This is a genomic window from Bradyrhizobium sp. ORS 111 (assembly GCF_045571485.1).
Taxonomy (GTDB): domain Bacteria; phylum Pseudomonadota; class Alphaproteobacteria; order Rhizobiales; family Xanthobacteraceae; genus Bradyrhizobium.
The window spans coordinates 2,001,565-2,059,235 of sequence record NZ_CP120701.1; the positions used below are offsets into that span (position 1 = coordinate 2,001,565).

The 57,671-nt window shown below is 60.2% G+C and carries 52 protein-coding genes (2 of these 52 only partly in view); 37 read left to right on the forward strand and 15 right to left on the reverse strand.

The annotated features are described in order from the left end of the window. The 3 genes from P6U30_RS09215 to P6U30_RS09225 form a co-directional block, all read right to left on the reverse strand. Positions 1-42: the 5' end (the start) of a hypothetical protein gene (locus P6U30_RS09215; protein ID WP_280973502.1), read on the reverse strand. The gene continues 231 nt to the left of window position 1, outside the view; 42 of the gene's 273 nt are visible here — the first part of the coding sequence; its start codon is at positions 40-42; the stop codon falls past the left edge of the window. Between the two features lie 8 nt (positions 43-50). Beyond that, complete coding sequence (locus tag P6U30_RS09220; RefSeq protein ID WP_280973501.1) at positions 51-1,448, reverse strand: PAS domain S-box protein; 1,398 nt, start codon at positions 1,446-1,448, stop codon at positions 51-53. A gap of 176 nt (positions 1,449-1,624) precedes the next feature. Next, complete coding sequence (locus tag P6U30_RS09225; protein ID WP_280973500.1) at positions 1,625-1,756, reverse strand: hypothetical protein; 132 nt, start codon at positions 1,754-1,756, stop codon at positions 1,625-1,627. Positions 1,757-1,957: 201 nt separating this feature from the next. On the opposite strand from P6U30_RS09225, the gene P6U30_RS09230 reads away from it, so the two are divergent. Continuing rightward, complete coding sequence (locus tag P6U30_RS09230; RefSeq protein WP_280973499.1) at positions 1,958-2,215, forward strand: hypothetical protein; 258 nt, start codon at positions 1,958-1,960, stop codon at positions 2,213-2,215. Between the two features lie 148 nt (positions 2,216-2,363). On the opposite strand, the gene ccoS is transcribed toward P6U30_RS09230, so the two are convergent. The 9 genes from ccoS to P6U30_RS09275 all read right to left on the reverse strand — a co-directional run bounded on the left by ccoS (position 2,364) and on the right by P6U30_RS09275 (position 11,468). After that, positions 2,364-2,540 (reverse strand): cbb3-type cytochrome oxidase assembly protein CcoS, encoded by a 177-nt coding sequence (gene ccoS, locus P6U30_RS09235; protein WP_280973498.1) that lies wholly within the window; start codon positions 2,538-2,540, stop codon positions 2,364-2,366. Further along, a complete protein-coding gene (locus P6U30_RS09240; protein ID WP_407169056.1) occupies positions 2,540-4,726 on the reverse strand; it encodes a heavy metal translocating P-type ATPase in 2,187 nt (728 codons plus the stop codon). Before P6U30_RS09240 ends, ccoS begins: the two co-directional genes overlap by 1 nt. Before the next feature lie 10 nt (positions 4,727-4,736). Continuing rightward, on the reverse strand, positions 4,737-5,237 hold the full coding sequence (locus P6U30_RS09245) for a FixH family protein (RefSeq protein WP_280980810.1): 501 nt from the start codon (positions 5,235-5,237) through the stop codon (positions 4,737-4,739). A 23-nt stretch (positions 5,238-5,260) separates the two neighbouring features. Beyond that, positions 5,261-6,718 (reverse strand): cytochrome c oxidase accessory protein CcoG, encoded by a 1,458-nt coding sequence (ccoG, locus tag P6U30_RS09250; RefSeq protein ID WP_280980809.1) that lies wholly within the window; start codon positions 6,716-6,718, stop codon positions 5,261-5,263. A gap of 102 nt (positions 6,719-6,820) precedes the next feature. Beyond that, positions 6,821-7,693 carry a cytochrome-c oxidase, cbb3-type subunit III gene (gene ccoP / locus P6U30_RS09255; protein WP_280973492.1) on the reverse strand — a complete coding sequence of 291 codons (873 nt, stop codon included), beginning with the start codon at positions 7,691-7,693 and terminating at the stop codon, positions 6,821-6,823. Positions 7,694-7,699: 6 nt separating this feature from the next. Then, positions 7,700-7,864: a cbb3-type cytochrome c oxidase subunit 3 gene (locus P6U30_RS09260; protein ID WP_280973491.1), complete on the reverse strand. Its 165-nt coding sequence runs from the start codon at positions 7,862-7,864 to the stop codon at positions 7,700-7,702. Positions 7,865-7,874: 10 nt separating this feature from the next. Beyond that, positions 7,875-8,609, reverse strand: coding sequence for a cytochrome-c oxidase, cbb3-type subunit II (ccoO, locus tag P6U30_RS09265; RefSeq protein WP_280973490.1), 735 nt, complete (start codon positions 8,607-8,609; stop codon positions 7,875-7,877). 8 nt (positions 8,610-8,617) lie between these two features. Beyond that, positions 8,618-10,240, reverse strand: a complete 1,623-nt coding sequence (gene ccoN, locus P6U30_RS09270; protein WP_280978242.1) for a cytochrome-c oxidase, cbb3-type subunit I — start codon at positions 10,238-10,240, stop codon at positions 8,618-8,620. Positions 10,241-11,240: 1,000 nt separating this feature from the next. Then, positions 11,241-11,468 (reverse strand): hypothetical protein, encoded by a 228-nt coding sequence (locus P6U30_RS09275; RefSeq protein ID WP_280980808.1) that lies wholly within the window; start codon positions 11,466-11,468, stop codon positions 11,241-11,243. Between the two features lie 591 nt (positions 11,469-12,059). Between P6U30_RS09275 and fixJ the strand changes: the two genes are divergently transcribed. From fixJ to P6U30_RS09295, 4 genes are all read left to right on the forward strand, one after another. Beyond that, a complete protein-coding gene (gene fixJ / locus P6U30_RS09280) occupies positions 12,060-12,665 on the forward strand; it encodes a response regulator FixJ (protein ID WP_280980807.1) in 606 nt (201 codons plus the stop codon). A gap of 371 nt (positions 12,666-13,036) precedes the next feature. Beyond that, the gene (locus P6U30_RS09285) at positions 13,037-13,378 is read left to right on the forward strand and encodes a hypothetical protein (RefSeq protein WP_280973487.1); all 342 of its coding nucleotides are present in this window, start codon (positions 13,037-13,039) and stop codon (positions 13,376-13,378) included. Positions 13,379-13,651: 273 nt separating this feature from the next. Continuing rightward, positions 13,652-14,941, forward strand: a complete 1,290-nt coding sequence (locus P6U30_RS09290) for a M16 family metallopeptidase (RefSeq protein ID WP_407170409.1) — start codon at positions 13,652-13,654, stop codon at positions 14,939-14,941. A 13-nt stretch (positions 14,942-14,954) separates the two neighbouring features. Then, on the forward strand, positions 14,955-16,400 hold the full coding sequence (locus P6U30_RS09295) for a M16 family metallopeptidase (protein WP_407151037.1): 1,446 nt from the start codon (positions 14,955-14,957) through the stop codon (positions 16,398-16,400). A 368-nt stretch (positions 16,401-16,768) separates the two neighbouring features. On the opposite strand, the gene P6U30_RS09300 is transcribed toward P6U30_RS09295, so the two are convergent. Further along, on the reverse strand, positions 16,769-17,350 hold the full coding sequence (locus P6U30_RS09300; RefSeq protein WP_407169057.1) for a hypothetical protein: 582 nt from the start codon (positions 17,348-17,350) through the stop codon (positions 16,769-16,771). A 664-nt stretch (positions 17,351-18,014) separates the two neighbouring features. On the opposite strand from P6U30_RS09300, the gene P6U30_RS09305 reads away from it, so the two are divergent. The 17 genes from P6U30_RS09305 (at position 18,015) to ald (ending at position 33,244) form a co-directional block, all read left to right on the forward strand. After that, a complete protein-coding gene (locus P6U30_RS09305; RefSeq protein ID WP_280973485.1) occupies positions 18,015-19,148 on the forward strand; it encodes a hydrogenase small subunit in 1,134 nt (377 codons plus the stop codon). Continuing rightward, positions 19,129-20,919: a nickel-dependent hydrogenase large subunit gene (locus P6U30_RS09310; RefSeq protein WP_280973484.1), complete on the forward strand. Its 1,791-nt coding sequence runs from the start codon at positions 19,129-19,131 to the stop codon at positions 20,917-20,919. The genes P6U30_RS09305 and P6U30_RS09310 overlap by 20 nt, the downstream gene beginning before the upstream one ends. Before the next feature lie 6 nt (positions 20,920-20,925). After that, positions 20,926-21,657 (forward strand): Ni/Fe-hydrogenase, b-type cytochrome subunit, encoded by a 732-nt coding sequence (cybH, locus tag P6U30_RS09315; protein WP_280973483.1) that lies wholly within the window; start codon positions 20,926-20,928, stop codon positions 21,655-21,657. Positions 21,658-21,662: 5 nt separating this feature from the next. Then, positions 21,663-22,247, forward strand: coding sequence for a HyaD/HybD family hydrogenase maturation endopeptidase (locus P6U30_RS09320; protein WP_280978239.1), 585 nt, complete (start codon positions 21,663-21,665; stop codon positions 22,245-22,247). Between the two features lie 14 nt (positions 22,248-22,261). Then, positions 22,262-22,552 carry a HypC/HybG/HupF family hydrogenase formation chaperone gene (locus P6U30_RS09325; RefSeq protein ID WP_280973482.1) on the forward strand — a complete coding sequence of 97 codons (291 nt, stop codon included), beginning with the start codon at positions 22,262-22,264 and terminating at the stop codon, positions 22,550-22,552. Between the two features lie 34 nt (positions 22,553-22,586). After that, the gene (locus tag P6U30_RS09330) at positions 22,587-22,811 is read left to right on the forward strand and encodes a hypothetical protein (protein ID WP_407169058.1); all 225 of its coding nucleotides are present in this window, start codon (positions 22,587-22,589) and stop codon (positions 22,809-22,811) included. 353 nt (positions 22,812-23,164) lie between these two features. After that, on the forward strand, positions 23,165-24,028 hold the full coding sequence (locus P6U30_RS09335) for a hydrogenase expression/formation protein (RefSeq protein ID WP_280985641.1): 864 nt from the start codon (positions 23,165-23,167) through the stop codon (positions 24,026-24,028). Between the two features lie 48 nt (positions 24,029-24,076). Next, positions 24,077-24,238: a rubredoxin gene (locus tag P6U30_RS09340; RefSeq protein WP_280973478.1), complete on the forward strand. Its 162-nt coding sequence runs from the start codon at positions 24,077-24,079 to the stop codon at positions 24,236-24,238. Between the two features lie 225 nt (positions 24,239-24,463). Further along, positions 24,464-25,561, forward strand: a complete 1,098-nt coding sequence (locus P6U30_RS09345) for a nickel-dependent hydrogenase large subunit (protein WP_280973477.1) — start codon at positions 24,464-24,466, stop codon at positions 25,559-25,561. After that, positions 25,554-25,895: a hydrogenase maturation nickel metallochaperone HypA gene (hypA, locus tag P6U30_RS09350; RefSeq protein WP_280973476.1), complete on the forward strand. Its 342-nt coding sequence runs from the start codon at positions 25,554-25,556 to the stop codon at positions 25,893-25,895. The genes P6U30_RS09345 and hypA overlap by 8 nt, the downstream gene beginning before the upstream one ends. Positions 25,896-26,018: 123 nt before the next feature. Further along, positions 26,019-26,153, forward strand: coding sequence for a hypothetical protein (locus P6U30_RS09355; protein WP_348637528.1), 135 nt, complete (start codon positions 26,019-26,021; stop codon positions 26,151-26,153). Further along, positions 26,150-26,854, forward strand: a complete 705-nt coding sequence (gene hypB / locus P6U30_RS09360) for a hydrogenase nickel incorporation protein HypB (RefSeq protein WP_348637527.1) — start codon at positions 26,150-26,152, stop codon at positions 26,852-26,854. The genes P6U30_RS09355 and hypB overlap by 4 nt, the downstream gene beginning before the upstream one ends. Continuing rightward, positions 26,851-29,109, forward strand: coding sequence for a carbamoyltransferase HypF (gene hypF, locus P6U30_RS09365; protein WP_407169059.1), 2,259 nt, complete (start codon positions 26,851-26,853; stop codon positions 29,107-29,109). Before hypB ends, hypF begins: the two co-directional genes overlap by 4 nt. A gap of 49 nt (positions 29,110-29,158) precedes the next feature. After that, on the forward strand, positions 29,159-29,347 hold the full coding sequence (locus P6U30_RS09370) for a HypC/HybG/HupF family hydrogenase formation chaperone (RefSeq protein WP_348638232.1): 189 nt from the start codon (positions 29,159-29,161) through the stop codon (positions 29,345-29,347). Next, the gene (gene hypD / locus P6U30_RS09375) at positions 29,344-30,492 is read left to right on the forward strand and encodes a hydrogenase formation protein HypD (protein WP_280973470.1); all 1,149 of its coding nucleotides are present in this window, start codon (positions 29,344-29,346) and stop codon (positions 30,490-30,492) included. Before P6U30_RS09370 ends, hypD begins: the two co-directional genes overlap by 4 nt. Next, entirely contained in the window at positions 30,489-31,529 is a 1,041-nt protein-coding gene (hypE, locus tag P6U30_RS09380) for a hydrogenase expression/formation protein HypE (protein ID WP_280973468.1), read from the forward strand. Before hypD ends, hypE begins: the two co-directional genes overlap by 4 nt. 602 nt (positions 31,530-32,131) lie before the next feature. Next, the gene (ald, locus tag P6U30_RS09385; RefSeq protein ID WP_280973467.1) at positions 32,132-33,244 is read left to right on the forward strand and encodes an alanine dehydrogenase; all 1,113 of its coding nucleotides are present in this window, start codon (positions 32,132-32,134) and stop codon (positions 33,242-33,244) included. A gap of 325 nt (positions 33,245-33,569) precedes the next feature. Here ald and P6U30_RS09390 read toward each other — a convergent pair whose 3' ends face one another. Then, on the reverse strand, positions 33,570-35,720 hold the full coding sequence (locus P6U30_RS09390; protein ID WP_407169060.1) for a hypothetical protein: 2,151 nt from the start codon (positions 35,718-35,720) through the stop codon (positions 33,570-33,572). 840 nt (positions 35,721-36,560) lie between these two features. Here P6U30_RS09390 and P6U30_RS09395 point away from each other — a divergent pair. After that, positions 36,561-41,018 carry a Ulp1 family isopeptidase gene (locus tag P6U30_RS09395; RefSeq protein ID WP_407169061.1) on the forward strand — a complete coding sequence of 1,486 codons (4,458 nt, stop codon included), beginning with the start codon at positions 36,561-36,563 and terminating at the stop codon, positions 41,016-41,018. A 644-nt stretch (positions 41,019-41,662) separates the two neighbouring features. Here P6U30_RS09395 and P6U30_RS09400 read toward each other — a convergent pair. Next, positions 41,663-42,694 (reverse strand): IS110 family transposase, encoded by a 1,032-nt coding sequence (locus P6U30_RS09400; RefSeq protein ID WP_407169062.1) that lies wholly within the window; start codon positions 42,692-42,694, stop codon positions 41,663-41,665. A gap of 482 nt (positions 42,695-43,176) precedes the next feature. Between P6U30_RS09400 and P6U30_RS09405 the strand changes: the two genes are divergently transcribed. The 14 genes from P6U30_RS09405 to P6U30_RS09470 form a co-directional block, all read left to right on the forward strand. Then, on the forward strand, positions 43,177-43,371 hold the full coding sequence (locus P6U30_RS09405; protein WP_280973463.1) for a 4Fe-4S binding protein: 195 nt from the start codon (positions 43,177-43,179) through the stop codon (positions 43,369-43,371). A 189-nt stretch (positions 43,372-43,560) separates the two neighbouring features. Continuing rightward, entirely contained in the window at positions 43,561-45,057 is a 1,497-nt protein-coding gene (sufB, locus tag P6U30_RS09410) for a Fe-S cluster assembly protein SufB (RefSeq protein ID WP_407169063.1), read from the forward strand. 68 nt (positions 45,058-45,125) lie between these two features. Continuing rightward, the gene (gene sufC, locus P6U30_RS09415; protein WP_280973460.1) at positions 45,126-45,878 is read left to right on the forward strand and encodes a Fe-S cluster assembly ATPase SufC; all 753 of its coding nucleotides are present in this window, start codon (positions 45,126-45,128) and stop codon (positions 45,876-45,878) included. A gap of 19 nt (positions 45,879-45,897) precedes the next feature. Next, positions 45,898-47,220, forward strand: a complete 1,323-nt coding sequence (gene sufD / locus P6U30_RS09420) for a Fe-S cluster assembly protein SufD (RefSeq protein ID WP_280978238.1) — start codon at positions 45,898-45,900, stop codon at positions 47,218-47,220. A gap of 2 nt (positions 47,221-47,222) precedes the next feature. Beyond that, positions 47,223-48,464 (forward strand): cysteine desulfurase, encoded by a 1,242-nt coding sequence (locus P6U30_RS09425; RefSeq protein ID WP_280978237.1) that lies wholly within the window; start codon positions 47,223-47,225, stop codon positions 48,462-48,464. Between the two features lie 452 nt (positions 48,465-48,916). Further along, the gene (nifD, locus tag P6U30_RS09430; protein WP_280973459.1) at positions 48,917-50,419 is read left to right on the forward strand and encodes a nitrogenase molybdenum-iron protein alpha chain; all 1,503 of its coding nucleotides are present in this window, start codon (positions 48,917-48,919) and stop codon (positions 50,417-50,419) included. A gap of 70 nt (positions 50,420-50,489) precedes the next feature. Then, the gene (gene nifK, locus P6U30_RS09435) at positions 50,490-52,046 is read left to right on the forward strand and encodes a nitrogenase molybdenum-iron protein subunit beta (RefSeq protein ID WP_280980793.1); all 1,557 of its coding nucleotides are present in this window, start codon (positions 50,490-50,492) and stop codon (positions 52,044-52,046) included. 92 nt (positions 52,047-52,138) lie between these two features. Further along, positions 52,139-53,779, forward strand: coding sequence for a nitrogenase iron-molybdenum cofactor biosynthesis protein NifE (gene nifE, locus P6U30_RS09440; protein WP_280978236.1), 1,641 nt, complete (start codon positions 52,139-52,141; stop codon positions 53,777-53,779). 9 nt (positions 53,780-53,788) lie between these two features. Next, complete coding sequence (nifN, locus tag P6U30_RS09445) at positions 53,789-55,198, forward strand: nitrogenase iron-molybdenum cofactor biosynthesis protein NifN (protein ID WP_280973457.1); 1,410 nt, start codon at positions 53,789-53,791, stop codon at positions 55,196-55,198. Beyond that, on the forward strand, positions 55,195-55,590 hold the full coding sequence (gene nifX, locus P6U30_RS09450) for a nitrogen fixation protein NifX (RefSeq protein WP_407169064.1): 396 nt from the start codon (positions 55,195-55,197) through the stop codon (positions 55,588-55,590). Before nifN ends, nifX begins: the two co-directional genes overlap by 4 nt. 7 nt (positions 55,591-55,597) lie before the next feature. After that, positions 55,598-56,068: a NifX-associated nitrogen fixation protein gene (locus P6U30_RS09455; RefSeq protein ID WP_280978235.1), complete on the forward strand. Its 471-nt coding sequence runs from the start codon at positions 55,598-55,600 to the stop codon at positions 56,066-56,068. 9 nt (positions 56,069-56,077) lie between these two features. Further along, positions 56,078-56,278: a CCE_0567 family metalloprotein gene (locus P6U30_RS09460; protein ID WP_280973455.1), complete on the forward strand. Its 201-nt coding sequence runs from the start codon at positions 56,078-56,080 to the stop codon at positions 56,276-56,278. Between the two features lie 14 nt (positions 56,279-56,292). Continuing rightward, positions 56,293-56,589, forward strand: a complete 297-nt coding sequence (gene fdxB / locus P6U30_RS09465; RefSeq protein WP_280973454.1) for a ferredoxin III, nif-specific — start codon at positions 56,293-56,295, stop codon at positions 56,587-56,589. Positions 56,590-57,275: 686 nt separating this feature from the next. Beyond that, positions 57,276-57,671 carry the 5' portion of a host specificity protein gene (locus tag P6U30_RS09470; protein WP_407151044.1) on the forward strand. It continues 501 nt past the right edge of the window, so only the first 396 of its 897 coding nucleotides appear in the window; it begins with the start codon at positions 57,276-57,278; its stop codon lies beyond the right edge, outside the window.

Here is a 57,671-nt window from a genome sequence, read left to right on the forward strand (position 1 = left end):
ACATCTGAGGGGACGCGATGCCTTGGCTTCATCGGCGCGCATCACAGATCTCATCGCTCGTGCAGTTCCGGCTCGGCAAAGGGCAAGGTGAACTCGAACACAGTACCGCCGTCATTGTGAGACCGGGCGGAGATGCGGCCACCATGCGATTCGATGATCGTGCGGCAGATGGAGAGGCCGACGCCCATTCCGTTCGGCTTGCTGGTGACAAACGGCTGAAACAACTGCCGCGCGATCTCCGGGTTGATCCCCGTGCCGGTATCGGCCACCGAGAAGAATGCGGTGTTGTTCCTGTTTCTGACTTCGATTGTGAGTTCGCGACGGCTCGTTGTCTCCATTGCCTCAACTGCATTCCTGATCAGGTTGAGCGCAACCTGCTGGATCTGGATCTTGTCGACGATGATATCCGGAAGGTCGCGATCGCAATGAAGCGAAACCCGGACGCCTTGCTCCCTCGCGCCCACAAGCGCCAATGCCGCGGCTTCTTCCAGCAGCACGGCTGGATTTTCCAAGGTTTGCTGGGTTTCGCCCTTCGCAACGAACTCTCGCAACCGCTTGATGATGTCGCCGGCGCGCAGTGTTTGGGCGGCGCTACGATCCAGCGCTTCGATGACTCTCTGCTTATCGACATGCTCTGACTTCAGCAGCGTCGCTGCACCGCGAAGGTAGCTCGTGATCGCAGACAGAGGTTGATTGAGCTCATGAGCCAGCGAGGACGCCATCTCGCCCATCGCGGTCAGGCGCGACACGTGGACCAGCTCCGATTGCAACTCCTGCATGCGCCGTTCCTCGCTCCTGCGCTCGGTCAGATCACGGATGAACCCTGTAAAGAACCTTTCCGCACCGACCCTGGCCTCGCCGACCGCCAGCTCCATCGGAAAAGTCGAGCCATCCCTGCGCTCTCCGACAACAATCCGCCCGATGCCGATAATGCGACGTTCACCCGTGTTCCGGTATCGGTGCAGATAGTTGTCATGTTCATCCCGATAGGGCGTGGGCATCAGGATCGAGACGTTCTTCCCGATGACCTCCGCGGCTGCCCAGCCGAACAGCCGCTCGGCAGCGACGCTGAAGGAGCGCATGATCCCATTCTCATCGATCACGATCATCGCTTCCGGCACAGTGTCCAGGATGGATTGTAGCTGCGCCTGCCGATAGCGTGCATCCTCCGACTCGCGCGAAAGCCGGTCTCCGACGAAGCCGAGTATCGGACCCAGAACGGCGAATGACAACACGTCGATCAGATCAGCCGGATCTGCATGGAGTCTATTTCCGAGGAAGAATAGTGTGGCCCCAAGACACAGGACTGTCGCGAGGAGCGCCGGGCCACGTCCGCCAGCCAGGGCGGCAAACATCACGGCCGGGACGTAGATGACAGTGAAACTGCGTCCTTCGAAATAGCGGTCCAGCACGAGCCGGACGGCAAACACAAGTAGCGTTGCAGCCACAGCCGATCCATACCTAAGCCAGAAGCGACATCGCATTGTCATCAAGCTGTTTGCCTCGCAAACTTTCGCTTCTCGGGCGATTTCTATCTATATAGCCCAAAGCGGCTGGTCACTCCTATCCGCTTGTGTCAATATACCAAAGCTCGCAACGGCTCTACTCTTGTCGATGCCTTCACTCACCATCGCCTGTTATCCCAACCATCGATTGCTCCGAAGGTGAGCGGATGCACGTCGTCGTCATCGACATCCGTCATGTTGCCATCGAATGGTACTGTCGAGATCGCCTTCGAGACTGCGCTGTCCTTCATGTGTCTTGCCCGGCTTTGAGCAAACCTTGACAGCGTTGATACAACTCGTTGATGTAGCAATTGGCCGCACGAGTCCAGTGACGCAGGTCAGCGTTGCCGTCGCTTCCGTCCGAAGCTGCCAATCCGTCTTTTGCTGTCTGATTGCGCCACATCAACTGCTCTGGCGATCCAAACTGTCATGCTCGACGTCATCGTTCACAGATGAAGCCCGGCATGCGTCGAACATTCAATGTCATCTTTCGTTGGCTCACTTTGCTGGGATGGCGGGACGTCACGACCGCTCCATTCGACTGTGCGATCGAACTTGCAGTGTTCGATGTCGATCCGCGCAGGCTGGCGTTTCCCTGCCTGCGCCACGGCGACGCATGGGTCGACGCCACAACAATGCAGCCCATAGAGGTCTCGCCGACGCACTGGCGCTACTGGCAACCCGAGGTCCTGCCGATGAGTTGCTGCTGACCATGTCTCGGCTTGCATCCATCGACAGATTGCTCGCAGTTCTGAACCTGCGGTCGCATCGTGCGACGTCTTGCTGGCGAATGGCCGCCGGCCTGATCCTGGCGTTTGCCTGTACCGCGCTGACCGTCGCTGCCGCGGTCGCGCTGGTTCATTTCCACCACTCGGATACGCCGTGATCGGTGACAGGCTCGTCATCGGCGATGGCACGCCACGCCGCGCCGTCGAGGTCGTCATACTGGCCGCTCTTGAGCGACCAGAGAAATCCGAGCAGGCCGAGGAAGCCCAGGGCGAGCGCGAGCGGAACCAGATAGACCAGGACTTCCATCAGACAGCCTCCCTCGCTCGCGCCCTCAGCGCATTGAGCATGACCAACAGCGACGAGCCAGACATCGCCGCTGCGGAAATCAGCGGCGTAACGAGGCCGGCGATCGCAACCGGCACCGCCAGCGCATTGTAGATCACGGCAAGCCAGAGGTTCTGGCGCATCAGATGCAGCGCCTTGCGCGAGACCTTGACCGCCACCAGCACCGGCGCGAGACAGTCGCCGAGGAAGACCGCATCCGCGACGGCCTGGCTCATGTGAGTGGCGCTGACCGGTGACATCGAAGCGTGTGCTGCGGCGAGTGCAGGCGCATCGTTGAGGCCGTCGCCGACCATCAATACCTTGCAGCCCCCTCGCGCCAGTTCCTCAATGCGCGCGATCTTGTCGACCGGAAAGACCTCGGCGCGCCATTCGTGGATGCCGAGCATTCCGGCCGCGAACCGCACCGCAGGTTCACGATCACCGGAGACGATCTCGACCGCGATGCCGAGGCGATTGAGGTTCGCGATAATCTCAGCCGCGTCCGGCCGCATCTGTTGCCGAACGGCAAAGACGAAGGTCGCGTCGCCATGGCTGAATGCGACAATGGACGCCTCGGGATCACGGCTGAGCATCTCGTTGGCGAGGTTCTCGGCGTTGCAGAACGAGGGCCGGCCAAGCCGGATCGGCTGCCCGTCATGATAGCCCCGAACGCCTTGCCCCGGCTCCTCCTCGATATCAGTCAATGGCTCGGTGGCACCCGCGGCGCGCGCCACGGCAGCGGCGACCGGATGGCGGCTCGACAGCGCCAATCGGCCTGCGATCTCGACGACGTTGTCGGGAAGGTTCGCCAGATTGGCAACATCGAGCTCGGGGAGCGTCAGCGTACCCGTCTTGTCGAAGATGACCCGGTCGATCTCGGCGATGCGCTCGATCGCGTCGCCGGCATTAAGCAACACGCCGGAACCGAACAGCGCGCCGGACGCGACCGTCTGCACAGCCGGGATCGCAAGGCCCAGCGCGCAGGGACAGGTGATGATCAACACTGCGATCGCCGTGACGATCGAATCGTGAAGCGTTGCACCGTAGGCGAGCCAGCCCACCATCGTCAGAAAGGCGGCTGCGTGCACGACCGGGGCATAAAGCCGCGATGCGCGCTCTGCGAGGCGCAAATAGCGTGAGCGCGCCTGCAGCGCTTGGTCGAGCAGCCGAGAGATCTCGGCAAGCAGCGTGTTCTCCGAGGCCGCCGCCGCGCGGACACGGAGCGTACCCGACCGCACCAAAGTACCGGCGAAGACCGCGCTGCCCGGCGCTGCGCTCACCGGCAGGGTCTCGCCGGTGATTAGGCTCTGATCAATCTCCGAGCGTCCCTCGATCACGTTGCCGTCTACCGCACAGCGTTCGCCGGGCCTCAGCAGTACGATGTCGCCGGGCCTGATCGCCGCGGCGGGTACCGTCTTGATCTCCGTGGAGCTGATGAACTTCGTCGCGGTCTCCGCCTTCAGTGCGGCGAGATTACCAGCGAAGGTGCGGGTACGCCGCCGCATGTTCTGGTCGAGATAGCGGCCCGCGAGCAAAAAGGCGATCAGCATGATCGCTGCGTCGAAATAGGCGTGTTCGGCGTGGCTGATGGTCTCGACAACCGACATCGCCAAGGCGAGCACGATGCCGATACTGATCGGGACGTCCATGTTGACACCCCGCGCGCGCAACGCAGACCACGCGGAAGCAAAGAACGGTTGCGCCGCATAGGCCGCGGCCGGTAAGACGATCAACGCCGACAGCCAGTGGAAGAAGTCGCGCTGCTCCGGCAGCATGTCCGAGACGTTGCCGGACCAGACTGGAATTGACAGCATCATCACGTTCATCGCGGCAAAAGCGGCGACGCCGAGCCGACGCAGCAGGCCCTGGGCTCGCTGGGCTTCGCGATACTCGCCATCGTCCTGCTTGAATGGATGGGCCTTGTAGCCGAGTTCCGCCAAGCGCTTCACGAACAGTGCCGGATCAAGCGCGCCCGGCCTCCACTCCAGCGCCAGCCGACTATCGGCGAGGTTCACACGCGCAGAAACCACATCCGGAATACTGGATAGGTTGCGCTCGATCTTGGCCATGCAGCCGGCGCAATTGATACCTTCAACTGCGAGATCAAGGTGAACGAGTCCCTCACCCGCACCTTTCAAATAGTGGGAGAAGTCGACTTCCGCCTGCATGCGCGCTGCCTCAATCCAGGACGATACGATTCTTCGACAGAAACATGCGGCGGCCGCCGGCGTCGCCCTCGATCACGAGGTCCCATTGTCCGGCGGCGACGCCGTCGACGCTGCCGCGGTAGCGGCCGTGATCGGCTTCGGTCATCTCGATCGCGTGGTCGGCGCGGTCGTCGGTCGGCCGCTCCAGCCGCGCGATGAAGGTCATTCCGGCAAGTGGGGTCCCAGCGTGGTCGCGAGCCTCGATCGCAAGCGACGCCGCGCCATCGGATCGCCGCTCGACATGAGCTTCAATCCGCCAGTTGCGCTCATTCTGTCGCCTCGCGGCGACGATCTCACGCTGGTAGGCGAGACTTGCGCGATAGGCGCTATCGACCTCCGTTCCCGGCAGGGTCGCGATCGCAAAGCGGATCATGACCACGTTGACACTGATGACGACCGCGAAGAATGCGACCGTCGCGATCAGGACGAAGCGTCCGGTAATCGGTCGCGCGCTTGGTGTCGTTATGCTCATTGTGGCGTTTCCATCGGCGGTCGTTATGGGAGAACGAAATGATCAGTTGCCGAGGCGACCTCTCCTAGACCGATATCGGTTATGCGGAACCTAATCGGCACGGATTTGTCGGCATTCGCCGCGAACGGTGCGGTCACCAGTACGCGCAGCTCGCTGCTGGTATCGCGTGCAAGAACGATCATTGGACGATCCGGCGTCACCGAATCGATGCCAATGACGTGGAACTTGGCGGCCGGCGGCCCATCGACATCGATCGCGATGACGCGGTCGAAGCCGCGCTTGTTCAGAAAACGCAACGTGTAGCCGTTGCGGATCGAACCATCGCTGAGGCGCACCGCCACCGGATTGCGGTCATGCAGCACGTTGATGTCCAGCAAGGTCCGGGACATCAGGGCGTAGAGCATCACCGCGCAGACCACGGTGATCAGGCCGGCATAGACGACCGTCCGCGCCCGAACCGGCTTGAAGATCTCTTGCTTGCCGGCAGTGCGGCGCTGGATATTGATGTCGTTGTCATAGCCGATCAGGCCGGTCTTGCGGCCGACCTTGGTCATCACCGCATCGCACGCATCGACGCACAGGCCGCACTGGATACAGCCAAGTTGTGCGCCATCGCGGATGTCGATCCCGGTCGGGCAGACCGCCACGCACTGATTGCAGTCGATGCAATCGCCGGCCTTTTCCCCAAGCGCCCGGATGTCGAAAGCCTTCTTCACCGAGCAGCGCGGCTCGCCACGATCATATTTGTAGGTGACGTTGAGCGCCCATTCATCGGTCAGCGCCGCCTGAATGCGCGGCCACGGGCACATATAGACGCAGACCTGCTCTCGCATGTAGCCGGCCAGGAGATAGGTCGAGGCGGTCAGGATCGCGATCCAGATATAGGCGAGCGCGGGTGCCTGGAGGGTGGCGAGGTCGCGTACCAATGTCGGGGCGTCGGAAAAGTACAGCACCCAGGCACCGCCGGTCCACCACGCGATCACGAGCCAGATCGCATGTTTGAGCACGCGCCGACCGGCCCGCTTCACGGTCATCGGTCCGGCATCGGCCTTGATCTGTTCGCGACGGCCGCCTTCCACGAAGCGCCCGACGGCATAGAACAGATCGGTCCAGACCGTCTGCGGGCAGAGATAGCCGCACCAGATGCGGCCGCCCAGCGCGTTCATCAGGAACAGCGTGAAAGCCGCGAGCACGAGCAGGCCGGTGAAATAATAGACCTCCTGCGGCCACAGCTCGATGAAGAAGAAATAGAAGCGTCGGTTGGGAAAATCGATCAGTACGGCCTGATCGGGCGCGCCGAGGCCGCGATGCCAACGCATAAACGGCAGCAGGTAATAGATTCCCAGGCAGACGGCCATCAGCCGCCACTTGATGGAGCGGAACCGTCCCGACACGCTCTGTGGAAACACCTTCTTGCGAGGCGCGTAGAGCGGTCCGGTTTCGCCGGTCATGAGTTCATCGGGCGGCACGGGCTTGTTCATGCGTCTGCTCGGGTGAGACGGTTAGTCGATGCTACATCGACGTCTCGGTGCCGATTTGACCTCGATCAGCAGTCTCGGAAATGGCACCCGCTATGGCGGCGGTTACTTGCCGCCTCCTAGCGAGTGCACATAGACGGTCAGCGCCTTGATGGTGACCGGATCCAGACGACCGACCCAAGCCGGCATCACGCCGGCGCGGCCGTTGGTGATGGTCTCGATCAGTGTCGCCTCGTCGGAGCCATATAGCCAGATCTGGTCGGTCAAGTTGGGCGCACCGACCTCCTGATTGCCCTTGGCATTGTCGCCATGGCAGCTCGCGCAGTTCTCGGCGAAGGTCTTCTCGCCGGCCGCCGCATCGAAGTTCGGCGCGGTGGAAAGACCGGAGAGCGAGCGCACATAGTTGGCAACGGTGACGATCTCATCCTTCTTGAGGATCCCGTCCCGTCCGAATGCCAGCATCTGGCCTTCATGCGCCTTGGCATGTCCGGACCGCGCCCCGAACTGAATCGTCTGCGTGATCTGGTCGAGCGTGCCGCCCCACAGCCAATCGTCGTCGTTGAGATTGGGAAATCCCTTGGCGCCAGCGGCTCCGCTGCCGTGACATGGCGCGCAATTGTCCGCGAACACGGTCTTTCCGCGAGCGCGCGCAAGCGCCAGCAGGGCTGGATCATTCTCGATCGCGGCCAGGGAAGCGCTGCCGAGGACTGCCATTTTCTCACCACGCAGCTCCTCGAGGTCGGCCAGGTCGGTCGCGACGCTGGCGCGGGTCGAGTAGTGGAGCAGTCCGGAGGTATAGCCCGAGACGAGCGGCCAGGCCGGATAGACGAGCCAATAGCTGATCGCCCAAATGATCGTGGCGTAGAACGTCAATATCCACCACCGTGGCAGCGGCGTATTCAGCTCTTTGATGCCGTCCCACTCGTGACCGGTCGTGCTGCGGCCGGAAACATGGTCAATCTCGCTATGCTCGCTCATGATCGATCAATCCTCCCGCAGCGGCATCCGGGCTGCGGCATCGAAGAGAGATTTGTTGCGGGGCCAAAGCGCGTAGGCGACGATGGCGATGAAGAGTCCGACAAAGATGGGGGTCCAGACCGTGCCGACCAGGCTCGACGCAAAATTCTCGACCTGAATGATCGCTTTCATTCTCGTGCCCTCAGCGCAAATTGGCTTTTTCGTTGTAGAGCTTGAAGTCGACGAGCGTGCCGAGCATCTGCAAATAGGCGATCAGCGCGTCGAGCTCGGTCGGATTGCCGCCCTTGCCGTCGAAGTTGCGAACCAGAGCCTTCGGATAACGCTTCTGGAACGCGTCGGAGCCAGCACTGTCGGGATCGGTCTGCGCCTTCAGGTCGGCGGCCGCGTTGGCGATCTGCTCGTCGGTATAGGGAACGCCGACCGCGCGATTCGTGCGCAGATGAGCCGCAATATCGGACGCGTCGAGTTCAGCCTTTGCGAGCGACGGATATCCGGGCATCACCGACTGCGGCACGATCGCCCGCGGGTCGGTCAAATGGGTGACGTGCCAATCGTCGGAATATTTGCCGCCGACGCGCGCCAGATCGGGCCCGGTGCGCTTGGAGCCCCACTGGAACGGATGGTCGTACATGCTTTCCGCGGCCAGCGAGTAGTGACCGTAACGCTCGACCTCATCACGCAGCGGCCGAATCATCTGCGAATGACAGAGATAGCACCCCTCGCGGACGTAGATGTTGCGACCTGCAAGTTCGAGCGGGGTGTAGGGCCGCACGCCGTCGACCGCCTCGATCGTGCTCTTGAGGTAGAACAGCGGGGTAATCTCGACCAGCCCGCCGATCGCGATGACGAGGAGAATACCCGCGATCAGGATGATCGAGTTCTTCTCAAAGATCTTGTGTCGGTTCCAGAGAGACATCGTGCGACCTATTCAGCAGGCTGGAGGAGGCCGGCGCCCTCGGTCTCATTGATCTTGCCGGCATTGACCGTCATCCAGAGATTGAAGGCCATGATCAGCGCGCCGACCAGGAACAGCGCGCCGCCCGCAGCGCGGATGATGTAGAAGGGATGCATCGCCTCGACGGATTCGATGAAGGAGTATTCAAGGAAGCCAAGAGACGTATAGGCCCGCCACATCAGGCCCTGCAGGATCCCCGAGACCCACATCGCGGAGATGTAGAGCACGATGCCGATCGTCGAGATCCAGAAGTGCCAGCTGACCAGCTTCAGGCTGTAGAGCGACCGATTCCAGATCCAGGGCACGAGACAATACAGCGCACCGAACGAGACGAAGCCGACCCAGCCCAGCGCGCCGGAATGCACATGACCGATCGTCCAGTCCGTGTAGTGGCTGAGCGAATTGACGACTTTGATCGACATCATCGGGCCTTCGAAGGTCGACATGCCGTAAAAAGCGACCGAGACCACCAGCATGCGCAGCACAGGGTCGGTACGCAGTTTGTCCCAGGCTCCCGACAGCGTCATCAGGCCGTTGATCATGCCTCCCCAGGAAGGCATCCAGAGCATGATGGAGAACGTCATGCCGAGCGTCTGGGTCCAGTCGGGCAACGCGGTGTAGTGCAAGTGGTGTGGACCGGCCCAGATGTACAGGAAGATCAGGGCCCAGAAGTGGATGATGGAGAGCCGATAGGAATAGATCGGACGCTCGGCCCGCTTCGGAATGAAGTAGTACATGATCGCCAAGAAGCCTGCAGTCAGGAAGAAGCCGACCGCATTGTGGCCGTACCACCACTGGAACATGGCGTCCTGCACGCCGCCCCAGGCGATGTAGGACTTGGACCCGAGAAACGAGACCGGAAGCGCTGGATTATTGCCAAGATGCAGGACCGCGATGGTGATGATGAACGCGAGATAAAACCAGTTGGCTACGAAGATATGCGGCTCGTTGCGCTTCACGAGCGTCATCAAGAACACGAGCAGATATGTGACCCAGACGATCGCCAGCCAAAGGTCGGCATACCATTCCGGCTCGGCATATTCCTTCGACTGCGTCACGCCGAGCAAATATCCGCTACCGGCGACCAGGATGAAGAAGTTGTAGCCAACCACCACGAACCAGGGTGCAAGGTCGCCCGCAAGACGCGTGCGGCAGGTCTTCTGCACGACGTAGAAAGAGGTCGCGATCAAGACGTTGCCGCCGAATGCGAAGACCACCGCCGAGGTGTGCAGCGGGCGCAGCCGACCGAATGTAGTCCATGGCAGGTTGAAGTTGAGCGCGGGCCACGCCAGTTGGAGGGCAATCAGTAGGCCCACTGTAAAGCCGGCAATGCCCCAGAACATTGCCATTGTGGAAGCGAATTTGATCGGACCGAGATAGTAGTTCGGCCTGCCGCCGATCGCTTGCGGCGGCAACGTGGCCGGACGATCATAGTAGCGATTGAGGATCACGGCCGCAGCGATCAGGCCCGCTACTGAGGCAAGCGAGGCATGAAACGTAAAGGCCGCGTCGTGTCCCATTGCCGCGGCAAAAAAACTGGTGAAGGCAAGGACTGCGGATGCAGACATCAGGCAGGCTTCACCCGTCGTCATCGACTTTGAAACAGGGGGCGGACTAGTCATGTCGAGGCTTTCCTTGAATGCGAGGAAGCTTGGGAAACCAGGGTGGCCAGTCACCAGATTGAGTGACGTTAATCGCCGAACGAGGGCACTTGTCGTCCATTGCGCGGCCAAGCGCTCTCAATGTCAGTTCGTCCGGGCGGCATCTCGGCGGGCTCGCCCGCTCTCTACGAAGCTCTGCACCACGGGGCAGCTTTTCGAGACACAAGCCGCATATTCCCTGAAGGTCGCCTGGCGCCTCATTGCGCGAGGTGACGAGCGCGCCTTCCGATGAGCGGGCATGCGCCAGACGCCTCCGCAGAAGTGCAGGAGTGGTCGGCCGGAGGGGCAGGGCGCGGAAATCCCACCTGGAGAGCCTTGGTTCGCGCGCGACCTCCTCGACCGGCCGGTCGGTCATTTGAGAAAAGTCCGCTGCTGGGACCGCAGCGAACGCAGACGATCGAGGGCGCGCTCTAACAGCGGAGATGCGTTGCTGTTTGATTGAATGACCATTCTTTGCACCCATTGGCCCTCCGTAGCGGATGGTCGCAGGTGCAGGTTTGATCTGCGTCAAATGAAGGTCACAACGATCGAGAAACGCAGTCCACGTGCCGTATTGAACTGGTCTATACCTGCGCGTTAAAAAGGTGTTCGTGGCCACATGCACAATTGGCGCGGGTCGCCCGTCAGCACCGGCTTCTGCCAGCGCTTGGAAGTGGCACATCAGCCCTTTGCTGATCTGCCTTGGCTGTCGATCCGCGCCGCGAAAGGATCGTTTTCAATCGTTAAATTGGGCCGGCCGGCAAACTCCTCATCGATCAACATAGCTGCGCTGAGAAGCCCAGCCTGCTCGACCTGGCGCGGGTCTGATTTTCAGCTTTTGCAACCGCGCAAAACCGAGAATACGAGTTTGTCAGGTGTAAGAGATGCGACCGCAGCGCAGTTCAATCACCGTGTGGCGGCGAGCAGCACTGTCCAAAAAAAAGTTCCGCGCCTAGCCGCCCCATCCCGGCGGTAACGCCGGAGGCGTTCGAAGCTCCATCGCGTCCGCAAAGATGGTCCAGTCGCGGACGCCCTTCTGTTTGCAGAAATCGGCCTCTGCCTGCTGGGCCGCTGCGGTGAGAGAGGTGGCATCGACCTTGAATGCCGCCTGGCAAGCGCGATGTTCGTGACCTGTGTCGTCGCAAACCGTCTTGATAAATCGAATATCGAATGATGGCATCGCTATCTCTCTTGTGAGCTGCTCAAGTCTACGGATGTTGCCATCGGAGATCGATCTCTGTCTTGATCTGCCGCAACAGGTATGGCCCAAGAAGCGAGCGGGATCCGCCACCCCGAGACCGGCAGCCGGTCCCACAGCACGCTGTGTCGACTAGCTAGGGCCATGATCGATATCAGCGATTCCATCATGGGAATCAGCCACTAGGTTCGTGGGAGGCTTTCCGAGCCGCCTTATGGCGGTGAACGGACGAGGTGTAGAGGTCAATATGCACGGATGCTCGCGCACGTCCTGGGGATCACGGCCGGGTCAGGCAAGCGCCGCCAACTCTCCCAGCGCACGGTTCTCTCCCATTGTCGCATCTGGGCTGGGTCGTGACGACATTCCCACATTGATGCATGTCTACTGAGACGTGCGCAGCCCCGCGCGGACGGTGGCTTCCAATCAGCAAACGCTGTAATGTAAATCAGGTGTAAGGCTTGCCGGCGTAGCATCTGACGGCGACCGGTATCGCCGCTCCCCAGAGTGGCTGGCGGCAGTCAGCCCGATACACGATTACGGAATCGGTGCCACCGCAAAGGGCGAACAAGGACCATGACTGCGCGACCAACAATTCTCGTGATCGACGATGATCCGGCGATGCGAGATTCGTTGACTTTCCTGCTGGAGGTGAACGGCTTCGCCGTGGCTGCGTATGAGAGTGCGATCGAGTTTCTCGATCATTTTGCGGATGGTCAGTCCAGTTGCATAATATCTGATATTCGCATGCCTGGCATGACGGGGCTTGAACTGGTCCGCAAGCTGAAGTCCGACCGCGCCAGTAGTCCTGTCATTCTGATGACTGGTCACGGAGATGTGGCACTCGCGGTGGAGGCAATGAAGGCCGGAGCAGCGGACTTCATCGAAAAGCCGTTCGATGACGAAGTGCTTCTGCGTGCGATCCGTGACGCCTTGGAGTCGCCGCCGAAAGTTACCGATAATAGCGTAAAGCTGCAGGCTGAGGCTCGCCTGGCTGACTTGTCACCACGCGAGCGTGACGTTTTGCAGGGACTGCTGACGGGCAAGATTAATAAGGTGATCGCCCACGAGCTGGGCATCAGCCCGCGCACGGTTGAGGTTTATCGTGCGAACTTGATGGCCAAGACGAACGCGCGGAACATGTCGGAGCTGATGAGGGTCGCGATCGCTGCAGGACTTTAGGGGCAACGGCAGAAAAGCATCGACCCGGTCTGCACCTGAAGAGTCGAGCCCCGCGCCGAGCGCCTTTGTCAAGCCTCGGCCAGAACCAGGCGAGGCGGCAACAATAGCGGTTTTCAAGTGGCTGCCGCCGTCTCCCCAGCGTAACCTACCCCATAATCATAGCGGCGAGGAGTTGCGGCGCTGGAATATACCTAGCGCACACGACAACGAAGCTGCGCTGGCGCAGGAACTCGTCTCATACAAAAGCAACAAGTCGACGGAGGCCACCGATCGGTTGATCTATTTTGTCGAGACCTTGAGGTTCAGCGCAACACCAACAAGCGCGCGTTGAGTTCTGCCTTGCCAAGGCCAGTTAGCGCCTGCGCGGCCCGTTGATCGATCGCCAGCAGAAGAGCGTCGCCCGCATGTTCAAGCAAGACATTGATCTGTATGTGGAATATGACCGCTCGGCGTTTGAAAACAATTGTTGTTCATCCGAAATCCGATGGCTGCCGGTGACGCCTGAGGCATTTCATAATGTCCGGGCGGACGAAGAGCGCCGCAGCGACGGCTTCACCCGCATCGTTAAGCTTGTCGCGAGTCGATGCGGAAAAGAGAAGTTGCCATCCTGCCGGTTGGCGTGCGCTTTCGTGCGCAATGTCGTGTTCACGACATCTCGGCGATTGACCGGTGGCCAGACTGTGCGCGCCGCGTTTTGTTTTGGGTCCAATTGACCGCGCAGCGTGCCCGTGCGCGACGCCGTCGGCGATTGGCCCGGTCTTTGCTCTGTTGCTTTCCAGTCATGTGCGGCTATCCGCTTTGTCGGGACTTCCGCTACAGATCGTGGATTTCTATGAGACGAAAGGCGACGCGTGAACTTGAGTTCTTTGACGAATAAGGTGCTCGGCACCGGCCCTGGCGCGACATGCACAGCGCCGGCGGTCGAATGCGGAGCCGATGATGGCCGGAATAGTGGCGTCCGATACGTTTCAGGGAGCCTCCCCGTCCTGAACACTGCCACCTCGGATCGACCAGCGAGCTTCACGCTTCACAACGGCCTACAGGTAGTGGTGATTCCGGATCATCGCACCCCCGTTGTGACCCAGATGATCTGGTATAAGGTCGGCTCTGCCGACGAGCCGCCAGGCAAATCGGGGCTCGCGCACTTCCTCGAACACCTGATGTTCAAGGGTACGGCCAAACATACTGCGGATGAATTCGTCCGGGCTGTGCTGCGAGCCGGCGGCACCCACAACGCCTTCACTGGGGTCGACTATACCAGCTATTTCCAGCAGGTGCCGCGCGAGAAGCTCGGCCAGATGATGGAATTTGAAGCCGACCGCATGACCGGCCTCATTCTCGAAGATAAGAACGTGCTGGCCGAGCGCGACGTCGTATTGGAGGAATTCAATATGCGCATCGCCAACAAGCCGGATGCGCAGCTCGCCACGCAGATGATGGCAGCGCTTTACCTTAACCATCCCTACGGCCGGCCTGTGATCGGCTGGCGCCAGGAAATCGAACAGCTCGACTACAAAGACGCGCTCGCCTTCTATAAGCGCTTTTACGCGCCGAACAACGCCATACTTATCATCGCCGGTGACGTCGAGGCCAACGAGATCCATCCGATGGTGGAGCAGCATTTTGGTGACATTCCCCCGCAACCATCGATCCCTGCGAAACGGGTGCGACCGCAGGAGCCGACGCCGGCCGCGCCGCGTACAGTGATGCTGGCCGATGCCCGCGTCAGGCAGCCGGCCTTGGGCCGCTGTTACCTCGTGCCATCGGCTTACACAGCCTCCTCCGGCGAGAGTCCGGCGCTTGATGTGCTCGCGCGATTGATCGGCGGCGGCGTCAACTCCTATCTCTATCGGGCGCTGGTCATCGACAAGCAACTCGCGATCAGCGCCGGAGCGAGCTACCCTCGTAGCTCGCTCGATCATTCGCACTTCATGATTTTTGCCACACCGAAACCCGGTGTCGGGTTCGCTCAGATTGAGCGCGCCGTCGATGAGGTGATCGCCGATGTTGCGCATAATCGCGCGCGCGAGGAGGATCTTCAACGAGTCAAGACGCAGTCGATGGCGCAAGCAATCTACGGTCAGGACGATCAGGAAGTACTTGCGACTTGGTATGGCCGCGGGCTCACGACGGGACTGAGCATCGACGATATCCGAGGTTGGCCGGACGGCGTCCGCGCAGTCGGCGCCCAGCAGGTGCGCGAAGCCGCGCGGAAATGGCTCAACAAAAAACGCTCGGTGACCGGCTATCTCACCCAAGAGTCAATGCCGAGGTAGAGGAGAACCGATCATGACGTATTCCTTCACACGGCGGGACGTCCTCCTCGGCGGCGCCTCGCTTTCCGTCGCGATGCTCGCCTCGCCACCTTCGCTTTCCGCAGCCAAGGCGCTTGCCGCAATCAAGATCCAGCGGCTGGTCTCGGCGTGCGGTATAGAAGCCTGGTTCGTGCAGGACGCCACTGTCCCGTTGATCGCGATGCAGTTTGCTTTCGGCGGCGGCGGGACCCAGGACCCCGCCGACAAACCAGGCGTCGGGCGCATGGTTGCGGGCCTGCTCGACGAAGGCTCCGGTGATCTAGACTCCAAAGCCTTTCATGAGCGGATCGACCGTCGCGCCATCGAGCTGAGCTTTGAAACGACTCAAGACGAATTGCGCGGCGCCTTGCGCACGCTCGAGGGCGATAGGGAGGAGGCCTTCGACCTGTTACGGATGGCGCTAATCTCGCCACGTTTCGACGCGGTCGATGTCGAACGGATCCGTGCCAGCGTGCTTGGGCGCCTTCGGCATGACTCGACCGATCCTTCGTCGCTCGCCAACCGCAAGTTCTTCGAAGTCGCCTTTCACGATCATCCCTATGCTCGCCCGACTGGAGGCACACTCGAGAGCGTGCCGAAGATCGAGATCGCAGATCTTAAGGACTATGTCCGACGGGTGATCGCAAGAGACACGCTCAAGATCGCGGCCGTCGGCGACGTTGAGCCGGAGACCCTTTGCAAACTGCTCGATAAGACCTTTGGCGGCCTGCCGGCCAAGGCGGATTTGAAGCTGATTCCCGACGTGATCGCAGCAAAGCCGCCACAGCAGGTCTTTATCCCGCTCGATGTGCCGCAAACAGTTGTGACTTTCGGCGGACCCGGCGTCCGCCGCAGCGAGCCCGATTTCATGGCGGCCTATGTCGTCAACCACATCCTGGGCGGCGGGGATCTGTCGTCGCGGCTGTTCCGCGAAGTACGCGAGAAGCGGGGGCTGGCCTATTTTGCCAGCGAGCGATTGGCGTGGATGGATCATTCCGCCGTGTTCGTCGGCCATAGCGGCACCCGCACCGTTCGCGCCGATGATACCGTCGAAGAGATCGCGAGGCAGGTCCGCCAAATTGCCAAGGAAGGACCGACCCAACAAGAACTCGATGATGCAAAGTCTTACCTGAAGGGCTCGCAGATGCTGGCTCTCAACACATCATCAAAGCTTGCGCGAACGCTGCTGCAGCATCAGCTCGACAGGTTGCCGATCGACTATATCGAAAACCACAACGCAATTGTGGATGCGGTGACATTGGAGGATGCCAAGAGAGCGGCAGAGCGGCTCTGGGGCCAGGGTCTGCTCACCATCACGGTCGGTCGTCCCCCACAGGGCGCAGGCCAAGCGACCACCGCGCCATCGGCTGCGACGCCCCCGCCAAGCGCCGAGCAGCCAGGCGCAACGCCATCCCCGACGATACCGGGCAGACCGAATTAGCCGTCAGGCAACCGGCGCGTGGGCGCGAGCCTCGCGTGCTACCGTCCTCCTTGCGGTCGAGAGCCAGAAAGTGGGGGCCGCGGGCGCAAGATCGAGCTCAAACTGTTGGTCCGGCGGCTAAGCCACCAAAGACGGCCGCCGCGCGAGCGAGATCGTTTGCGGACAGACGATGATGCGCTTGCACACGAAAGCGATTGGTCAGGCTTGATTGCGAACCAATCGCCCCTCGCTAAAGTCAGGTGGCTGCATCGCGAATCCGCAAAAGAAATGGCCTCTGCAATGCAGAGGCCATGGCGTGCGATTTCCGAACCTCAACTATAACCGCGCGTAGCCAGATCGGTTCTGACGCAGCGCATTTGCCGGGCGCCTCACCCGGACCGTCTAAGCCTGACGAACCCTCCTTCGGTCAATTCCGCCTTGTATGTCCGACCGTCGATCGCGATGGTCGTTGGATTGTTGGCGGTAGGCATGAAACCCGTTTCGCGCAACTTCTCAATGAGGGCTGGCGGGGCCCACTGCTCCGGAAGCGGGAACCCACGCCGTCTGGCCTCTAGGATGAATGCTCCGAAATCCGGCAGCCCCGCGGGGCCGGTGCCGATCCGTTGATCCTCCGGAGGATTGTGGATGAGGCGAACGCCGTCAGACGGGCTCAACGCAGCCGTGTAGCGATGTCCCCTGATCTCGTAGGTCATCGTGGGTTGATCCGAGTCCGGCAGGAGACCCAGATGACCCAGTCTCTCGACCATTCGGCCCGGGGCGGCTTGGGAGCCCTGCGTAAATTTCTCGGGAACGGAGAATGAGACATCATGTACCGTCTCCTCCGGGGCGGCGGACGATGATGGTCCGGCTTCATTCATGATCTGATCGAATAGATCACGATCCTGTTGAGTCCAGGTGTAGGAGTGTGGGGATCCCGGGGATCCGCCGCCATCGATCGGATTGAAATCCATATGGCTTTCCTTCGGTTTTGAGAACACAGCCTCTCTTGCGGATCGGCCAGCGGCTATCCCAGATTCGTCATCAGTTCAGTCATCGGCCACGTCGGCATTGAGAAGCTGGATTCTCATGTTAGGGCGGTTAGCTTGCCAGAAGCTGACGAGGTTCGGCGAGAGAAGGCAGGCCGGCGGACGGCTTCTGGACGGCAAGACCCTGTCATGGCTGCTTTGGCCCACAAAAGGTGGCGAACGGCAAGCGAAAGCCGCCTCCTGCGAGCGATGTCAGATCGTGCTGACCGGTCGGCTTCCTCACGTCAACGTTTCAAATCGGACGCGCATGGCGCTAAGGGGATGGGTGGCGGATCACGGCTATCAACCTGCACGTTCATATGATGCGCCTCATTAGACTTCGCACCTAAGTCGCAATCGGTCCATCAATTGGGCATTAGGCGGCTCATGGCGTTCGGTCCCGTCGTGTAGGAGCTCGCGGGCTTGCACGAGAATTGCCATCCAGCTTGCGGTTGCCGGAAGAGCGGTTCGACAGCAGCTCGCCAATCCTTGCCATAAATCGCAAATCGCCTGCTATCTGTCAGACTGTCCATGACTTCTTGGCCTGCTTCTTGCTGTCCTGCATGTCAGCAATTTGTTGCGGCCGATAACCGATCACAGGGAAGGGATTATGGGTGATGCTACGGACACGTTTTACAGCGTGATCAGACGTCAGGGTATCACGCGTCGCAGTTTCTACAAATTCTGTAGCTTGACCGCAGCGACTCTTGGGCTCGGTTCACCTGGAGCAGGCCGTATCGCCGAAGCGCTGGAGACGAAGCCGCGTGTGCCCGTGATCTGGATGCACGGTCTCGAATGCACCTGTTGCTCGGAAAGCTTTATCCGCTCGGCCCACCCATTGGTCAAAGACGTCGTGCTGTCGATGATTTCACTCGATTATGACGACACAATCATGGCTGCGGCTGGACATCAAGCCGAAGCCATTCTCGAGGAGACCCGCGCCAAACACGAGAACCAATATGTGCTCGCCGTCGAAGGCAATCCGCCGCTGAATGAGGGCGGCATGTTCTGCATTGATGGTGGCAGGCCCTTCGTTGAAAAGCTGAAGTGGATGGCCGAAGCCTCGAAGGTGGTCATCGCCTGGGGCTCTTGCGCGTCCTGGGGTTGCGTGCAGGCGGCCAAGCCCAACCCGACTAACGCGACGCCGATCGACAAGGTGATCACGAACAAGCCGATCATCAAGGTGCCCGGCTGCCCGCCGGTCGCCGAAGTCATGACCGGCGTGCTGACGTTCATCACCACTTTCGGAAGGTTGCCTGAGCTCGACCGCCAGGGGCGTCCAAGGATGTTCTACTCTCAGCGCATTCACGACAAGTGCTATCGGCGATCCCATTTCGATGCTGGCCAATTCGTCGAGGAGTGGGACGATGAGGCTGCGCGCAAGGGTTATTGCCTCTACAAGATGGGTTGCAAGGGGCCGACCACCTACAACGCCTGCTCGGCCGTACGCTGGAACGGAGGAATTTCCTTTCCGATCCAATCCGGCCACGGCTGCCTCGGTTGCTCCGAGGACGGCTTCTGGGACCAGGGCTCGTTTTACGACCGACTTACAACCATCAAGCAATTCGGCATTGAGAAGAGCGCCGATCAGATCGGGATGGCCGCCGCCAGCGCGGTCGGCGTAGCCGTTGCCGCGCATGCAGCGGTCACGGCCGCGAAGTGGCTGACCCGTGAACGGCAGGGTGCAGCCGAGGAAAATGATCGAGTGCCCGGGAAGGACAACGATGGACGCCGAGACCACTAACAAGTTCAAGCTCGATGGGGCCGGAAAGCGTATTGTTGTCGATCCGCTGACCCGGATCGAGGGGCACCTTCGCGTCGAGGTCAACCTCGATTCCCACAATGTGATCTGCAACGCCGTCTCAAGCGGAACGATGTGGCGTGGCATCGAAACCATCCTCCGTGGGCGCGATCCGCGCGACGCCTGGGCGTTCACCGAACGGATTTGCGGTGTCTGTACCGGCGCCCATGCGCTCACCTCCGTGCGCGCCGTTGAAAATGCTCTCGGAATCACAATTCCGGACAATGCCAACTCGATCCGCAATATCATGCAGCTCTGTCTGCAGGTGCATGATCATCTGGTGCATTTTTATCATCTGCACGCGCTGGATTGGGTCGACGTCGTCGCCGCGCTGAAGGCCGACCCGAAGGTGACGTCGGTGTTCGCACAGTCGATCTCTCCCTGGCCACTTTCATCACCGGGATATTTTAAGGATCTGCAGATCAGGCTGACCAAATTCGTCGAATCAGGACAGCTCGGCCCGTTCAAAAATGCCTATTGGGGGCATCCGGCCTACAAGCTTCCGCCAGAAGCGGACTTAATGTGCGTAGCGCATTATTTGGAAGCGCTCGACTTTCAGAAGGAGATCGTCAAGATCCACGCCATCTACGGTGGCAAGAACCCGCATCCGAATTGGCTCGTCGGCGGCGTGCCATGCGCAATCAACGTTGATGGCACTGGCGCGGTGGGAGCGCTCAACATCGAGCGGCTCAATCTGGTCTCCTCGATCATCGACCGCTCGATCGAGTTTGTCGAACAAGTTTACCTACCCGACATCGCCGCGATTGGATCGTTCTACAAGGACTGGCTCTATGGAGGCGGGCTATCGGGTGTCAACGTGATGTCCTATGGCGACATTCCCGAAATCGTCAATGATTATTCGAGCAAAAGTCTGAAGCTGCCGCGCGGCGTTATTCTCAATGGCAATCTCAAGGAGGTTTTGCCCATCGACCACGCCGATCCCGACCAGATTCAGGAATACGTCGCGCACTCCTGGTATGAATATCCTGATGAATCGATCGGACTGCATCCTTGGGATGGCATAACCGAGCCGAATTTTCAGCTTGGGGGCAAGACCAAGGGCACCAGGACGGAGATCAAGGAACTCGACGAAGGCGGCAAGTATTCCTGGATCAAGGCGCCCCGCTGGCGGGGCAACGCCGTCGAGGTAGGTCCGCTTGCGCGATACATCATAGGTTATGCGCAGGGCAATCCCGAGTTCAAGGATCCGACCGAGAAGCTCCTCAAGGCCCTTGATCTTCCCGTCTCCGCGTTATTCTCCACGCTTGGCCGGACTGCGGCGCGCGCGCTTGAATGCCAGTGGGCGGCGCATCAGATGCGTTCTTTTCAGGACAAGTTGGTCGCTCGCATCACGGCGGGTGACACAGCAACCGCCAATGTCGGCAAGTGGAAGCCGGACTGCTGGCCGAAAGAGGCCAAGGGCTACGGCTTTAGCGAGGCGCCGCGCGGGGCGCTCGGGCACTGGATCAAAATCAAACAGAGCAAGATCGACAACTACCAATGTGTCGTGCCAACGACGTGGAACGGCTCGCCTCGTGATTCCAAGGGCAATATCGGCGCATTTGAAGCCTCTCTGATCAATACGCCGATGGCTGATCCCCAGAGGCCCCTGGAGATCTTGCGTACGATCCATTCCTTTGATCCATGCTTGGCGTGCTCGACGCACGTGATGGGGCAGGACGGGCAAGAAATGGCATTCGTCAAGGTTCGGTAGATGGTCATGCGGGACAAGACCGGGCAAGTTCCCACACCTCATATGGCCGTCGATGCCGAACAAGGTGATCGTAACATCGACCGAGCTGTCGTCGACGTCCATCAAGCGCCAGTACGTCTGTGGCATTGGATCAACGCGATGGCGATTTTAGTGCTGGGCAACACCGGCTACTTGATAGGGACGGGGACACCGGCCATGCCAGGAGAGGCAAGCGACAATTTCCTGTTCGGCTATATCCGCTTTGCGCACTTCGCCGCAGGCTATGTGCTGACCGTCGGCTTCTTGCTGCGGATCTACTGGGCGTTCTTGAGTGGCCCCAACGCCAGGCAAATCTTCTACGTGCCGCTCTGGCGTCGCTGCTTTTGGAGCGAGCTGTGGGATGCGATGCGCTGGTATGCCTTGCTTGAAGTTAAGCCGAAGAGGCATGTCGGCCACAATCCGCTAGCTCGGCTCGCGATGTTCTTCATGTTCACGCTGACGGTCGCGTTCATGATCGTCACCGGCCTTGCCCTTTACGCGCAGGGCTCCGGCAACGAAAGCTGGCAGTATAGCCTTTTTGGCTGGGTGTTCGCGATCTGGCCGAACGGTCAAGACGTCCGCACGTGGCACCATCTCGGCCTATGGATGGTTCTGACCTTTGCAATCGTTCACGTCTATGCCGTGATCCGGGAAGACATCATGTCGCGCCGGGGCGTCATATCCTCCATGATCTCGGGCCAGCGTGAATTCCGCGGTTGATGCTGATGGCGAAACCGACAAACACGAGACGGATCCTGGTGCTTGGCATCGGCAATATCCTATGGGCCGATGAGGGGTTCGGCGTGCGGGCCGTGGAAGAGTTTCATCGCCGGTATGTCGTCTCCGAAAACGTCACCATCCTCGAAGGCGGCACGCAAGGGCTCTACCTGGTCAATTTTCTCGGCGAGGCTGATTGTCTGATCGTGTTCGATGCCATCGACTATGGGTTCCGGCCCGGGCAGTTGGAGCTTGTGCGGGGCAGCGACGTGCCGAAATTCACCGCCGTCAAGAAGCTGAGCCTGCATCAGATCGGATTCCAGGAGGTCTTAAGTGCGGCAGTCCTGCTCGGCCGCTGCCCGCGAGAGCTCGCGCTGATCGGTTGTCAGCCATTGGATCTGGAGGATTGGGGCGGGCCGCTGACTGCTCCCGTGCGCGCTCAAATTACGCCGGCGATCGAACTGGCCTGCGAACTGCTCACGCAATGGGGGGCGCCGCCAAAACTGCGCACCAGGCCATTGCCGGCATCGGAGCGCTTGCTCGCAAACGATATCGACCATGCGAATTATGAGATGAAGGGGCGGCCGATGTAGCGGCGCAGACTATCATGTGCCTTGGCCTGCCAATGACGATCATCGAGACCGACGGCATGTGGGCGCTATGCGAGCGCGCCGATGAGCGGCGGCGCGTCTGTGTCATGCTGCTCTGCGAGCCGCCAGTTGGCGCGAAGGTGCTTGTTCACATCGATGCCGCAGTGCGGCTCCTGGATGACGACGAAGCGCGGTTGATCGCGCAGGCGCTCGATGGTCTCGATGCAGCCCTCAATGGCCACAACTGTGATCATTTCTTCGCGGATTTGATAGATCACGAGCCTCTGCTGCCTAAGCACCTCCGCTAGCACGCGACCGCCATCGGTCCTGTTCGCCAATTTCATGGAGAGCAACGCTCGAGCCGAAGACAAGCCTTGTGCGAAAGATGTCACACTGGTGATCCAGGCCGAGGGGCAATCGGTCGCAAGCAACGCTTGGCACGTGCCTTGCAAATACCTCATCCAGGAAAGCCTTGAGACGGCCAGAAAAGAGATTGATGAAATTGCAAATTCGAAGGCATGGTTTGACGCGGCCTGGTCCGCCCGAGGTCGGCACGGCGTGCGCTGACGTGCGGTTCGCCTCCGCCGATCCAGTCGGTGCGATCGTGACGCCGCTGGCGGAGCGCGACTTAAGAGGTTGGCGAGAGGCGATCCACCTAGCGATTTCAATTCGTGAGCTGACACAGGCATTTCGGCGAAGCCTGTTCGGCGACGTCATCGCGCCGGCCGCTGAAAGCGAACTGGGGCGGAGCTTCCCCCTCGCATCGACGCTGATCCGTCGCCTTCGGGACGCGAAGGCGAGACCAGATCGTCAAGCCCCCGGCCTGGCCGGCCGATATCGATCACATCTCGAAACAGACTAGTCATTTCATCCATGCTCACCAGTATCATCTCTTCCCGCCTGTTGTGGAACGTCGCGTCATGAAGGCGGAGATCTGGGCCCGGCCCAAAGAGCCCAGTCTGCCGGTGAGTGCGGCTCGTGCCAGCGCGGACTGCCTCGGCGCAATCCATAGCCGTTTGACCACTGCTTGCGCGCTCGCCAAGCTCGCTTCGCTCGATGGCGCCGAGCTCACGAGGAGCTGTCCGAATGCCACCACGCTGTTGTCGAATGTCGCCGCCGCCGTTGCTGGCCAAAACTCCGGCATCTCGACCCAACTGTTCAGCCTCGGCCATCTCAGCGATCTTGAGCGCAAGCTGGTTGGCGACGTGCTTGGAAAGGGGGAGGTCACCGGCATCGTTGCGCTGCCCGATGGCTCGCTAGCACATATCCAGGAGACCGCGCTTGCAGGAATCTGGTGCTTGCGCTTCGGGACTGAGACGGCACACCAGTACATCGAGGTTGGCGCGATTCCGATGATCGTGCGACGGGCTGCGACAGATTTGACGTCGACCGATCTCATGATCTATGCGCCGCCGGATGGAGCGATGAATGTACGACCGGTGCTTGCAGAAATCCGCGAGCGGGCGCTGGCTTGGCGCGAGGGCATGCGCGCGCAGATCATCAATTTCACCCTGTTGCCGATGAGCCCGGTCGATAGGTCATTCCTGCAGCAGAGCGTTGGCAATGGTCCGATCCAGCTCATCTTGCGTGACTACAGCACCTGCCGCGTGCAGGCAACGGGCATCCGGAACGTCTGGTCGGTGCAGTTCTTCAATTCAGTAGACGACATCATCCTGGATACTTTGGAGGTCGGCGGCATTCCGGAGATTGCGCTGGCGGCCGCCGAGGATTTGGAGGATTCCGCCGAACGCCTGCACGAAATCATCGAGGCTTGCTCCAAATGACGAGCTTCGACAATTGTGACGGCCGGCAGGATATGTCGACCGGCGCGCATGGAGTGCGGCATCTGCCGGATTGTCGACGATCCGGCCGAAGACGACGGGACGGCGCAGATCGCGATAGCAACGCCTTTCGCCGCATTGTCCGAGAGTTGGCGTGGCCCAAATTGCGATGCGCCCAAATCCAACTCCATATCGATTGATGATGACCACTGACGTCGAACAGTGTCTAGGCGGGGGCGTGCAGGCCGGTACCCCGGCGCGGGAGAAGATGCTCGCCGCGGTCTGTCGCGACAGCTGCGGTCGCGACCTGGTGGTCCTTGATTGCACCTTGAGCATGCAAGCGTTCGGCCTTGGCGGGCGGCGTCGGCATAATGCGACGCAGATGAGATCGATCGGTCGTCGGCACAGCTTGACCGGGGGACGGACGGAGCGGCATCCGTGAGCGCTGCAGCCCGCAACCAGATCGATATCACCCTATCGCTATCGGGCGACACAATTGCCGCCGTCGAGGTCCTGCCGCGGGGTCGGCTCGAGCTGGCCCCGCTATTTTCCGGCAAACCGACCGTGTCGTTACTCAACGCGCTGCCGCGGCTATTTTCGTTATGCGCCATAGCGCATCAGGTGGCGTTCCTGTCCGCGGTCGAAGCGGCGCGTGGCGAGGACATCAATCTGGCGACCCGGCAGCATCGCATTGTCCTTGTCGTTGCCGAGCGGCTGGCGGAATTGCTGCGTGGGCTGTTTGTTGGGCATCTGGCGCTTGATTTCGCAAGCATGGCAGCGATCCGGGCCCTGATGCAGGATGCTTCCGTGCTCGTCGGCAGCGCCGCGGCGGGCTCCGACGCCTTCCGACGCGAGGCAACAGGCAGAGTTGCGGACAAATTGGCCGCGTTCGGCCTATCGAATGAAGGCGGCGCGCTGATGCCGGGTAGCCCGCTCGCGCGTCGCATCGCGGAGCTCGACAAGCTCGCATTAAAGCCTATGCCAACGCAGCACTCCTTCCTGTCCGTCGCCGACGACCGGACCATCGTCGAAGGGGCGTTCGTAAGTGATGCAGGATTCTTCGGTTGCACTGGTCGACAGGTGTATATGCCCGAAACAGGCCCATGGGCACGGCACGTGACCCGTAATGGACTCTCACCAAGTCGGTCTGGGCCGGCCGAGCGGATGAAAGCGAGGATCGATGAAATCGCCCAATTGTGTGCCTGGCTCAAGGCGGGCGCACATGACGAGGCCGCAGCGGATGGAACCGTCGAAAGTTACAGGCTGGGGCCGGGCCGCGGCGCGGCCGCAGTCGAATGCGCCAGGGGACGCCTCTATCATAAGATTGAGCTTGATCGTTACGGAAAGATCTCGCGCTTCGAATTCCTCGCACCGACTGAATGGAATTTCCACCCTCGCGGACCACTTGTCCGCAGCCTGCAGGGCGCGGTGCTGACGGCGGAACGGCATGGACAGGCGGCGGTTCGCGCCATGATTGCCTCGTTCGATCCTTGCGTCGCCTTCACTGTCAGTTTCGGCAGTACTTGCGATGCATGAAATGGCGCTTTGCGTGGACCTCATGGAGATCGTCGAGGACGAGGCGCGTCGGCGATCGGTCTCGAATGTAAGGACCATATGTCTTGAGCTCGGGGCATTGAGCGGTGTCGCTCCTGAAGCGATGAAGTTCTGTTTCCCGGTCGTTGCAGCACGGACGGTCGCCGACGGCGCGGTTCTCGAGATCGTCGAGTCACCCGGGCTTGCCTGGTGCATGGCGTGTTCGACGAGCGTCGAGATCGCGCAGCGCGGCGCACCGTGCCCTTGCTGCGGCAGCTATCAACTGCAGGTGACAGCGGGCGAACAGATGCGCCTGAGGGAGTTGGAGATCGACTGATGTGTATCGAATGCGGTTGCGGCGAAAGAGCGCCGACCACAGAATCCGGCCGATACCCCCGAGCCACGGCGGATCACCATCATCATGCGCATAGTCATTATGACGTGGAGCGCGACCATGTGCATGGCAGCCAAGACGAGCATCGTTGTCATCGCCGTCGTTCTCGAGACAGCCACGTTTGCCGACATGATCATGGTGCTCGGCAGGCTCATGGCGGGCAGCGGCGAGCAGATTGCAGTCCTGAAGCAGCAGATTTGACTCTCGCGCGCACAAGCGGCGAGCGAGTCATTCAGATCGAACGCGATATTCTGGCCAAGAACGATAGGATTGCGGCCGAGAACCGCGCGCGCTTCCTGACCGATGGTCTACTCGTATTCAATCTCGTCTCCAGCCCTGGTGCAGGTAAAACCTCACTGCTCGTCCGCGCGCTCGCGGAGCTCAAGCGGACGCATCTGGTTGGCGTGATCGAAGGCGACCAGCAGACGTCGAACGACGCCGAACGCATTCGCGCGACCGGCGTGCCCGCGATTCAAATCAATACCGGCAAGGGTTGTCATCTCGATGCTGAGATGGTCCGCCGCGCATATCGCCGCTTGCCGCCGCTCAAGCATGGTATTCTCTTCATCGAGAATGTCGGCAACCTGGTTTGTCCTGCGGCGTTCGATCTCGGCGAAGCCTGCAAGATCGTGATCTTCTCGACACCGGAGGGTGAAGACAAGCCGCTCAAGTATCCCGATATGTTTGCCGCATCGTCGCTGATGGTGATCAACAAGGTCGATCTGGAGCCGATGGTCGATTTTGACCGGCAACAGGCCACCGAATATGTGAGACGGATCAATCCAAAGATCGAAGTGATGAGTGTTTCGGCACGTAGCGGCGAAGGTGTTGCCGACCTCTGCGCCTGGATCCGGCGGCAGGCCGCGCATGGGCGCGATCTGGCCGAGGGCACGGCACGATGAGCGCGAATGGCAACGCGATCGGGCACCGAACGCGGCTGCGCGTGCGCATTAGCGGCGCCGTGCAGGGAGTTGGCTTTCGTCCGTACGTCTATCGTCTCGCCATCCGTTTCGGATTGTCAGGATTTGTTGCCAACGATTCCAAGGGCGTCATCGTCGAGATCGAAGGGGATCGTACATCGGAATTTGTCGCCGCATTGCCGCTTGAGAGGCCTTCATTGGCGCGCATCGATCACATCGCTATTGAAGGGATCGGCGCCCTTGCGACGAAAGACTTTTCGATCCGCAGCAGCGAGCTGGGCAAACCTGCGACGCGGATCGTGGCTGACGCTGCGACCTGTCGGCAATGTCTTGATGAATTGTTCAATCCGGCCAGCCGTCATTACCTCTATCCCTTCATCAATTGCTCGCACTGTGGCCCGCGCTACACCATCACTGAACGGCTGCCGTACGATCGCCGCAACACCACGATGAAGTCCTTTGCGCTGTGCGACAGCTGCGCGGCCGAATATGCCGATCCGGCAAGCCGTAGATTTTATGCGGAGGGGATCGCGTGTCCGAGATGCGGTCCTCAGCTCAGCCACGGGGTCGACACCATTGCAGCGGCCATCGCCGGCGGCCAAGTCGTGGCGATCAAGGGAATCGGAGGGTATCAGCTGATCTGCGACGCACGCAACCATGAGGTCGTGCAGCTTTTGCGCAGGAGGAAGCGGCGTGACCAGAAGCCGTTCGCGGTCATGGTCGGTTCCGCGGGACAGGTCGGTGAGATTGCCGACGCGAATGCGGCCGAACTTGCGCTGCTCGAATCCGTGTCCCGCCCGGTCGTTCTCCTGCCGTCGCGTAACAGTCTTGCGCCCGCAATAGCTCCGGGGCTGTCGCGTATTGGCGTCATGCTCCCGGTGGCTCCATTGCATCACCTGATCTTCCATGCGCTTCGTTCAGCAGTTCATGGGGAAAAATCTTCAGTCATCGTCAGCACCAGTGCCAATCTTGGCGGCGAACCGCTTCTGATTGATAATTCCGAGGCGCTGCAGCGCCTTGTGGGCATCGCAGATTTCATCGTGACCCACGATCGCGATATCCTGACGCGCGCCGATGATTCGGTCGTGCGGGTGGTGGCAGGACGACGCCAATTCATTCGTCGCGCCCGCGGCTACGTTCCGGACTCAATCCGCCTGGCGAGGTCGGTGCCGCCCATTCTTGCCGTCGGCGGTGCGCTAAAGTCGACAGTCACCATTACGCGAGGCGACGAAGCATTCGTTTCCCAGCATCTCGGCGATCTCGACATGAGCGAAGGCATCCGTTCTTTCGAAGAGACGATCCGGCACCTCACAACGACCCTTGACGTCAGGCCCGTTGTCATTGCCCATGATTTGCATCCCGACATGGCGTCGACCCGCTTTGCCGAAGCAAGCGGCTGCGCGCTGGTCGCCGTCCAGCATCATCACGCGCATGCCGCTGCTGTCATTGCAGAGCATGGCCTTACGGAGCCCGCGCTCGCCCTGCTGCTCGATGGCCACGGTTATGGCTCTGACGGTAGCAATTGGGGTGGCGAGCTATTGCTGTGCGAAGGCGCGAAATTTCGACGCATTGGACACCTTGCGCCCCTGCAAATGCCCGGCGGAGATCGTGCGGTCCGCGAGCCCTGGCGCATGGCGAGCGCTATATGTCATTCATTGGGGCGGGGACGCGAAATCAAACGTCGGTTTGCGGCACAGCCACAGGCCGAGCGTCTGCAATCATTGCTCGAACGACCCGGCGGCGTCACCACGACCAGCGCCGGGCGGCTGTTCGATGCCGCAGCAGCGCTTTTGGGCGTCGTGCCGTTGCAGAGCTACGAGGGCGAAGCTGCGATGAAGCTCGAGGCACATGTGCAGCGGCCGGCGGTGCTAGAGGGTGGCTGGATGATCGATGACGGCGTGCTGTCGCTTCGCCCGCTGTTTGCGCGCCTGATTGCAGACGACATTGACGCCGAGGAAGGAGCTGGCTTGTTTCATGGCACGTTTGCTGCCGCCTGCGTTGACTGGGTCGTGCGAGCTGCGCGGACGACCGGCATCGCCACCGTCGTGCTGAGCGGTGGCTGTTTCATGAATGCGGTGCTTGCGAACGAAATCGAGTACCGTTGCGTTGCGGCTGGCCTCACTCCGCTGGTCACTCAGCAGGTTCCGCCCAATGACGGAGGCCTGAGCCTCGGGCAGGCCTGGATCGCTGCTCTGCAGATTGCCGAACGGTCGTCAGCCGTGGGAGGAATAGTCTGAAATGTGTCTCTCGGTACCTGCGGAGATCGCGCAAATTCTTCCAGACGACATGGCCATCGTCTCCGTCGATGGTGTCAGCATGGAAATATCAACCGCACTCATCGCCGATCCGGGTGTTGGAGACTACGTCCTCGTCCATGTCGGTTACGCCCTGGCCAGAATAGACGCGGCCGAAGCCAAGCGCACGCTGGAGCTGCTGCAGGACGTGGGTTCTGAGGGCCGGGAATTGCGGCCATGAAATATGTCGTTGAATTTCGCAATAAGACGATCGCGCAGGGGCTCGCCGGTGCGATTGGCGCCGAAGCCGATTTACGACGGGCCTACCGCTTCATGGAGTTCTGCGGCGGACATACGCATGCGATCTCCCGCTATGGCCTCGAGGATCTGCTGCCGGCAAATATCCGGTTGATCCACGGACCGGGGTGTCCCGTCTGTGTTCTCCCCGCCAGCCGGATCGACATGGCGATTAGGCTTGCGGACCGGACAGAGGTCACTGTGTGTGTTTACGGAGACCTGATGCGTGCCCCTGGCTCGCAAGGACAGTCCTTGTTACGGGCCAAGGCGCTCGGCGCTGACATTCGGATGGTCTACTCGACCCTTGATGCAATCCGGATTGCCGAACAGATGCCGAAACGCGAGGTGGTCTTCTTTGCCATCGGATTTGAGACCACGACACCGGCGACGGCGGTGATGGTTCGGCTTGCCAGGAAGAAGCGATTGAAGAATCTCAGCGTGTTCTGCAATCACGTGCTTACGCCTTCGGCGATGCACAGCATTCTGAAGAACCGCAACGCCCACGATATCGGTCGGGTCGAAATTCACGGCTTCGTCGGGCCCGCACATGTCAGCACCATCATCGGTACGGAGCCCTACGAATCCCTGGCGGAAGAGTTCGGCAAGCCAATCGTGATCGCGGGATTTGAACCGCTCGACGTGATGCAGGCGATCCTGATGCTGGTCCGGCAGGTGAACCAAGGCCGTCATGAGGTCGAGAACCAATACAGCCGCGCGGTGAAGCGCGAAGGCAACCGGCGGGCCAAGGAAGAAGTGCTCGATATTTTCGAACTTCGAGACCCGTTCGAATGGCGCGGCCTCGGGCTCGTACCCAATAGTGGGCTGAAGCTGAAGCAGGCTTACGCCCAATTCGATGCCGAAGTGCGGTTCTCGATGCACGAACTGCACGTCGCCGACAATCCGGTATGCGAGTGCTGCGCTATTCTGCGCGGCATGAAGAGGCCGGTTGACTGCAAGCTATTCGGAACCGCCTGCACGCCCGAAACCCCGATCGGGGCGTGCATGGTTTCGTCCGAAGGCGCCTGCGCGGCATATTGGACATACGGTCGTCTTCGCGACTATCAACCAAAGCGCGTATCACGAGAATGAACACCTATCACCGCAAGCTTGATATCAAGAATGGATGCGTCGACCTTTCCCATGGCTCGGGAGGACGCGCCATGGGGCAGCTGATCTCTAGCCTGTTTCACGAGGCCTTCGGCAATGAATGGCTCGACCGCTGCAACGATCAGTCGGCCTTTGATGTCAGCACCGGCCGGATGGTCATGACGACCGACGGCTATGTGGTTTCACCGCTGTTCTTTCCGGGGGGCAATATCGGCTCTCTTGCGGTGCACGGCACCATCAATGACGTCGCGATGGCCGGCGCGCGTCCGCTCTATCTGTCGGCAAGTTTCATCATCGAGGAGGGGTTCCGCCTCTCTGACCTAAAGATGATTGCAGATTCGATGGGTGAGGCGGCGCGCGGCGCCGGCGTTTCCATCATCACGGGCGACACCAAAGTCGTCGAACGCGGCAAAGCGGATGGCCTGTTCATCACCACGACCGGGCTCGGTCGTCTCTCCGATGGACTTGATCTCTCCGCCGAAAAGGCAAGGGTGGGCGACCGTGTGCTGGTCTCGGGCTGTCTCGGCGAGCATGGTGTGGCGATCATGTCGAGACGCCAGAACCTCGCTTTTCAGACTGAGATCGTCTCGGATTCCGTGGCATTGCATGGCCTCGTGGCCGTCATGGTTGCTGCCGGCGGCAATGGTATCCGGGTCATGCGCGATCCGACGCGCGGTGGCCTGGCCGCAGCGCTCAACGAAATTGCTCATCAATCGAGGCTTGGATTCCGTCTGCAAGAGGAGGCCATTCCGCTGAAGCCAGCGGTTGCGGCCGCGTGCGAGCTCCTTGGACTTGATCCGCTCCATGTCGCCAACGAAGGCAAACTCGTTGCCATCGTGGCGCCCGACGTCGCCCGTTCCGTGCTTGCCGCGATGAAGGCGCATCCGCTTGGTTGCGATGCAGCTGATATTGGCGAGGCCATAGCTGACGATCATCGGTTCGTGCAGCTGTCGACCAGCTTTGGCGGCGGACGAATCATCGATTGGCTCTCCGGCGAACAATTGCCTCGCATATGCTGAGCAGTCGTCGTACGCATTTGGTGGCAAGGGCAGCCGCTCGTCAGCAACCGCTCCCCGGACACGTGCTCCCAGCGAATGTTTTCGGCGTCCCGCGCAAGTCCATAGTCGTGGTCCACCCATGTCGCACCGTCGAGAACGAGCCCCGCCGGCTCCTCATCACGCAGCGAGATGCAAAGCGCTCAACCCGTCTGGCCCTCGCCTGGCTTTGGAGTATCAAACCGTCTCCATGTCCAGGAGGTGACGTGCTGGCACGCTCTAAGATCGCTGTCGCCTGCTCAAGACGTTCAGCTTCTGCTGAGACCCAATTTGATGCGGCATCGGGGGCGGTTATGGGATGCGACCCGTTCATTGGCACTTGCCAGTGCGCGAGGACGCACCTTCGGAATCATCGAAACGAAGCGCCGCTTCTGTGCGAAAAGGCGCGCGACCGCGCTGGTCCGAAGCTTCGCAAAAGCTATCAGATTCGATTTGGTCGGCGTCCATTCGTTGAATCCTGCGCATCTGGACAAAAATCGCTGAAATCCTGCGCCATTTGCGCGGCTGCCTCACAATATCGCGGTGCTGTTCCGATTAGAAAAGCCGTCCAAGCGAGGAGATTGCAAATGAAGATCGGGGTCCCCAAGGAAATCAAGGCCCACGAATATCGTGTGGGATTGACCCCCGGCGCTGTCCGCGAATATGTGGCCGCCGGCCACAGTGTGGCGGTCGAGCGCGATGCCGGTGCTGGTATTGGTGCTACAGATGACAATTATCGCAAGGCTGGCGCCACGATTTTGGATTCCGCGCGTGAGGTATTCGCGTCGAGCGAGATGATCGTAAAGGTCAAGGAACCTCAGCCGTCCGAGTGGACGCAACTGCGAGAGAACCAGATCCTCTTCACGTACCTGCATCTGGCGCCAGATCCAGAGCAGGCCAATGGTCTTCTAAAGTCTGGGTGCACCGCTATCGCTTATGAGACCGTGACTGATACGCATGGCGGCTTGCCGTTGCTCGCGCCGATGAGCGAAGTCGCCGGCCGCCTCGCGATTGAAGCGGCTGGCAGCGCCCTGAGGCGATATGCAGGCGGACGCGGGCTGTTGATTGGTGGTGTGCCGGGCGTTCCGCCGGCCCGGATCGTGGTGATTGGGGGTGGCGTTGTTGGGACCCATGCGGCTCGCATGGCGGTTGGTTTAGGTGCCGAAGTCACCATTATTGACCGTTCAATCCCCCGGCTGCGCGAGCTGGATGAGCTCTTCGGGGGACGCGTTCGGACGAGGTTCTCGACGATCGACAGCGTCGAAGAAGAGGTATTGGCGGCGGATGTGGTCGTCGGCGCGGTGCTCATTCCCGGGGCCAGCGCGCCGAAACTGGTCAGCCGCAGCATGTTGGGTTCGATGCGCAAAGGCGCGGTGATCGTCGATGTCGCTATCGATCAGGGCGGCTGCTTTGAGACGTCACACCCAACCACCCACGCCGATCCAACTTACGAGGTCAATGGCGTCATTCACTATTGTGTGGCCAATATGCCTGGAGCCGTTCCACTGACCTCGAGCCAGGCGCTGAATAACGCGACGCTGCCATTTGGGTTGGCCCTCGCCAACAACGGTTTCGCAGCCGTGCTCGAAAATCCGCATCTTCGCGCAGGCCTCAATGTTTATCGGGGTCGGCTTACCTACAAGGCTGTAGCCGAAAGTCTCGGCTTGCCATTCTCACCGATCGAACAGGCTGCTGCCTGATCCCAGAGGCCCCATGGCGGGCGTTTCCTCCCTGACTTGGGCCACTCCTTTGGAGTGGCCTTTTTTTAGCCGTCGTCTTGGTCGCACCTTGTGGCGCGAGAGATTGGCGGGGTTCGCAGTTTCTTGAAAGAATCGGCTCGTGGCCATGTTTGACCATGTCCTCAAGTCGGACGTGGCGACGGGCCGCTTGGATGTGGTCGCGGAGACAGGACGAGGCCATGGTTCTCGAGGGATGACCAGACCCTGCCGGTCGAGGAGATGCCGGTACTGGGCGCGCGACGTTTGCGACGTTGCCTGGCGACACGGGTTGAACCGCAACAAGCGTTCACAACTGCGCAGGTTCATCGTCAAGCAATCGCAGAAGCTCTCCTTGAGGGAACTGCTCTGGATTGAAAGTAAGCTCTTCTGGATCGACGAAGAACGGCTGGGCAGGGGGATTGTCGCGTCGTCCGTGAAGCTCGTCATACAAGTCCTTTTCCAGTCGTAGAAGCTCATCTGATGGGACGGACACTGACGACGGAATGGAGTGATCATCCAGATGATCCAGCACTCGCTGAAGCTCCCCTTGCGAAATCTGCTCCGGATTGAACGCGACGTGCCCCTGGATGACAGCCGACGGTGCGGGTTGATCATCCCGTGGATCCTGGAGCTCATCTGCTTGCGCGGATTCATTATCGAGTAGTCGCCGAAGTTCTCCCGCAGGGAGCTGCTCTGGATTGAAAGCAAGCTCCTCTGGATCGACGAGGAACGGCTGGGCAGCGGGATTATCCCATTGTCCGTGAAGCTCGTCATGCAAGTCCGCTACCAGTCGCGGAAGCTCGTCTGGTCGGACGGAGACTGCTGACGGCGTGGGTTGATCATCGAGATGGTTCAGCACTCGCCGATGCTCTCCCTGAGAAGTCTGCTCTGGATCGAACGCGACGTGCCCGTGGGTGATGGCCGACGGGGCCGGCTGATCATCTCGTGGTTCCTGAGATTCCACTGGCCGACCGCCAGCTTCGCGCGATGCACTGTGCGCGGCGGTGGCGGCGTCGTCGACGCGCCTCGGTTCCATCGGGACCGCGTTCTCAGCGGCCACATTCAGGGCGTGAAGATTGAGCTTGGCGCGAGAACGGCCTGGGCGTACGACGGGCGCCACCCCGCCCGTCGATCGAAACGTCCGAAGATGCTCCAATGCCTTAAGGAGTCTCGCGTTATTACTCTTTCCGCTAAACTCCTGTACGTCAGCGCCATCGCTCAGCGACTTACTGTCGAGCCGCGCAATAATGCTCGGTTTGTTTTTTGCGAAGAGCCAACGGCTAAAGCCAAGAAGAGAGGTTACACAGCTCTTCGCCGCGGGGGCGGTCATTCCGGCCTTGATGAGGGCCTCCTCGAGCCTCAGGATGACGGGAAGATCCTCGGAATAAAGAGGCCGCTTGTCCCACTGTTCCCGTATAACGATCCCCGTTGGTTGAGCCAGCTGCCGCGCCGAGGCCGCCGTCATTGCTCCAGCACCGCGATCTGAATTGGCGATCTCGCCTACCTGTCGCTCAATGGCAACGCTTTGCGAATCGTTTGAGGTCCTCGGCCTCTTCGCTGGCCTCAACTCAGCTGTATCATGCTCATGGCTGATGATGACCTCCTCGCCTGGCAGGAGGTTTGTCCTGAAAGGTGCACCCATCGGCTCGTGCGGGGACTGCTGGTCGCTAGATGCGTCTACCGCTGGGGGGATCGTGCGCGGCCGCTCGCGGGAAACTAAATGGCCGGAATCATGATACGCACGAAGGATGCCTAACCCTGTCTTCATGCCTACGTCTTTCGAGAAGTGAGTGTTGACGTGATCGACCAGGGACTGGTGATCCCCTAGATCAATCATTTGGCCACGAGCGCGCAGATCATTCCCTAATCGACGAAGTGCCTGAGTATAAAGCCTAACCGTGTTCGGTTGTGGGTTCTTCTGAGCCGCATATCGAGCAATCGCCCTATCGATAAGGACCCGGTCTTCTGTAGACAGATGGGGATAATGGTCGCGGTCAGGGTACCGACGCGCGACGGGAGCGGGATGGCCATGATATGCACGAAGGACGCTCACCCCTACCTTCATGGCTTCGTTTTTCGAAAAGTAGGTGTTGACGTGATCGACCAGGGACTGGTGGTCCCCTAGATCAGTTGTTCGGCCGCGAGCGCGCAGATCATTTCCCAATCGCCGAAGCGCCTGAGTATAAAGCCTAACCGTGTTCGGTTGTGGGTTTTTCTGAGCCGCATATTGCCTAACCGCGCTATCGATAAGGTTCCAGTCTTCTGTAGACAGATGGGGATAGCGGTCACGGTCGGAGCCCCCACTGGCGATGGGAGTGGTATCGGCTTGGCTTGCCTCGGCCAAGTGCTGCTCAAAGCCCTCTTGCCCGGCCTGGCCCGCCCGTGGCTCCTCCGAGACGGCGTGCTGCACCTGCGACCAAGCCGGTACATCAAATGGATCAGAATTGTACGGGTCCACGCTAGTCTCACATCCAAATAATCAATAGAGCTGGTCCTTACTATGGATGAGCTTTCGAGAAGCTGACGAGGCCGTCGCTCGCGAAGCAATGCATCGCCACATCGCAAAAACAAGTCTGCGGCGCGGCACTCAATGGCCGCGGAGCGTTGTTTGCGTTTCAAGCCCCGTCTTGCCTCTCTCTACGTACTGCGGAATCCTCTCAAACAGGTCCTTCACGTACGAGAGCGGGAAGTTCGGGTCACGTGTCCTGCGCTGCAATCAGGATTGCCGCGCAGCATTCTGCCCGTCAGGTTCTCGACAGCTATCCCTCCTAGGGAGAAGTGTAAGTCTGTCCAGCCGGCGGAAGTGGATCGTAAATGAGAAACATCGGAGCGCTCCATTCTCGGGGTGCTTGGTGCGGCAAGTTGGGACCGTAATCACGGTTTGCTGGGTCCGACGTCAGGAACGCACTCTGAGCTGAACCCTCAAATGCCGGCGACGTCTCGCTCTAATCCAGGCGCATACGATCAGCGCTTTCCGGCGCTTCATCTTCGAAAGTGGGTACAGATGAACTTCGTCTCAATGAATCGGGGGCGTCAACAGACGGATAGCGTGGACACGCAAGATGTCGCTCCGGCCGACTCGTCGGCAGAGGGACCCGCCTTTCAGCGGCAGCTGAGCGAAGTCGCTGTCCCGTCCACTCGCGTGCTCACGCAGGTCCGCGCCCATCAAGCGGATGCATCGCGATCTGAGGCGCGGCCCGTCACGCGGGCAAGTGGGCGCCCATATACGCCGGCTCCGCACGGCGAAGGCAGTGGAACGACGCTGAATGCTGCGCCGCTCATGGAGCTGGACCGTATCGTGGATGGCACAGTCCAGCACAGCGCTTCGCATGGAGCTGTCGGCTGGCCAGAGGTTCTCCTTGCAGAAGGTCACGATCAGGACCAGCTTTGGGGGATCATGGACGAACCTCGCCCTTCGTTATCTCTGGAGCCAACCGAGCGCCGTCAGCCACCTGATGCACAAGCGAGCTTTCATCAGGTGAATTGGCAGCACAACCACCACAGCGCTGCGGACCGGCTGATGGGTGCGTCAGGCAGGAACAACTTCCTGTCAGACGAGGAGATCCTCGACGATGAGCATGAATCAGGCAATTCGAGAGCGAAGCGAGGCGCTGCCATTGAGCGGCAGCCGAATGAAATCGGCAATTTGCGGAGTCGCCTGCGAACGCAGTCCTGGGCCCATGAGGTTAGTGCATCATCATTGGACGCGCAGGCCATGATGGTGGCCAGTGGGCACGAAGACATCCCAGCACTGCATGCCGAAGAGGACGGGGCGATGCTGGGCGCCTCAGCGCTGCAGACCGGTCAGTCCAATGGGGTGGTGGTAGGTCGCAGCGAGGAGCCGCTTTATGCCAAAGATGCGTTCCTTATTTCCGGGCTTAAGGAGGCGCTCCTCAGGGGTGGCGCTGCCGAGAGCACCGCTACGAGCAACATCGGGTTTCTGCTCGGTTTGGGCCGCTGGCTATTTGCGAACGACAAGCCTAGCATTGCTGATCGGCTTCATGACGAGTCCATGGACGAAGATGTCGAGGAGTTCATAGCAAGACGTGGCACGGTGAACGTCCGTTGGGCACTAGCTCATCTGCGGACCTCTCAGTCGACGGGAGGAGTCGCGCCGATCGCGGCACGCCCTGACCTGACTCCCTATCCCGAGGACAGGACTCTCATCAAAGAGTACAAACAACGAGCAGCGTCGGCCGGAACTTCGAGTACCGCCCAAACCTATGCAACTCTTCTCACGGATTTCAGCCACCACCTGCGTGCAAACAACCTGCCGGGCATTGCTGCTCGGCTTCTCGACGAGACATGGAATGAAGACGAATCACTAAATGAAGAGATCAAGCGCTACAAGGACGCCGGTGGTCACAGAAGTATCGGCGCGGCACTTGATCATCTCCGTGAGGGAGCGAGAAAACCCAACGTTGCTCCTCTTTATTCCGAAGACGCGCTCTTGGTTTCCGGCCTTCAAGGCGCACTCGTTGAGGCAGGGTACAAGAAGATCACCGCTACGGCGAATTATGTTCGTCCTCTTCGCAGGTTCGGCCGGTGGCTCTTTGCAAACAAGAAGCCGGGAATAGCTGCTCGTCTTCACGACAAGTCGCTGGACAGCGACGCTGAGATATTCGACAAAAGTCGAAGGCGGCTCGTTCTTACCGCACTAGATCGTCTCCGGGCCTCCCAGTCGGCAGGCGGAGTCGCGTCAATCACTGACCGGGCAGGGGGGCGTGAGGCCGCGACTAAGCAGGGCGGGTCGCAGCCAGCGTTCAGCTGGCCAGCGGCACTGTCTGAGGGGGACGATCAGGATTTATTTTTTGGGACGGTCGACCAAGCCGGTGCATTGTCCTGTCTTCAGCCGCCGCGACATGGCCTGGCATTGGACCCTGCAGAATCCCTTCTTCCCTCGAACGGGCGCCACCATGATCACGAGCCGACGGATGAACGTCACACGAGCACCGTCGTGCCTGGCGAGCAGGTTCTCATGAGCGATGAGCCTGATGTCGGGAACTTGAGATCAGCGAAGAGAAAGAAGACGCTAAGCGGTCCGCAGGGCGCCGCTGTTGAGCAGCAGGTGATGCGGCCGCCATCCCACCAACTGGAGGCGTCACCATCGCAGAGGCAGGCTCGGATGCCATGGCGTGCGCACGAATACGCCCCGCCGGCACATCCAGTCGCGAGGCATGTCGGAGACATGGCTTGGCAGCACAACCCATTGGGTGACGCCGTGAGGCCATTGGTCTTCTCGAAAGGGCACGCTCAGAATAAGCTTCCGGTAGTGCTGGAAGGCGGCCCATCATGGTCCGCCTTAGTCCCGCTGGCGCGGCCCCGGGAGTCGGAACAAGTCGGATCGCAGGAACCCGCCAGGTCTACCTCAACCGGGGCACTGCAGATGCCACTCGAACTTGATTGGAGCAAGTGGCCGAGCTCGGAAACTCCGCCCTCCTTGCCTGTCCCAGCTCAGCTTCCGTCCAGGTCGTACCACTTGCATGATGATGCCATCGTTCCGAGCACGCCCAACACGTTTGCGTCCGAAAGCCTGCGGGCGCCGGACCAGCCGATCGCCGAGCAAATGCCAGCCGAAGACGCGGAGCTCTTGGCGAAGTTTCGTTTAGACGCCGAGCGGCGCAAGCTCACACCAGGGGCGATCGGTAACAGCGTTTCCGGACTTGGGGTGTTCATTCGATTTCTCCACGCGATTAATAAGGGACCTTTAGCTTCCCGGTTGCGAGGCGGTTCATCACTGGACGAAGAGATTTCGGTATACAAGAGCCTGGGGCGAGACTCTCGGAACAGCATTAAATCGACTTTGAATGTTCTCCGGCGGCTCTTGCGTGGGGGCGAAGAGGCCGAAGCCGTCGAACCCCGTGTCCTTGGTCGGCCCCGTCAACTGATCCCTCATCCCGAAGACGCCCCGCTCATCGAGGCCGCGCTCTGCCAAAGCTTGAACGATCTTAGAACCCCGACTACGAAGCTGAGGCAGGCTGCGCAGCAACGGGCTAGACGTCTTCGTGCGCTGAGTGCATGGCTTAAAAAAAATGGCAGGGGAACCATAACTGGGAGACTTAACGGCTCTAGTGAGGAGCAGTTAAAGCTGGACAACGATGTATTTGCGTTCCAACGGACTGGAGCCAGAATTCACGGCCCAGATTTGTCGTATCTTCGCAACTACTTAAAACTCATCGAGGCGAACCGAGAGCTGGGGCTGCAAGTCCGCGAGCAGCCGAGCTCGCAGGGCGCTCGGCAGTCCGGCTCGGCGCAGGAGCTTCCTCCGACGCCAGCCACCCCGAGCGTGGGAGCTTGGGCTTGGTTGGGGGAGCAGATGCAAGAACCAGCATCACCATCAACTGCCAGTGCCCCGTCACGGACCTACGGCGGTCTTGATCCATTTATTGATCTGAATGCGCCGACGCCGTCCGAGTTGCGCGACGATACTCACTTTGCGCCAGCGCCCTCTGCCGGGCCTCGCTCAGACACCTATGGCGGTCTTGAGTCATTAGTTGATCTGAATGCGCCGACACCGTCCGAACTGCGCGACGATGCTCACTTTGCGTCAGCGCCCTCTGCCAGGCCTCGCTCAGACACCTATGGCGGTCTTGAGTCATTTGTTGATCTGAATGCGCCGACGCCGTCCGAACTGCGCGACGATGCTCACTTTGGGCCAGCGCATCTTGCCAGGGCTCGTTCAGACACCTATGGTGGTCTTGAGCCATTTGTTGATCTGAATGCGCCGACGCCGTCCGAAGTGCGCGACGATGCTCACTTTGCGCCGGTGCATCTTGCCGTGGCTCGCTCAGACACTTACGGCGGTCTTGAGTCATTTGTTGATCTGAATGCGCCGACGCCGTCCGAGTTGCGCGACGATGCTCACTTTGCGCCGGCGCCCTCTGCCAGAGCTCGCTCAGACACTTACGGCGGCCTTGAGCCATTTGTTGATCTGAATACGCCGACGGCGTCCGACTTGCACGACGATGCTCACTTTGGGCCAGCGCACCCCGTCAGGGCTCGCTCAGACACCTACGCCGGCCTTGAGTCATTTATTGATCTGGATGCGCCTACGCCGCAGGAGCTGCGTCGTGATGACGCTCATCATGCGCCGTTCCCGCGCACATCCGCCGATGCTCAGATCGGAGCTTTGGATCCGACAACCTCCTCTCACGGCCGAAGCGGAGTAGAGCTCGGCGCCACCGAATGGCTGGGCGACGAGCATATTCAAAGGGATTACGAGCTCCTGGCGCAGGAGTTGCAGATGGACCATCCGGAGCTCGCCGCTCGGACGCAGTTCGTGGATCCCCTCATAGCCCACTATCAACTGCGATTCGGCACCGCGAGCGACATGCACCGCGCAATCCGGCGCATCGTCTACGATCCGAATGGAAATGATACCGCCGACTTCGTGTTCCTGCCCGTGAACGATGCTACGGCTCCCAATCGCCGCGGCAACCATTGGTCGCTGCTGCTCCTTGATCGCCGCACGCGAGGAGAGCCGGTTGCCTATCACTACGACTCTGTCCGGCGACACAACGACGAGGCGGCAGAGCAGCTCGCACGACGGCTGCGCGCCCGCCTGGCGTCACCCGGCATGGCCCAGCAGCGGAATAGCTATGATTGCGGCCTCTTTTTGGTGGACGGCACGCGGGCGCTGGTTCGACGATTGGCCCAAGGAGAGCAGCCAAGGCACGAGCCGATGCACCTTGACGACCTCGTCATCAACCGGCAGTCGCTCCAGGACCGACTTCGATCTCATCCTGGCTTGGGCTGATGGAACTGGGTGGAGCGGCTCTCCCGGACACTAGACCGTGGGCCTCGCCTGAGCGAGCGGATCAGGGCAACGTCTCGCAGCGCTGTTAGATCAGGCCGGTCCAGCGGGCGAGATGCGCGATCTTTGGATCGTTGGAAAGCTAGCGAGAAACATGCGCGCATCAAGGTGAGCAGGGACTCAGGAGTTCCACGCTCGGTCCCAAGTGACGCAGCAATCCGGCCAAGTGGATCGTACTGACTTTGAGAATTGCGGTAGTCCCAGACAAGCCCTGAGACGCGCGATCGGCGGCGGGCCTTGGCTACGCACCATCCGGGACGCGTTTGCCCGCTGCCATCGCCGCCAATCTGCTGATACCGTGCAGACGCGGATCAGACGAACTGTCATGTATGGACGGCCCCCTCTCGGCAAGGGCTTTTTGGTGTTTCGGCAAATAGATCGGGGAGCGGTCATGTATACGGCCTCGAGATGCGGCCATTGACCGCGGGCCCTGATGGAGATCGCGGATCGAATTCCAATCATTGCGGCGCGCTGTGACGCGCGATGACAGTGCGGAGTGTTTCGATCCCGGTTTCCTGACCATTTGCCATCACACCTTGATTGCCCTTCCGAACGGATGAGCGCGAGCGTGGCGGCTGTCGCGCCAACTACGCAGCAGCCGGCGCGCTCGCGCGGTCGCGGTAAGCCTCTCCTTTGACCAGCATGGCCCAGATGATCCGCGCGGTCTTGGCGGCGAAGGCCACCATGGCGACCTTGTAGGGCCGCCGCGCCAGCAAATCACGCAGCCATGGATCGCTGACGCCGCGCGCCTTCTGCTGCCGCAGATGGGCGCTGGCGCCGCTGATGAAGAGCGCGCGCAGCACGCGATCGCCCTGTTTGGAGATGCGGCCTGGGCGATGCTTGCCCCCGGTGCCGTGGTCTTTGCCGGTGAGCCCGATCCAGGCGGCAAAGTCCCGGCCGGAGCGGAACAGCTTCGCGTCGGGCACCTTGGCAAGAACCGTGCTGGCGATCATCGGGCCAACGCCCGGCACTTCCATCAGCCGCTTCGCGTCGCGATCGCGGCGGGCGGCCTTGCCGATCTGCCGTTCCAGCGTCCGTTCGTCGGTATCGAGCGCCCGCCAATGTGCGGCGAGCATCAACAGGGCACCGCGCATGGTCTCCGGAATCTCCGCGCTCGGCTCTTCGAGCCGGGCCATCAGCTCGCGCAGCCCCTCATAGCCCGGCGCCGCCACGATCCCGAGCTCGCTTAGCGCCGCCCGCAGCGCGTTCGCCGCCATCGTCCGCTGCCGAACCAGCAGCGCGCGGGTGCCGTGAACCGCCAGCGCCGCCTGCTGCGCGACGCTCTTGACCGCCACAAAGCGCATCGTCGGCCGGCTCACCGCCTCGCAGATCGCCTCCGCGTCCCGGCCATCGTTCTTGTTGCGCTTCACGTAAGGCTTCACATAGCCCGGCGGCATCAGCTTGACTTCGTGGCCGTACTTCCCGATCACCCGGGCCCAATGATGGGCGCTGCCACAGGCCTCCAGGCCCACCAGGCACGGCGGCAACTGCGCAAAAAACTTCTCCACCGCGGCCCGCCGAAGTTGCCGCCTCAGCACCACGGCTCCCGCCGCATCAACCCCGTGAACTTGAAACACGTTCTTCGCCAAGTCCAAACCAATCGTGCTAATCTTCGTCATGGACGGTCTCCTTGTCTGGTCGAATCGACATCACCAGTCTGGCACAATGATGCCGTCGGGGGCCGTCCACCCCATCTTTGCGCCGGTCCTCGATCGTGCCGCCATAGCCGAAATCGCGCCGCGGCTGCCGCACTTCCGATATCGAAAACCTATCCATTGCGGTTTGGGGCGACTCCGGGCGCTTGAGCGTATCCGGGACGCGCGACTGAAGACAGGTGATCGCAACCGCGATACAAAGACGTTGTATCGGAGCAGGCGAACCCAGCTCACCTGCACGGGTTAATCGGCGCCAGCTTGTATGGGCCGAAAAGGTATGGCCTCGAAGCAATCGTTTACGGTTACGATTGTAGAACTTGCGACACATTGTCGAGGCCGCAACATGCGCGCAACGCATCTCAACCGAGATACATGAACGCCAGAAGTTTGGCACAATCCTTGAAGGGAAGTTGCGGTCCATATTGGCTGATCAAGGATTCGGAGTGATGGCTTACAAGATAATCGCCTCTCAGTGCACCGCGTGCGGAGCATGCGAGTTCGAATGTCCCAACGCCGCAATCAGTCTCAAGAACGACATGTACGTCATCAATCCGAAGAAATGCACCCAATGCGAGGGGCGTTTCGAGGCGCCGCAATGCGCCGTTGTATGCCCGGTGCCCGGCACCTGCGTACCAGCATAAAGGAGCGGTCGATGAGTGGCTCCGCAGCGCGCAGCGAATGTGAGAGGTTTGTCGGCGGCTATCACCTTTCCGGTCGATGGCCTGGTTGCGCCCGCTGCGCCCGAGAAGGCTGTGATCTCTGCGATCAGGCGCGCGCCGCAGCACTCGCCGGAATAGCCTAGCATCATCCTTACGTGGTTGGAGCGAACAATGGTAGCTGTAGAAGAGACGGTCGAGCGCGTCCGGCGCATCGACGTCGACCAGTATCGATATGGGTTTGAGACGCTGATCGAGTCCGACAAGGCTCCCAAGGGGCTGTCGGAAGACACCGTCCGATTTATCTCCGCGAAAAAGGACGAGCCAGCCTGGATGCTGGAATGGCGACTGGAGGCGTTTCGCCGCTGGCTGACCATGACCGAGCCGACCTGGGCCCGCGTCGACTATCCGAAGATCGATTATCAGGACATCTACTATTACGCGGCGCCGAAGCCGAAGAAGGCGCTGTCCTCGATCGACGAAATCGATCCCGAAATTCTCAAGACCTACGAGAAGCTCGGCATCCCGCTTCGTGAGGTCGCGATTCTGGAGGGCGTCGAACCTGCGCCCGGCGGCGAGCCGTCGGCCAGCCGCAAGATCGCAGTCGATGCCGTGTTCGATTCGGTTTCCGTTGCCACCACCTTCAAGGCGGAGCTGAAGAAGGCCGGCGTGATTTTCATGCCGATCTCGGAGGCGATCCGCGAGCACCCGGAGCTGGTGCAGAAATATCTCGGCAGCGTGGTGCCGACCTCCGACAACTTCTTCGCGAGGCTCAACTCGGCGGTGTTCTCCGACGGCTCGTTCGTCTACGTGCCGCCGGGCGTGCGCTGCCCGATGGAGCTGTCGACCTATTTCCGCATCAACGAGCGCAACACCGGCCAGTTCGAGCGTACGCTGATCATCGCCGACAAGGGCTCCTACGTCTCCTATCTCGAAGGCTGCACCGCGCCGCAGCGCGACGAGAACCAGTTGCATGCCGCCGTGGTCGAGCTCGTCGCGCTCGACGACGCCGAGATCAAGTATTCGACGGTGCAGAACTGGTATCCGGGCAATTCGGAAGGCAAGGGCGGCATCTACAATTTCGTCACCAAGCGTGGCGACTGCCGCGGCAAGCATTCGAAGATCTCCTGGACCCAGGTCGAGACCGGATCGGCGATTACCTGGAAATATCCGAGCTGCATCCTGCGCGGCGACAATTCGAGCGGCGAGTTCTACTCGATCGCGATCTCGAACGGCTTCCAGCAGGTCGACTCCGGCACCAAGATGCTTCACCTCGGCAAGAACACCTCGAGCCGGATCATCTCCAAGGGCATCGCGGCCGGCAAATCGCAGAACACCTATCGCGGCCTGGTCAGCGCCAACCGCAAGGCCACCGGCGCGCGCAACTATACCGCCTGCGACTCGCTTTTGATCGGCGACAAGTGCGGCGCGCACACCATGCCCTATATCGAGGCCAAGAATTCGTTGACGACGTTCGAGCACGAGGCGACCACCTCGAAGATCTCCGAGGACGTGCTGTTCTACTGCATCCAGCGCGGACTCTCGCAGGAAGAAGCCATCGGCCTGGTCGTCAACGGCTTCGTGAAGGGCGTACTTCAAAAGCTGCCCATGGAGTTCGCGGTGGAAGCGCAGAAGCTGATCTCGATCTCGCTCGAAGGGGCCGTCGGATAGTTGCATGTGCCGCGAGCATGCCAAATGCAGCTCGCCCTATGGAATGCTGTATTGCGGGATGAGCTAGTATGCCATTACTCGAAATCCGAGATCTGCATGTTCGTGTCGAGGACCGCGAAATACTTCGAGGGCTCGACCTTTTGGTCAATGCCGGCGAGGTGCACGCGATCATGGGGCCGAACGGCTCCGGCAAGTCGACGCTCTCCCACGTCATCGCCGGCAAGCCGGGTTACGAGGTGACGGACGGACAGATTCTGTTTCGGGGCGAAGATCTCCTGGCGATGCAGCCGAACGAGCGTGCGGCGAAGGGCGTGTTCCTGGCGTTCCAATATCCGCTCGAGATTCCTGGGGTCGCCACCATGAACTTCCTGCGCACGGCGTTCAATGCCCAGCGCAAAGCGCGCGGCCAAGAGGAGTTCTCTACGCCGGCCTTTCTGAAGAGGGTTCGCCAGGTCGCCAAGTCGCTGAGCATCCCGCAGAGCGCGCTGAAGCGCGGCGTCAATGTCGGCTTCTCCGGCGGAGAGAAGAAGCGCAACGAGATCTTGCAGATGGCACTGTTCGAGCCGAGTCTATGCATATTGGATGAGATAGATTCCGGCCTCGATATCGACGCGATGCGGGTCGTGGCCGCCGGAATCAACGCGCTTCGTTCGCCGGACCGCGCGATCGTCATCATCACCCACTATCAGCGGCTTCTGAACCACGTCGTGCCGGATACCGTGCACGTGATGGCGAGAGGGCGCGTGAAGAAGAGCGGCGATAAGCACCTCGCGATCGAGCTTGAGGCCTCCGGATACGCCCGATACGGGGACGCGGCTTGAGGCCTCGATGGATTTTCAGATGAGTCCGGTTCCGGCTGAAACTGGTGCCGGCTGCACAGTGGAGAACGTGTTCGCTGCAGCGCGCGCACGGCTGCCGGGTGCGGGCCCTGTCCTCGATATCCGCACGAGGGCATTTGAGATTTACGAGCGTGCGGGCCTGCCACGCCGCCGCATCGAGAACCGGAAATACACTGATCCGCGCATGCTGATGCGCGATGTGCTCCCACTCGCCGCGCATCCCGATGCGGCTGCATTGGCGCGGGCGAGAGACGCGGTCCAGCAAGCGGCAATCGAGCGGGCGGCCAAGCTGGTTCTGGTTGACGGCGCCTTCGCGCCTGGACTATCTGATCTCGCCGAGCTCGAAAGTGGCATCGAGCTACGGACGCTGCGCGAAGTTCTGGAGAGCGCGGCCGCAGACGCCATGGCCGGCCTGGTGCTGTCGACGAGGGACGATCCGGTTATTTCGCTCAATACAGCGATGGTGACCGACGGCCTGGTGATGACCGTCGCTGCAGGCAGCGCGTTGAACCGTCCGATCCAGATCATTCACGTCGCAACCGGATCATCGGCATCCAGCTTTACGCGCTCATATCTGCACCTTGGAAACCGCGCGCATGTGGCCCTGGTGGAAAGCTTTGTCACGGCCGAAGGCGCGTCTGGCTACCAGGCCAACGATCTGATGATTGCTTTGCTTGGTGATGAGGCGGTCCTATCGCACCTTCGCGTGGCAGCAGATGCGGCCGATGCCGTGAACATCTCGTCCGGGATCACTGCGGTCGGTGCCAACGCGAAACTCAATTTGTTCAATATGACCGACAGTGGCGCCCTCAGTCGCTATCAAGCATTCATTACGCTGGCGGGCGAAGGAACAGAGCTCTCTGCCAACGGCGTCAACTTGATCAAAAACGAGCAATATGCGGACGCAACGCTCGTCGTCGATCACGCCGCGCCGCATTGCAGGAGCCAGGAGAAGTTCCGCACCGTCGTCAACGATCACGCTCGCTCGGTGTTCCGGGGACGTATCATTGTTCGTCCAGGGGCACGCAGGACTGACGGCAAGCTGACCGCGAGAGCGCTGCTCCTGTCTGACCAGGCCGAGGCTGATCTCAAGCCAGAACTCGAAATCATGGCCGATGACGTTACCTGCGGCCACGGCGCGACACTAGGGACGCTGGACCGGAATCTCCTATTTTATCTGCGCGCTCGTGGTCTGTCCGAATTCGATGCGCAGACGCTGCTGATTGAGGCATTTGTGGGCGAAGCCGTGGAGGAGATCGATAATGACAGCCTGCGCAATTATGCGGTCGGGCAGATCCAGCGCTGGCTGGAGGCGCGGCGATGAGCATGCATCCAGCGGTTAGCTCTGGCGCATATGACGTCGACCGACTGCGTCGCGAGTTTCCCGCGCTGGCCATGATGGTCCATGGCAAGCCATTGGTTTATCTCGATAACGCCGCATCTGCGCAAAAGCCGCAGGCAGTGCTCGACCGCATGATGCAGGCCTACTCCAGCGAATGTGCCAACGTCCATCGCGGATTGCACTATCTCGCCAACGCCGCAACAGAGGCCTATGAGGGCGCGCGTGCCAAGGTGGCAAAGTTCTTAAACGCGCGTCGAACCGAAGAGATTGTCTTTACCCGCAGCGCCACAGAGGCGATCAATCTGGTTGCCCAGAGCTTCGGGCGTGAGCATATCACCCCGGGCGACGAGATCGTCCTCTCGATCATGGAGCACCATGCCAACATCGTGCCCTGGCATTTTCTGAGAGAGCGCCTCGGCGCGGTCATCAAATGGGCGCCAGTGGACGACGATGGTAACTTTCTCCTCGACCAATTCGAAGCGCTTCTGACCGACCGTACCAAGATGGTCGCGGTCACGCAGATGTCTAACGTGCTCGGCACCGTCGTGCCGGTAAAAGAGGTGGTGAGGATCGCACGCGCTCGTGACATTCCCGTGTTGATCGATGGCTCGCAAGGGTGCGTCCATCTAGATGTCGATGTCTGCGACATTGATTGCGATTTCTACGTCATGACCGGTCACAAACTGTATGGTCCCACCGGCATCGGTGTGCTTTACGGAAAATATGCGCATCTCGCCTCGATGCCGCCCTTCAACGGCGGTGGCGAGATGATGCGTGAAGTCTCCCGTGACGGCGTCACTTACGGCGACCCCCCACATAGGTTCGAGGCCGGCACGCCGCCTATCGTCGAGGCGATCGGGCTTGGCGCAGCGACGGACTACATCAATTCGATCGGCAAGGCACAGATCCGCGGGCACGAGCGGTCACTCCTCGCTTATGCGCAGGAGAAGCTGCGGAGCATCAACTCCTTGCGCATCATCGGAACGGCGGCAGAGAAGGGCGCGATCATCTCCTTTGATATGAAAGCCGCGCATGCGCATGATTTTGCCACCCTTATCGATCGCGACGGGGTCGCAGTGCGTGCCGGAGCCCATTGCGCGATGCCGCTGCTCAAGCGCTTTGGCCTGCTTGCAACGTGCCGCGCATCCTTCGGTCTTTATAACACGCATGAAGAGATTGATGTGCTCGCGGGTGCGCTTGTCAAGGCCCAGAAGCTTTTCTCGTAAGGGGGGTAGACCTGCCACGATTTCAGTGGCTGGGCTGCTGACGCGATTGAGTTCACGCCTGCGAGGTGGACAGGTGCAAATGTGCAATTGCGCCGGGTAATGAGCTATGCACGACTGGCCCGAGCGACGATGGATCGTCGTGGCGGCGTCGACAGGACCGACGCCTCTCGGCACTCGGGCATCGTCCAGGTACCCGCAATCCTCGACGGGCTTGTAGCGAATTTAAGACGTCGCCCGGCTGCTGTTGCCGTGTTTCGAACGGAACCAAACGAGGATCTCTCGAGACAGGGAGCGATGTCGGATTCGCAACAATCCTCCACCTCCATCGCAGAAGGAGCGCTAACTGACTGCAAACGCGTCAATTGTGATGCTTACACCGAGCTGGCACGCTGGTTGCAAAAGCTTTGGCCGAAGGCCGGAATCGTAACAGCAAACATCTGAAGGACATCAGCATGAGTCTCGCCACGACCCAGAGCATCGCAGAAATCAGGGCGCGAAACAAAGAGCTGATCGCCGAGGTGCTGAAAGTCTATCCGGAGAAGACCGCGAAACGGCGCGCGAAGCACCTTAACGTTCACGAGAGCGGCAAGTCGGACTGCGGGGTCAAATCCAACATCAAATCCATACCCGGCGTGATGACGATCCGCGGCTGTGCTTACGCGGGCTCCAAGGGCGTCGTCTGGGGGCCGATCAAGGACATGGTGCATATCAGCCACGGTCCGGTCGGCTGTGGCCAGTATTCGTGGGGTTCGCGGCGCAATTATTACGTCGGCACGACGGGCGTCGATACGTTCGTGACCTTGCAATTCACTTCCGACTTCCAGGAAAAGGATATCGTGTTTGGCGGCGATAAGAAGCTCGTCAAAGTCATGGATGAGATAGAGGAGCTGTTCCCGCTCAACAACGGCATGACCATCCAGTCGGAATGTCCGATCGGGTTGATCGGGGACGATATCGAAGCGGTCTCCAGAAATAAGTCCAAGGAATATGGCGGCAAGACGATTGTGCCGGTTCGCTGCGAGGGGTTCCGCGGCGTGTCGCAATCGCTTGGCCACCACATCGCCAACGACGCGGTGCGTGATTGGATATTCGACAAGAGCGGATCGAAAGGCGAACCGAAGTTCGAATCGACGCCTTACGATGTCGCGATCATCGGCGACTACAATATCGGCGGCGATGCCTGGTCATCTCGAATTCTGCTCGAGGAAATGGGCCTGCGCGTGATCGCACAGTGGTCGGGCGACGGGTCGTTGGCGGAGCTCGAGGCTACGCCGAAGGCAAAGCTCAACATTCTGCATTGCTACCGTTCAATGAACTACATCTCGCGTCACATGGAAGAGAAGTTCGGTATTCCCTGGTGCGAGTACAACTTCTTTGGCCCTTCAAAAATTGTAGAATCCCTGCGCAAGATCGCGAGCTACTTCGACGATAAGATCAAGGAGGGTGCCGAGCGGGTGATTGAAAAATACCAGCCGCTGGTGGATGCCGTGATCGCTAAGTATCGCCCGCGCTTGGAAGGCAAGACCGTGATGCTGTTCGTCGGCGGGCTGCGTCCACGTCATGTGATCGGTGCATATGAGGATCTCGGCATGGAGGTCGTCGGCACTGGATACGAGTTCGGTCACAATGACGACTATCAGCGCACCGCCCAGCACTATGTGAAGGACAGCACGCTCATCTACGACGACGTCAATGGCTACGAGTTCGAGCGCTTTGTCGAAAGGATACAGCCCGATCTCGTCGGATCGGGCATCAAGGAAAAATACGTGTTCCAGAAGATGGGTGTGCCGTTCAGGCAGATGCATTCCTGGGACTACTCGGGGCCTTATCATGGCTATGACGGGTTTGCGATCTTCGCGCGCGACATGGACATGGCCGTCAACTCTCCGATCTGGAAGAAGATGAAGGCACCCTGGAAAGATGTTCCGAGCCGCAATCTGATGGCTGCTGAGTGACGGAACAGATCTCCGCTCTCCGCCGGGAGCTGAGCGACATCAATCACGATATCTAAGAAGGGTCTTACTTATGCCGCAGAGTGCCGAACACGTGCTCGATCACTTCGACCTGTTCCGCGGTCCGGAATACCAGCAGATGCTGGACAACAAGAAGATGTTCGAGAACCGGCGCGATCCCGCCGACGTCGAACGCGTCAGGGAATGGACGAAGACAGCCGAATATCGCGAGAAGAATTTTGCGCGAGAAGCATTGACGGTCAACCCGGCGAAGGCCTGCCAGCCGCTCGGCGCGGTGTTCGCCTCGGTTGGGTTCGAAGGCACGCTGCCCTTCGTGCACGGCTCCCAAGGCTGTGTGGCCTATTACCGAAGCCACCTGTCGCGACACTTCAAGGAGCCAAGCTCCTGCGTCTCCTCGTCGATGACGGAAGACGCTGCCGTATTTGGCGGCCTGAACAACATGATCGACGGGCTGGCCAACAGCTATCATATGTACAAACCCAAGATGATTGCCGTCTCCACCACCTGCATGGCCGAGGTGATCGGCGACGATCTCAATGCCTTCATCAAGACGTCAAAGGAAAAGGGTTCGGTTCCGGCCGACTTCGACGTGCCATTCGCGCACACGCCGGCCTTCGTCGGTAGCCATGTTACCGGCTACGACAATACGCTCAAAGGCATCCTGGAGCATTTTTGGGACGGCAAGGCCGGAACAGCGCCGAAGCTCGAGCGCAGGCCCAACGATAAAATCAACCTCATTGGTGGTTTCGACGGCTATACAGTCGGAAACCTACGCGAGATCAAGCGCATCTTGGACTTGATGGGTATCGAATACACCATCCTCGCCGACAATTCCGACGTGTTCGATACACCGACGGACGGCGAGTTCCGGATGTATGACGGGGGCACCAGATTGGAAGATGCCGCGAAGGCGGTTCATGCCAAGGCAACGATCTCCATGCAGCAGTGGTGCACGGAAAAAACCCTGCCCTTCATCGCCGACCACGGCCAGGAAGTCATGGCCTTCAATTACCCGCTGGGCATTTCCGCAACGGATGAGTTGGTCATGACGCTGTCGCGCATCAGCGGCAAGACCATCCCGGAGGAATTGGCGCGCGAGCGCGGTCGTTTGGTCGATGCGGTCGCTGATTCCAGCACGCACATCCATGGCAAGAAATTCGCGATCTATGGTGATCCAGATCTCTGCTATGGGCTGGCTGCCTTCCTGCTCGAGCTTGGCGCCGAGCCGGTCCATGTGCTGTCCACAAACGGCAACAAGCCCTGGGAGGAGAAAATCCAGGCGCTGTTTGCGAGTTCGCCATTTGGGCAGAATTGCCACGCCTATCCAGGCCGAGACCTCTGGCACATGCGCTCGCTCCTGTTTACTGAACCTGTCGATTTCCTGATCGGAAACACCCACGGGAAGTATTTGGAGCGCGACACAGGCACGCCGCTGATTCGTATCGGCTTTCCAATTTTTGATCGGCATCACCATCACCGCTCTCCGATTTGGGGATACCAGGGCGGCATGAACGTGCTGGTGAAGATCCTCGACAAGATCTTCGACGAGATCGACAAGAAAACCAGCATCCTCGGCAAGACCGACTACAGCTTCGACATCATTCGTTGATCGATGCGCGTGCCATCGCCGGCGAAAGTCGGCGATGGAAGGACACGACCACCTGATCTTGCAGATAGCTTCGGTTGAGAGGGAAGATGTCGATGAGTTCTCTACCGGCTATGGTCCAGGGCATCTTTAACGAACCGGGCTGTGCCAGGAATGCCAACAAGTCGGATGCCGAGCGCAAGAAGGGTTGCACCAAGCAGCTGCAGCCGGGCAGCGCTGCGGGCGGCTGCGCCTTCGACGGCGCAAAGATCGCGCTGCAGCCTTTCACCGACGTAGCTCACCTGGTGCACGGTCCGATCGCGTGCGAAGGCAATTCGTGGGACAACCGGGGTGCGGCGTCTTCGGGCTCAAGCCTGTGGCGTAGCGGATTTACAACCGACATGACGGAAACCGACGTCGTATTTGGAGGCGAGAAGCGACTCTACAAGGCGATCAAGGAGATCGTCGACAAATGCGACCCGCCCGCCATCTTCGTCTATCAGACCTGTATTCCCGCCATGATAGGCGATGATATCGATGCGGTCTGCAAGTCTGCATCGCAAAAATTCGGCAAGCCGATTATCCCCGTCAATGCGCCGGGCTTCGTCGGTTCCAAGAATCTCGGCAACAAGCTGGCCGGCGAGGCTTTGCTCGAGCATGTCATTGGAACGCAGGAGCCGGAGTACACGACGCCGTACGACATCAATCTGATCGGGGAGTACAATCTGTCCGGGGAGCTTTGGCAGGTCAAGCCGCTGCTGGACGAACTGGGAATCCGCATTCTCTCCTGCATTTCAGGTGATGGCAGATACCGCGAAGTCGCCTCGTCGCATCGGGCGCGCGCGGCCATGCTGGTCTGTTCGAAAGCGATGATCAATGTCGCGCGGAAGATGGAACAGCGCTATGGCATCCCGTTTTTCGAAGGTTCATTCTACGGTATCCAGGATTCCAGTGATTCATTGCGGCAGATTGCGCGGCTCTTGGTCGAGCGCGGCGCAGCGGAAGAGCTGATTGCGCGTACCGAGGCGGTGATCGTGCGCGAAGAGGCGCGGGCATGGGCAGCCATTGAGCCGTATAAGCCGCGCTTCAAGGGCAAGAAGGTCTTGTTGATCACGGGCGGCGTCAAATCCTGGTCAGTCGTCGCCGCATTGCAGGAGGCCGGCCTCGAGCTGGTCGGAACCAGCGTCAAGAAATCCACCAGTGAAGACAAGGAGCGCATCAAGGAGTTGCTGAGACACGATGCCCATATGATCGAGGACATGCCGCCGCGTGAGATGTACAAAATGCTGAAGGATGCGAAAGCGGACATCATGCTCTCAGGCGGAAAGTCCCAGTTCGTCGCACTCAAAGCGGCGATGCCATGGCTCGACATCAATCAGGAGCGTTGCCACGCCTATCTGGGCTACGTTGGAATGGTCAAGCTGGTTTCAGAGATTGACAAATCGCTGTCAAACCCGATGTGGGAACAGCTGCGTCGACCGGCGCCCTGGGACGCGTTGGCGAGGGCGTTGCAGACGCATTCCCAGAGTCCTGACTCCGTCTCCGATCCGGCGCTCAAGCAGACGTCGCACCGCGCGAAGAAGATCTGCTTCTGCAATACAGTCGAGCTTGGCACGATCGAGGATGCCATTCGTTCGCGTGGCCTGACCAGCGTCGAGGCAGTCAGACAGCACACCAATGCGGTCGGCGGCTGCTGCAGACGCCGCATCGAGAACCTTCTGGCCTCTTCTCCGTCCGCAATGCAGGCCGCGGAATAGGACGCTGTCATGGCTACCGTCTCGATGCCGAAGAAGGCCTGCGCGGTCAATCCGCTGAAGATGAGCCAGCCGATCGGTGGCGCATTCGCCTTCATGGGGCTTCGTGGAGCGATGCCACTGCTGCACGGCTCCCAAGGCTGCACGTCGTTCGGGCTGACGCTGTTTGTGCGGCATTTCAAGGAGGCGGTACCGCTGCAGACCACCGCCATGAGCGAGGTCGCGACCGTTCTCGGCGGCTATGACAATCTCGAGCAGGCGATCCTCAATATCTATAATCGCACCAAGCCAAAGCTCATCGGGATTTGCTCGACCGGAGTGACCGAAACCAATGGTGATGATGTTGACGCCTATATCAAGCTGATCCGAGACAAACATCCGCAAGTCGCCAAGTTGCCTCTGGTCTATGTCTCGACGCCCGATTTCAAAGACGCGTTCCAGGATGGCTGGGAGAAGGCCGTGACGCGCATTGTCGAGGTGCTGGTGGAGCCGCGTGCGGTCAAGGCGCCGCGCAATCCCTCGCAAGTAAATGTGCTTCCAGGATGCCACCTCACGCCGGGTGATCTGGATGAACTCAGGGTCATGCTGGAGGATTTCGGGCTACAGCCATCCTTTCTGCCCGATCTGGCGGGATCGCTAGATGGGCATATCCCTGACGAGTTTACGCCAACAACCATCGGCGGCATTGGGGTCGACGAAGTCGCCAACATGGGCCGGGCCGGCTGGACCATCGCAATCGGTGCGCAGATGCGGCGCGCGGCGGAAGCCATGCAAGCCAAGACCGGCGTGCCATTTCGCCTGTTCGAGCGGCTGTGCGGCTTGATTCCCAACGACGAATTCATCGCGTTTCTGAGCGAAATCAGCGGTCGTCCGATACCACCGAAGTATCGACGCCAGCGCGGACAGCTCGCTGATGCGATGCTGGATGCGCACTTCCATATCGGCGGCCGTAGACTTGCGATCGGTGCCGAGCCGGACCTGTTGTTCGACCTGTCCAGCATGCTGCACGAGATGGGCGCGCAGGTGGAGGCAGCCGTCACGACGACACAGTCGGCGGTGCTAAAGAAGATCAGGACCAGCGAGGTGCTGGTTGGCGATCTCGAGGATCTGGAAACGTTGGCCAAGACCAGGAACTGCGATTTGCTGATCACCCATTCGCATGGCCGGCAAGCCGCGGCGCGGCTGAAGATTCCGTTTTATCGCGCGGGCTTTCCGATGTTCGATCGGATTGGCGCCGGACATCAATTGTCCGTCGGCTATCGCGGCACGCGCGACCTTATCTTCGATATCGCCAATCTCGTGATTGCCGACCGCGAGGAGAATCATCAGCCAACGCCGGATCGCTGGCGAATCTCGGCACTGCCGTCAAAGTCCGGCCGCCGTAATGGCTTCATCGAGGCGACAGAGAGGTCGATGGCATGAGAGTGGCATTCGCGACCCAGGACCTGAGGCGCGTTGACGCGCATTTTGGCTGGGCCAGAAACATTGTGATTTACGATGTCGCGCCAGGCGGGCACGTGTTTTTGAAGGCCATCCAGTTCGACGGCCATCTCAAGGAAGACGGCAACGAGGACAAGCTTGCGCCGAAGATCGAGGCAATCAAGGATTGCGCCATCCTCTATGTCGGTGCCATCGGCGGCTCTGCCGCCGCGCGTGTGGTGGCCAACAAGATCCATCCCATCAAGGTCAACAAGCCCGAGAACATCCTCGGGTTGCTCGAAAAGCTCCAGCGCGTCCTGAAAGGGACGCCACCTCCCTGGCTGCGGAAGGCCTTGGCGAAGGACCGCAAGCGCACGTTCGACCTTGACGAGTGAGGACGAGTTGACTGTGGCTGCAGAAACGGTGCAATCCGAAACCGCGCTCGACGCTCCGTTCGTCAAAGAACTGCTCAAGGTTTGGCGCGCTGAGGAGACCAACGCAGCGTGGGAGAGCAAGAGCGATCTCGAACTCCTCGAACCTTACGTTCTGGATAAAGCGAAGCGGCGTGAGTTGCCAATTGTCGGCGATCCCGATCCCGATACGGTCTGGCGGTTGGAGCTATTCTTCAATGCGGTCGCGCTCTCGATCGAAAAGGCGACCGGTGTGATGATCCAGCCGATGCTGAAGATGCACCATGAAGGTTTTGGCCGCATGGTGCTGATCGGCGGGCGGCTGATTGTGGTGAACAAGCAGTTGCGCGACGTCCACCGCTTCGGCTTCGACAATTTCGCAAAACTCGCAGACGAGGGAGGAAAGTATATCGGAGACGGGATCAGGATGATTCAGAAATTCCCTGACGTGGCGAATTATTGAGGGCGGCTCATGAGCGATCGTGAAACACTGAAAGCAGAGTTGAAGAGGCTGTCGGCTAAGGCGCTGCAGGCCAAAATGGATCTGCACGACCTTTCGGAGGAGTTACCCGTTAACTGGACCTCGATCATCGCGGTGGCGCGGAAGGCGCACGATGCCTACGCCGAACTCGAGCGCAAGAGCCAGGATCTGAAGCGGCTAGAGAAAGCTTAAAAGGATATCGGATCATGTCACTTACCACGCGCGACGGCCGGAACTGGACGCCGGACTACCTGAATTCAATCGACGCCAAGAAATGCATCGGCTGCGGCCGCTGCTTCAAGGTCTGTGGTCGTGACGTCATGACGCTGAAGGGGATCAACGAGGAAGGCGAACTTGTCGACCTCGACGATGATGACGATGAGATCGAGAAGAAAATCATGGTGATGAACGATCAGGGCGCCTGTATCGGCTGCGGCGCCTGCGCCAGGGTTTGTCCCGCCAACTGCCAGTCGCACGTCTGCGGCGCTGCGGCAGCGGCTTGAGCGCGCTGTGTCCAGCTCTCCCAGACGTCGCGCAATAGTTGAAGCAAATCCGCTCGCCTATCATTTCTAGCCGGCGCTGAAGGCAAGTTGCCCTTGTCCTATCGCACGAGTCGACTTTGGCCGATGAGCGCTCTCGGGCGAGCCCGGGCCGTCTGCAGAGTCTAAACAGCCCGGATTGCTGGTGATGCCATGGCCGGTGGACCGTCGTTGTGCGATCGGTAGCCCACGGCAAAGGCATCTGATGGCTAAGGCGCGCACGGTCGCAAAATCGACAGTGGCTCAATCACGACTTTGGCAATGAGGAAGCATCGTCATGTGGTCGGTGTCGTGGCATCAAGGATCGGTCAGGGCAACTTGAGATCAGCCCGGAGTGAGGCACGCGCCGGGGAACGAGCGCGTTGCCGATGAGTTTCGGTATGATGCTGAGAGCGTCCGGTTACATTTCAAAATCAACTGGTGTCGAGGCCTGCCTGTATCGGCGCTGGCACTTATGTTCGGATATCGTTGTCCTGGAGCCGTCTCGCCCGCTACGCTCAGTCAAAAGAGCAGCCGCCAATCGCCGCGTCGCCGCGATTGAGTAGCACCGATGTGCGCGACACTTGATGGCATCGTGTCAGGTTATTGTAAGCTAGGCCTTCTATCCCTGTCGGCGAGCTCGATCGGCACGGGCTCAGGTGCAAGAAACCATGCCGACAGGAAAGTTGAATCTGATGTATGGACGAATTGTTGGCTCATCGAGCCAGTCCGCCGGCGCTAGCCAAGCTGACGAAGCCGGTCCGTCGTCAGATAGTGGCCGCTTTGCGGATACGCTTGCAGGCATGCATCCGGGTAGTTCGTCGTCGGCTGCAACATATTCTCTCGATCCTCGCGCCCCGATCGTGGAGATCAAAAGGAGTTCCTGGAAAAGAGAGGTGAAAGCCTTTCATGGCAATGACATCAAGAGCATCGCTGAGAATCCACAAGAGTACTCCGATTTTGTATCCAAGAAAGCTGTTCGCACAGCAACGGTTGCTAAGCTGTACGGTGGCACTGACGAGGACGGAGATGAGACGCGATATTTCAGCTATCAGCTGGGAGACAAA

Coding starts and splice junctions, on each gene's coding strand:
- P6U30_RS09225 (WP_280973500.1), bottom strand. CDS start 1,756: ATGAAGGACAGCGCAGTCTCGAAGGCGATCTCGACAGTACCATTCGAT.
- P6U30_RS09230 (WP_280973499.1), top strand. CDS start 1,958: ATGAAGCCCGGCATGCGTCGAACATTCAATGTCATCTTTCGTTGGCTC.
- ccoS (WP_280973498.1), bottom strand. CDS start 2,540: ATGGAAGTCCTGGTCTATCTGGTTCCGCTCGCGCTCGCCCTGGGCTTC.
- P6U30_RS09240 (WP_407169056.1), bottom strand. CDS start 4,726: ATGCAGGCGGAAGTCGACTTCTCCCACTATTTGAAAGGTGCGGGTGAG.
- P6U30_RS09245 (WP_280980810.1), bottom strand. CDS start 5,237: ATGAGCATAACGACACCAAGCGCGCGACCGATTACCGGACGCTTCGTC.
- ccoG (WP_280980809.1), bottom strand. CDS start 6,718: ATGAACAAGCCCGTGCCGCCCGATGAACTCATGACCGGCGAAACCGGA.
- ccoP (WP_280973492.1), bottom strand. CDS start 7,693: ATGAGCGAGCATAGCGAGATTGACCATGTTTCCGGCCGCAGCACGACC.
- P6U30_RS09260 (WP_280973491.1), bottom strand. CDS start 7,864: ATGAAAGCGATCATTCAGGTCGAGAATTTTGCGTCGAGCCTGGTCGGC.
- ccoO (WP_280973490.1), bottom strand. CDS start 8,609: ATGTCTCTCTGGAACCGACACAAGATCTTTGAGAAGAACTCGATCATC.
- ccoN (WP_280978242.1), bottom strand. CDS start 10,240: ATGACGACGGGTGAAGCCTGCCTGATGTCTGCATCCGCAGTCCTTGCC.
- P6U30_RS09275 (WP_280980808.1), bottom strand. CDS start 11,468: ATGCCATCATTCGATATTCGATTTATCAAGACGGTTTGCGACGACACA.
- fixJ (WP_280980807.1), top strand. CDS start 12,060: ATGACTGCGCGACCAACAATTCTCGTGATCGACGATGATCCGGCGATG.
- P6U30_RS09295 (WP_407151037.1), top strand. CDS start 14,955: ATGACGTATTCCTTCACACGGCGGGACGTCCTCCTCGGCGGCGCCTCG.
- P6U30_RS09300 (WP_407169057.1), bottom strand. CDS start 17,350: ATGGATTTCAATCCGATCGATGGCGGCGGATCCCCGGGATCCCCACAC.
- P6U30_RS09305 (WP_280973485.1), top strand. CDS start 18,015: ATGGGTGATGCTACGGACACGTTTTACAGCGTGATCAGACGTCAGGGT.
- P6U30_RS09310 (WP_280973484.1), top strand. CDS start 19,129: ATGGACGCCGAGACCACTAACAAGTTCAAGCTCGATGGGGCCGGAAAG.
- cybH (WP_280973483.1), top strand. CDS start 20,926: ATGCGGGACAAGACCGGGCAAGTTCCCACACCTCATATGGCCGTCGAT.
- P6U30_RS09320 (WP_280978239.1), top strand. CDS start 21,663: ATGGCGAAACCGACAAACACGAGACGGATCCTGGTGCTTGGCATCGGC.
- P6U30_RS09325 (WP_280973482.1), top strand. CDS start 22,262: ATGTGCCTTGGCCTGCCAATGACGATCATCGAGACCGACGGCATGTGG.
- P6U30_RS09330 (WP_407169058.1), top strand. CDS start 22,587: ATGGAGAGCAACGCTCGAGCCGAAGACAAGCCTTGTGCGAAAGATGTC.
- P6U30_RS09335 (WP_280985641.1), top strand. CDS start 23,165: ATGAAGGCGGAGATCTGGGCCCGGCCCAAAGAGCCCAGTCTGCCGGTG.
- P6U30_RS09340 (WP_280973478.1), top strand. CDS start 24,077: ATGGAGTGCGGCATCTGCCGGATTGTCGACGATCCGGCCGAAGACGAC.
- hypA (WP_280973476.1), top strand. CDS start 25,554: ATGCATGAAATGGCGCTTTGCGTGGACCTCATGGAGATCGTCGAGGAC.
- P6U30_RS09355 (WP_348637528.1), top strand. CDS start 26,019: ATGGCAGCCAAGACGAGCATCGTTGTCATCGCCGTCGTTCTCGAGACA.
- hypF (WP_407169059.1), top strand. CDS start 26,851: ATGAGCGCGAATGGCAACGCGATCGGGCACCGAACGCGGCTGCGCGTG.
- P6U30_RS09370 (WP_348638232.1), top strand. CDS start 29,159: ATGGCCATCGTCTCCGTCGATGGTGTCAGCATGGAAATATCAACCGCA.
- hypD (WP_280973470.1), top strand. CDS start 29,344: ATGAAATATGTCGTTGAATTTCGCAATAAGACGATCGCGCAGGGGCTC.
- hypE (WP_280973468.1), top strand. CDS start 30,489: ATGAACACCTATCACCGCAAGCTTGATATCAAGAATGGATGCGTCGAC.
- ald (WP_280973467.1), top strand. CDS start 32,132: ATGAAGATCGGGGTCCCCAAGGAAATCAAGGCCCACGAATATCGTGTG.
- P6U30_RS09400 (WP_407169062.1), bottom strand. CDS start 42,694: ATGACGAAGATTAGCACGATTGGTTTGGACTTGGCGAAGAACGTGTTT.
- P6U30_RS09405 (WP_280973463.1), top strand. CDS start 43,177: ATGGCTTACAAGATAATCGCCTCTCAGTGCACCGCGTGCGGAGCATGC.
- sufB (WP_407169063.1), top strand. CDS start 43,561: ATGGTAGCTGTAGAAGAGACGGTCGAGCGCGTCCGGCGCATCGACGTC.
- sufC (WP_280973460.1), top strand. CDS start 45,126: ATGCCATTACTCGAAATCCGAGATCTGCATGTTCGTGTCGAGGACCGC.
- sufD (WP_280978238.1), top strand. CDS start 45,898: ATGAGTCCGGTTCCGGCTGAAACTGGTGCCGGCTGCACAGTGGAGAAC.
- P6U30_RS09425 (WP_280978237.1), top strand. CDS start 47,223: ATGCATCCAGCGGTTAGCTCTGGCGCATATGACGTCGACCGACTGCGT.
- nifD (WP_280973459.1), top strand. CDS start 48,917: ATGAGTCTCGCCACGACCCAGAGCATCGCAGAAATCAGGGCGCGAAAC.
- nifK (WP_280980793.1), top strand. CDS start 50,490: ATGCCGCAGAGTGCCGAACACGTGCTCGATCACTTCGACCTGTTCCGC.
- nifE (WP_280978236.1), top strand. CDS start 52,139: ATGAGTTCTCTACCGGCTATGGTCCAGGGCATCTTTAACGAACCGGGC.
- nifN (WP_280973457.1), top strand. CDS start 53,789: ATGGCTACCGTCTCGATGCCGAAGAAGGCCTGCGCGGTCAATCCGCTG.
- nifX (WP_407169064.1), top strand. CDS start 55,195: ATGAGAGTGGCATTCGCGACCCAGGACCTGAGGCGCGTTGACGCGCAT.
- P6U30_RS09460 (WP_280973455.1), top strand. CDS start 56,078: ATGAGCGATCGTGAAACACTGAAAGCAGAGTTGAAGAGGCTGTCGGCT.
- fdxB (WP_280973454.1), top strand. CDS start 56,293: ATGTCACTTACCACGCGCGACGGCCGGAACTGGACGCCGGACTACCTG.